Here is a 57671-nt window from a genome sequence, read left to right on the forward strand (position 1 = left end):
ACCGGGGCGTTGCACGACAACGAAGACAATATCTGGTTTACCACCATCGGCGAAGGCACCTATATGTTACCGGCTAATTATTTAAAGGTAGTTTCGTTAACCACTGCCCAGGGTTTATCTTCCAACAAAATATATTCGATAACCAAAGATAGTGATAACAATATTTGGCTGGGTATGGAAAAAGGCATTATAAATGTGCTAAAACCCAATGGCATTACGAAACTAGATGCTAATTACCAGAAAGATATTTACAACCGGGTAAACCAAATGATGGAAGATAAAGCCCGTAATATTTGGTGTGCTACCGATAAAGGCACCATTGTTTTCCTCAAAAATAAAAATTATAAAAAAGCCGTCATTCGCAGTTCGGTGGGGTACGATTACCCGGCTAAGGTTGTAGGCCAGGCAGCAGACAAGGATATTTATTATGTATATTCTTCCGGCATTCAGAAAATATCAAAAGAAAACCTAAACCAAGGGCATTTTCAATCCGAAACCATACCCGATTTCCCGCGGGTAAGAACTTTTACGCATTTTCTGGATCAGGCAGATAGTACTTTGTGGTTCGCCAATGTGCGGGGGCTGCACAGTTACAAAAAAAACCAGATTACTTCCTATGGCCGGCTAGATACCTTACTTACCCAACGCATTACCCAAATTACCCAAACCCCCGATAAAATATTAGTACTGGCAACCCATGGCTACGGTATTATACTTTTTAAAAACAATAAAATAATCAGGCGCATAACCCGGCAACATGGCCTGCCCGATAATATTTGCAAAAAAGTGTTTGTGAAAGATAGTATTATCTGGGTTGCTACTAATAATGGTATTTGCCACATTAATTACAAAAGCAACAGAAAACCAGAATTATTAACAGTTTCGGATGGTATTATCAGCAATGAAATAAATGATATTTACGTAGATGCCGAAAAAATTTATATTGCTACCCCTTTAGGGCTGAGTATATTAAATAACAGCAATAATTTAAAAAGAATAGAATCGAAACCGCCTATGGTGCAAATAAGCCAGGTTAGCACCAAGACCGAAACGTTAAACCTAAACCGCAAAGTTAACCTCTCTTACGACGACAACCAGCTCTTTATTAAGTTTATAGCCATTACGTTTCAGGACCCAAAAAATATTACTTATCAGTACCGGCTTAAAGATGACAAAGCGGGCTGGATAGAAACTAAAAATAATTATGTAGACTTTTCGTCGCTGAGTACCGGTAACCACATTTTTGAAGTACGGGCCAGAAAAATAAATAGTAAGTGGAGCGAAACTGCCAGTTTCCGGTTTAGCATTACGCCGCCTTTCTGGCATACCTGGTGGTTTGTTGGCTTGGTGCTATGCTTGATAACTTTACTAATAGTGGGCCTGGTACGCTATGTAACGGCTTTTCAGTACCGGCAGCAATTACGCAAAATGGAAACCGAACAGCGGCTACAGCACGAACGGGAGCGAATTGCCCGCGATCTGCACGACAATGTAGGTTCGCAATTGGCCTATATTATTAACTCGCTCGACGATACCCCAGCTACCAACGAGGTTTTAACCAGTACTAAAACCAATCACCTGCGCGAATTTACCAAGCAAACCATTAACCAGCTCCGCGAAACCATTTGGGCCATTAGGCAGGAAAATATTAGCATTGGCGAGTTGGTAACCAAAGTGCAAAAGCTAATCTGGCAGCTCACCCGCTATAAATCTAATTTTAAGCACGAAATAAAGGTTGATGGCGACCAGGAAATAAAGCTATCGCCGTTGCAGGCCTTAAATCTTTACCGCATTGTACAGGAAGCCATTAACAACGTTTTTAACCACAGTTTAGCCGATACCATTAAAATTACTTTTAATGTAAATGCCCCCAAGTCGCTCGACATTACCATTGCCGATAACGGCATAGGCTTTGATACCGGTAACACCCATCTGGATAGTTACGGATTGCTGAACATGCAGGAAAGAGCCAACGAAATACCAGCGCAGTTTTCTATTATTTCGGCTAAAGGCAAGGGTACCCGCATAAAATTAAAAGTAGATCTGTAAAAAAGCGAACATTTTAGGGTGCAACAAATGTTGTACATACACCTATAAATAGAATATAAATAAATGATGTTTTGCTGAAGTAACTTATAACCCGGATTTAAAGATTATATTAGAAAAAATAAATTAAGTAAATCTGCTGCGAACCAGCCAACTTTCATTATTTCGAGCTTTAGGGCTTCACAACAGATTAATTTAAAAATAAAAACTTGGTTTAAACTTTACTTAAAATTACGCATGCCCCGACTGGCTATTGTTGAAGATAATTTGTTGCTGCGGAAAAACTTAATCCAGCGTTTATCTGGTTACCCGGATTTAGAGATTGTATTGGTTTGTACGCACGGCAAGCAATTTGTGGAAGCTTTACCTGCTTTGCCGCCGGATAAGATGCCCGAAGTAGTGCTGATGGATGTAGCCATGGACGTGATGAACGGCATTGAAGCTACTATAATTGCCAAAGAAAAATATCCTAATCTGCATATTTTAATGCTCAGCGTTTTCGACGATGACGACCGGGTTTTTAATGCCATTCAGGCCGGCGCCAGCGGGTATTTATTAAAAGAAGAAACGGCCGCTGCCCTGGTTTCGGCTATTCAGGGGGCTATGGAAGGAAAAGCTTATATGTCGCCGCCTATTGCAAAAAAAACCCTGGAATTTGTGCGGCAATCGCTAATGGTGGCCGCTACCCGTAAAGCCCAAATTCAGGATACGCCTAACCTGAGCAAACGAGAGCTGGAAATATTACAGATGCTATCGCAGGGCCTAACGTACCAGCATATTTCTACTTGCTTGTATTTAAGCGAATATACGGTGCAAACCCACGTAAAAAATATTTACAGTAAAATGCACGTTTCCAATAAGGTAGATGCCATTCGTAAAGCCCTGGAAAATAAGTGGTTCGAAAAATCTAAAAACTACTAATATAAATTCGTACTGCGTTATTTTAAAGTATTCCCAGATGCAGCAAGGCATCGCCCTGGTTTACCACCGGCATCCGGTTTAACCCAATTACATAACCGGCTTTAGGTGCTTTTATCCGCACAGACATTAACCCGTACGGATCGGCAATGCTGCCAATAATTTGGTTCTTTTGAATAAATTCGCCTAAAGCAATCTGGCACCAGAACAAGCCCGCTACTTTGGCCCGCACCCAGGAAGTTTTCTGGCAAATAATGGCCGGTTTCGCCGGCGCCGCCGTACTTTTTTGCATCTGTAAATAACTCAAAATCCTGGCGGTGCCGTCTATGCCTTCCTGAATACCAGTTTCATCAAACCGCAACGATTCCCCGGCTTCAAAAACAATAATATTTTTACCGTATTTAGAGGCTTCTTTGCGCAACGAACTGGGCCGGAGACTTGCGTTAATAATAAAAGGTGCGCCAAACGCATCGGCCAGCTTGGCGGCTTTGGTGTTAGCTAGTAAACACCGCACCTGCGGATAATTGGCCCGGCTGGCGCCACCCGTATGAAAATCAAGACCGTAATCAACCCAAGGTAATATTTCTTTCACAAACTTATGGGCCACGCGGCTGGCCAAAGAACCTTGCTCATTTCCCGGAAAACTCCGGTTCACATCCTTGCCATCGGGTACTTCTCTTGAAAAATTTAAAAAGCCGTAAATATTAAGAACCGGTATGGCTATAATGGTGCCGCGCTCCGGCCGCAGCATTTTCCGGCGTAGCATCCGGCGCACAATCTCAATGCCGTTAACTTCGTCGCCGTGCATGCCGGCCATCAGCAATAAAACCGGGCCGTCTTCAGCTCCCCGGAAAACATGCACCGGAATATCAATAACTGTACCGCTGGGCAGTCGCGAAATATTCAGGCGAATTAACACCTGCTGGCCTAAACCAATTTCCTGCTTGTTAATGGTAATTACCTGCGGCATTTATTCGCGTTGTTTTTGCTTAGCTTTTTTCTTTAACACCAGTGCTTCGGTATACTGAATTATTTTACTCGCAATATCGAGGTTGGTAGATTTTTCGATACCTTCCAGGCCCGGCGAAGAGTTTACTTCCAGAATTAAGGGTCCGCGTTTAGATTGCAGCATATCTACGCCGGCAATTGCCAGGTCCAGGGTTTTGGCGGCAAGTAAAGCGGCGGCTTTCTCGGCCCGCGAAAGTTTTATGAGCGTGCCCGTGCCGCCCCGGTGTAAGTTAGACCGGAACTCGCCTTCTTTGCCCTGCCTTTTCATGGCGCCTACTACTTCGCCGTTCACAATAAACGCCCGTATATCGGCTCCCTTCGATTCCGAAATAAATTCCTGCACAATAATACGGGCCTTCAGGTTATGAAACGCTTCAATTACCGATTCAGCCGCTTTTTCGGTTTCGGCCAGCACCACGCCCAAACCTTGTGTTCCTTCGAGTAATTTAATTACCACCGGCGCGCCGCCTACCTGGTTTACCAGTTGTTTGCTGTCTTTAGAATAATTGGTAAAAGCCGTTTTAGGCATGCCTAAACCCGCCCTAGATAAATTTTGCATGGTACGCAATTTATCTCTGGAGCGAACTATGGCCTGCGACCCGACCGCACTTTTTACTTTCATCATTTCGAACTGGCGCACTACGGCCGTACCGTAAAAAGTAACCGAAGCCCCAATGCGGGGAATTACCGCATCTATACCCGTTAATAAATTTCCTTTGTACATAATAGCCGGCTGCCCGGCTTCAATAATTAAATCGCACTTAAGATGGTCTAGTACCACCACCTCGTGCCCGCGGGCCTGCGCCGCCTCTACCAAACGCCGGGTAGAATACAACTTTGCATTACGGGACAGAATGGCTATTTTCATAAATTATTCTTTTTCTTCTTTTTATTAGCTTTCTTTTTTCTTTTCAGGGCTACGTTCTTTTTAGAAACATCTACAATAAAATTATTCTGCAGCAGCGAACGCCCAATTAATACCGGATATTTTAAATCGCGCCTATCCGATAAAGAAAAGTCCGTTTGAATTATTTCTTCGTACAACTGAATCTGCGTTCGGATAACGTATCTTTCCTGTACATCGCCGAACGAACTTTTAATATCGCGCAAGGTAAATTCTTTAAACTCAAATAATTTATTATTGTACTGCGGATGCGAGGGGTCGAGCAACTGAAACCGGATTACCCGGCTGCCATCGGCCAATGTAGCTTCCTGAATGTTAGAACAATGGATAGCCGAGGTATATGCCCCGGTATCTATTTTGGCTTCTACCTCGAACAGCTGCAAAACCGGGAAATTTACCATTTCCCGCCGGCCAATTAATTTTTTTGTTTCTTCGTCCATGAGCGAGCCCGAATGTAAGAATTATTTATTCAATCTTTTATTATGGTTATTTAACCTTTTCTTTTAGCCAAACACCGCCTTACGCAGGATTTACGTATAGTAAAATGATAATCTGGCAGATCTGGATTTTAAGCAGATTGCCATTCACGCTTTAATTATCTGCACTATGAAAAAACTTTGGCTTTCCGCTGTTCTCTTACTGGTTGTTCTGTTGCGGGCAGGCTTGCCAGATACTTCCCATGCTGCTCCGTATTATAATAAATATGCTTCCCCCATAAACGTACTAGCCCGTGGGGCAGCTACCCCGGATGAGCTCGCAAAATCTTTGTTATTAGCGATACAGGAAAATAATACCAGTGGGTTAAATGCCTTTTTACTCGACGAAAAAGAAATGGTTCTGTTAAAAAATAAAGGCTCGGAAGATATGAAAGCTTTCCTGGAAAATAGGACGGCTACCGATTTACAGGACAACTTCCGGCGTAATTACCAAACCCTGGTAGAACAAGGTGTTAGCCAAACCATTAACTGGTCGGAGTATGCCGTAAGCGAAGCCCGGCTGGGTAAAGGCTCGGCTAAAAATGCCTTTCTGCAACCATTAACCGTACTTTTAACCAATAATCAGCAACAATCGGTTGAGCTTTTATTAGAAACAATAAAACTAAATAACCGCTATTACCTGTTCCGGCAGCTAGAACTTAAGTCGCAGAAGAAAATTTAAAAAAGTTAATATTTAACGAAAAACTTCTTGGTGGCGGCGCAGGTAACCGGCTACATCGTGCAGCAAAAAGGTATGGCCGGTTTTCAGAAGCACCAACTCGCAATTTTGTAAAGCTTTGATAAATATCTGTAAGCTGTGCTGCGGAATTACTTTATCGAACTCGCCCAGAAACAGGTAAACTTTGGTGTTGTGCTGGTTAAGTAATTTTACAATGGCGCGAATATCGAAAGTAAGCTGGCTAAAGCCCATCCAGCTTTTGTAAATGCGCAAGCGTTTGGGCGTTGATTCCATGTGCCAGTTGGCAAAGCGCAGCAGCCCTTTATCTACTACATTATACCTATCGAGCAATTTCACAAACCGGAAAAAAGGTACCGGCCGGAGTACGGTACGTTTAAACATGCCTTGCAGCCAACCCGGATACGTAGCCATGCTGTACCAGAAATTTGTTTTAATGCCATCGGGCGCTACCAGCAATACTTTTTCTATCAACTGCGGAAATCCTTCGATTAACGTAAGCGCAAATTTACCACCCATGCTAAAAGCCATTACCGAGAACCGGGTAATATTTTCTTCCTCTAACAACTGCTGAATCATGGCACACAAAAATTCTTTACGCAAAGGCCATTTAGACTTGGGCAGCTTGCTTTTAGCATGAAAAAATAAATCGAAGGCGTAAATGGTGCAGTCGGGTTTTAAAGCATCGGCCAGCACATGAAAATGGCTCCCCTCCTGTCCGTATCCGTGAAAAGCAAATACAACGTGCTTACCCCGGCCAAAAACCTGGTAATGTAGCTTCGCATTTTCCCGCTGAATGATTGGCAATGGTTAAGTAATGAGTTATAAGTGGTAAGTAATAAGTTTTAAGCAGGCCGATGGCCGAGGTAGCAATACGGGAATATTAAGGTGGTAGTTAGTTTTACTGCCTTTGATAAAAATTATTATTTGTGAAGTATTTTTTTCACTTATAATATTTAGGCTTCAAATACAAGTATGATAAAGTCAGGATTAATGCTGGAACCAGCATTAAAGACCAATTTATTATGTCTATATTTTTCCTATACGGCAAATTATTGATAATTAAAAACATTATCAGAGTCGTCAGGATGTAGATTGCAGTTAATAATCCTTTTCCTTTTAGATTTAAGTTTATTGTAATGAGTACGATAACAAAGCAAATAATTGAAACTATTTCAATAAGCAATGTATAGATAACTTCTTCTCCGTGAGCAAATGAAAGCGTTGGGATTAATAGTAGAATTGTTAAAAGAGCAGCTATATTATTTCTCATCTAAACTTATTCTTAAGTTTATGGTTTACCGCTAACTAGGATATAAATACTATATCTTCGACACGCCACCCGAAACTACAAACTTCATTACTTCGCTGCTGGGCAGTTCCAGGAAAGTAATGTTTTCTTTAGGTACTACCCACAGTTTACCCGAAAAATTATAGGAGTCCGGGAAGTAGACGGCCATGTTATCGTCCATGTTGATGACTACGAGGCTATCCTGGGTAACAAAGCCTACGCTGTACAAAAGTGGTTCGGCTTGCATTTTAACCAACACCGGCCGGCTAAACTTCTGGTTATCGCCGACAAAGGCATCGAATAAATCTTTTATAGAAGAGTATATAATGCTAACAATGGGCACCCGATTGAAGATGCGCTCGGTAATAATAAAAAAAGGCCTTACCAGAAACGAGCTTCCAATAAAGCCTATGAGCGTGAGCATTAAAATCATGACCAAAATACCCAGGCCCGGAATGTGGTAACCGGCAATATTCAGGTCGAATAAATCATCCAGCCAGTTAAGCATGGCCAGAATAATATAAATCGTAAGCGCAATGGGAGCCATAATCAGGAGCCCATTCAGGAAATATCGGAAGAATCGTTTCATCTGTTTGGAGGAGCGTTTTTTAACACCCTTGGCCCGGCCCATAATTATTTTACAGGCTCAAGCACCGGCTGCTCCAGCGCCTGGATGCTATCGGCTACCTGCTGCATGAGCCACATGGGCGTAGAAGTAGCGCCGCAAATTCCTACCGATTGGTAACCCTGAAACCAGGCTGGGTCCAGTTCATCCTCGTTCTCCACAAAATAACTCCGGGAATTTACCTGCTGGCACACACTGTATAGGGCCTTGCCGTTAGAACTTTTTTTGCCGCTCACAAACACAATAACATCGTGCTCAGTAGCAAATTTATTGAGCTGTGGTTCGCGGTTAGATACCTGGCGGCAAATACTGTCGTTGGCATCAAACTCGGTTAAATCGCCTTTAGCCTGCGCAATGCGTTCTTCTATCTGGGCTTTAATATTGTAAAAACCTTTGGTGCTTTTGGTGGTCTGGCTGAAAAGAGTAACCGGGCGGGTAAAATCTATTTTGTCTAGATCGGCTTCGGTGGTAACAATAATGGCTTCGTCGTGGGTTTGCCCGGCAATGCCAATTACTTCGGCGTGGCCCTGCTGACCGTAAATAACTATTTGCCCGTTCTGCGCCCGCATGTCGTCGTAGGCGTGCTTAACCCGGTTTTGCAGTTTTAATACTACCGGGCACGAGGCATCAATCAGTTCAATATTATTTTTTAAGGCTAACTGGTAGGTTTCGGGTGGTTCGCCGTGCGCCCGTATCAGCACTTTGCAATCGTGTAATTCTTTTAACTGATCCCGGTCTATTATGCGCAAACCTTTCTTATATAGCCGGTTTACCTCCATGCTGTTGTGCACAATATCGCCTAGGCAATATAATTCCGGAACGTTTGCCATTTCGTCTTCCGCCATCTGAATGGCAAATTCAACGCCGAAGCAATATCCCGAATTTTTATCTATGGTTATGGTCATTTTCTGTATTACGAAGCTGCTGCATTATTTTAAACCAGAAAGAAATAGTCAATAATTAAGCCAGGTTCGGGTAAAATATTGGTTTACTATTTATATAAGATTAATTCGTTTCGGATAATTCCCGCTGAAATATTTGCGATGCAACCATTTCCAAAACAAAATCAACTTGCTCATCTATGGTAATAAAAGTGGTATCGAGTAACCTGGCATCGGGAGCTTGCACCAACGGACTTTCTTTCCGGGTTGAGTCAATTAGGTCGCGTTTCTGTAAATTCTGAACAATTTCGTCTATCGGCACCAGCTCGCCTTTGTCCAGCAACTCATCCTGACGCCGTTTGGCCCGGGTATACACTTCGGCGGTCATAAACACTTTCACTTCGGCATCCGGAAAAACGGTAGTACCAATATCGCGACCATCCATTACCACGCCTCTTTTCTTAGCCATTTTCTGCTGCTGCTTTACCAAACAATGGCGCACTTCCGGAATAACACTTACCTCGCTTACTTTATTGGAGATATACATTTTCCGGATTTCGTCTTCTACGTTTAAGCCGTTCAGAAAAACTTCGTTGCGTTGAGTTTTGGCGTTCCGTTCGAAAGTAATGTGAATATCGGATAAAGCCTGGTTTATTTTTTTAGGATTGGTTAAATCAATATAATGTTCGAGAAAATAAAGGGTAACCGCCCGGTACATAGCGCCGGTATCTATGTATGCGTAATGCAGCTCTTTGGCTACTATTTTCGCAGTAGTACTTTTTCCACACGACGAATATCCGTCAATAGCTACTACAATCTTTTTCATATAAAAAGCTGCTGGTTAATCTGAATTATTTTTCGTTGCACGGACAAGGCATTGCTTTTCCTTTCCGCATCTTCTTTTTATAAGCCATGGTTTTTTTAGTCAGCGATGCTTTCCGGTTGCAGGCCATTTCGGCCGAGCTGCCACCTAAAAACAACAAGAGCATAAAACCCCACCCTATTTTTTTTAACATCATTTAAAAACTATTTTAAAACAGAACCTGAACCAGTACTGCATTTAAGTATAGCTGCCAGAAAAACGAACCTAAATTTTAAAAGTTTAAATAAACCGCTAAATAGTAAGTCCTCAGCTCTTTGCCTGTTTTCTGTCCATACGTAATCAATGCCTCAAAAATACGAAAAGAGATTAACTATTATTGTTTATTTAGCAGTAAGCCGCCGAATAAAGTACTTAACGTGCATTGCTGCCCTATTCTGTTAATTAACTGGCACCAGAGCTTCGGTGCTAATTTGTTTTTGTTACCAGCCGAAATCTTTGTTGGTTTTGGCAACGTGGCAATTATGGCAAAGCATCTGAAAATTAGAGAGCCAGCAGCCGCCACCGCCGTATTTTACGGGTATTATGTGGTCTACTTTTAAATCGCGACGAGCCCGGCAAACGGTACATTTCCGGCCCTGGTACTTGGCCACGTAATATTCAAACGTACCAACCTGCCCATCAATAATGGCCCAAACGGCTGTAGCAAATTTAGTACAATCGTTAGTAGCCCACCGTCTGCGCCGGCCCGCAAGTACGGCTCCGCAGCCACAAGAACAAAGCCCATCTTTGCGGTCCGGAAACATATCCGGGAAAGCTAAATGGGCCTGAATGCGCCGGTAAGGATTAATTTGTACCTGCTCGTAAATTCCACCTGGGTCGAAAAATATTACCCGCTCCTGCCAGCCATATTTTAGTTTAAGCTTTTTAAAAGGTAAAGGTTCTGCCAGGAATTTGCTATTAGGTGGCAGGTTAATTTCCGCTTGCATTAATATTTATAAAATCTTTCAATATTTTATTCTAGCGTAAAATTACGGAACCTACGCCCAAGTGCAACTAACATTCTTAGCTGAAATCACATTTGCAATTCTATAATATTTCTGTAAAAGCATTTGGTACACTCCGGATTTTGGAAGAACCCGTATGGCTATTTGTTTAAAATTATAGTTTATTTTGTTTTTACAAACGTATGTAATTACCCAAACCCAGCATTTAAGCCACATGCCAACTTACCCGAAAGACTTTAGCATTAGCGGAAAAATAGTAGATGTTTTGCACCACCAAATTATAGAAGGCACGCTGGAGGTGGTAAACGGCAAAATTCATAAAATAACCCCGGGCCCGGTTACGGCACAGCAATATATTTTACCGGGCTTTATTGATGCCCACGTCCACATCGAAAGCTCAATGCTGGTGCCCTCCGAATTTGCCCGGCTAGCCGTGGTACACGGCACGGTAGCTACGGTTTCTGATCCGCACGAAATTGGCAATGTACTGGGGCTAAAAGGCGTAGAATACATGATTCAGAACGGGGCTAAAGTACCTTTTAAGTTTTATTTTGGAGCACCGTCGTGTGTACCGGCTACTTCTTTCGAAACAGCCGGTGCCGAAATCACGCCCGACGACATAGAAGAATTATTTCAGCGGAGCGAGATTAAATATTTGGCCGAAATGATGAACTGGCCCGGGGTGCTGCACCAGGATGCAACGGTTGTGCAGAAAATTACCTTAGCGCAAAAATTTGGCAAGCAGGTAGATGGGCACGCGCCCGGTTTGCGCGGCGAGCAGGCGCGGCAATATATTGCGGCCGGCATTAGCACCGATCACGAATGTTTTACTGCCGAAGAAGCCTTAGACAAGCTGGCCTACGGCATGAAAATATTGATTAGAGAAGGCAGCGCCGCCCGCAATTTTGAAGCTTTAATTGGTTTGTTGCCCGACTACCCGGACCGGATGATGTTTTGCTCTGATGATAAACACCCCGACAACCTGGTGGAAGGCCATATAAATACGCTGGTAAAAAGAGCTTTAGCCAAAGAGATTGATTTGTTTAAAATATTGCAAGCCGCCTGCGTAAACCCGGTGCAACATTACGACCTGGAAGTAGGCCTTTTACAACAGAACGATCCGGCCGATTTTATTGTGGTAGATAACCTGAGCGACTTTAATGTGCTGCAAACCTATATTAATGGTTTTCTGGTAGCCGAAAATGGCCGTACAACTATTCCGTACACCGCCAGCGAAATCGTGAATAATTTTAATACACAGCTTAAAACCCTAAGTCAGTTCCGGGTACCGGCCCCAGCAAATGCCGCCTATTTAAACGTAATAGAAGCAGCCGACGGACAATTAATAACCAAAGGAACCCGGGTTAAGGCTACTATACAAATTGGTGCAGCAATAGCCAACGTGGCCGAAGATGTGCTGAAAATAGCGGTGGTTAACCGGTACCAAAACACTGAACCTGCGTTGGCTTTTATCCGGAATGTAGGCTTAAAAGAAGGTGCCATCGCTTCCTCGGTGGCCCACGACTCGCATAATATTATTGTAGTGGGCGTAGATGACGAAAGCATTTGCCGGGCAGTAAACTTAATTATTAGCGCTAAAGGCGGGATTGCTGCAGTGGGTAATGAATTCGAAAAAATATTGCCTTTGGCGGTAGCCGGTATTATGTCTGATGCGGATGGTTACGAGGTTGCCAAAGCTTACTCGGAACTAGACGGTTTAGCAAAAAAAATGGGTAGTACCTTGCAATCGCCGTTTATGACGCTTTCTTTTATGGCCTTACTCGTAATTCCGGCCCTTAAGCTAAGCGACAAAGGCCTTTTCGATGGCAATCAGTTCAAATTCACCTCGTTGTTTGTGCCGGAATAAATATTTCGGCTAAAAGCAACCTTGTATGAATACTCACTAAAAAGCACAAAAATTAGTCTAAAGTAAGTAATTCAAAACACTTTTGGCTACTTTGAGTAAGTATACAGTAGTAGCTATATATTTCAGAATAGAAGCGTTGCTAAATTTTAGCGCATAAACGCCTAACCGCCGTTGCCCGTAACTTATGCTGACCGAAACCTTGATTATGATGCTGGTGGGATTGCTGGTAAGTACTTTTGGTACGGTAGTCGGGTTTGGCGGCGGGGTATTTATGGTACCCATTCTGATTTTATTCTTTCATTTTCCTATTGAAATTGCCATAGGTACCACCATGTCGGCCATGCTTCCGGCATCCTTAATTGCTTCTTTTTTTAATTACCGCGAAAAAAATATTGATTATGTAGTCGCCTCCCTCATCCAGTTTCCGGCAATGGCCGGCACCGTAGTGGGGGCTTTTCTGGTGGCTTTTCTGCCGGTAGTAGAGTTGCAGTTTATCTTTGCTTTTTTTGTAATTATTATAAGCTTCTTAATACTCGGCACCCCCAAGCAGAAAGCAAAACTAAACCGGAAAACGGGGGTGATGTACCGCGTAACCCACATGCCTACTTCTTTTATCCGGAAAAACCACCACAAGCACTTGGCTTACCGCATTAACGGCGGCGTAGTGGCATTATTTGGCTTAATAACCGGCACAGTAGCTGGTTTATTTGGTATTGGCGGCGGCTTTTTACAAACCCCGGCTATGATTAAAGTATTTAACATGCCTACCCGCATTGCTACCTCTACCTCGCTTTTTGTTTTAACAGTAACCAGTTTTACCGGGCTTTGTACGCATTTCTGGCTGGGGCATGTAGATTGGAACAAAAGCGTACCCTTAATGACGGCTTTCGCCATTGGTGCTGCTTTAGGTCAATATTTTAAAAGAGATGATGTAAATATACCGGCTATTGATTTGTTAATTGGGGTTGGCTTGTTCCTGGCCGGTATAGCTTTAATAATTAATATTATTATTAAAACCGGGGTGCTGTTTAATTTTACTTTCTGAAAAAACTCTTTCGGTTTCTAGGGTTTAACTCCAGGATTTTCAGCCAATAATTACCAGATTATTTAAGCATACTTATTCGGCATTGGCATAATGCATAGAAAGCAGCGTTTCTACTTTTTCAATGGTTAAGGGTTTGGTAATATAATACGCATTAAAATCGCTGGCCCGGCTGGTATCCTGCGGGTGGTTAGACGTTGATAAAATAGCCACCAGAATATCGCTCCGGAACTGTTCATCAAATTGGTTATACAATTCCAAAAATTCGAAACCATCTATTACGGGCATATTTATATCCAGTAAAATAAGCTCCGGCTTGGTTTCGGAAGTGCCGCCATTTGCCTGGCTTAAATTTTCCAGGTATTCGAAAGCAGTTTTACCGTTGCTTAATACTTTTATTTTATCAGTTACGGCCATGCGTCGCAGCAATCGTTCGTTCAGAAAGTTACTGGTATCGTTATCGTCTACTAATAAAATACTCCTTAATTTTTTCATGATAATCTTTCGCCCTTCTGCTGAAGGAAATAATATTTATGCCTACTCTAAATTTAATAATTACCTCCAGCCGCCTGTATTTTCCAGAATTTGCTTAAATAACAAATCTCGCTGCTTTCAGCAATTTGAGCAAGAACCAAGACTAAGTACTTATTTTTCTCGGCTTTACTTCAATCAATCCTGGTGCTGTTATCAGCACTGCCCAACACAATGTAGTTACCGGCTTTAAAGGTTGTAAGTTGCACGCTAATGGCCTATATTTTATCTTTTTACCCGTAATAATTTAATATTGACTTTTTGTTAAAAATTGGCCCTTATAAGCCTGAATAAAGCTGTTGCCGGCCTCAACCAGAAAGCTTCTCTTAACCTTAAATTAAAGCTAATATTTTTATTAAATCAGATTCTAACACTAATAAACAAATTATATTGCTTAATGTTTTAAAGGCCAAAAAAAATAACGGCCTGGTATAAACTACCAGACCGTTACGTTTCTTCGGGTTGTTTTAGTTATTCAATATAGCCTTCGGCCCGCATCCAATCATCGTTGTAAATTTTGGCCAGATAACGGGTGCCGTGGTCAGGCAGCAATATTACCAGCACATCGTCTTTGGTTAAGTTTTCTTTGGCATATTCCAGGGCGCCGTGTACGGCCGTGCCGCAAGACCAACCCACAAACAAACCTTCTTCTTTGGCTAACCGCCGCGTCATTAAAGCGCCATCTTTATCGGTAACCTTAATAAATAAGTCAATCAGGTCAAAGTCTACGTTTTTAGGCAGAATATCTTCGCCAATGCCTTCGGTTTTGTAAGGATATATTTCGTTTTTGTCGAAAATACCAGTCTCTTTATATTTTTTGAAAACCGAGCCGTAAGTATCGAGGCCGATAGATTTTATAGCCGGGTTTTGCTCTTTTAAATATTTAGAAATACCGCAAATAGTGCCGCCAGTGCCTACCCCGCAGGCAAAATGCGTAACCTTACCCTCGGTTTGCTCCCAAATTTCCGGACCAGTAGTTGCGTAGTGCGCTGCCGTGTTCGATAAATTATCGTACTGGTTGGGGTAAAAAGAATTAGGTATTTCGCGGTTTAAGCGTTTAGCCACCGAATAATAAGACTGCGGATCTTCCGGCGCTACGTTGGTAGGGCACACAATTACATCGGCGCCTACAGCTTTTAAAATATTAATTTTTTCGGGGCTTTGCTTATCGGTAAGCGTAAATATACATTTATAACCCCTGGCCGAAGCAGCTAAAGCCAAGCCCATGCCGGTATTGCCCGATGTTCCTTCGATAATGGTACCACCGGGCTTTAAAATACCGGCTTTTTCGGCATCTTCAATCATTTTAACGGCCATACGGTCTTTCACCGAATTACCCGGATTAAAATATTCTACTTTAGCCAGAATGGTAGCCTCAACCCCAGCGGTAACTTTATTTAACTTAGCCAGCGGCGTATTACCAATAGCTTCTGAAATATGATTTAAATACATTATTTCTGTTCAGGTTGTATTTCTTTTCTGTTGTTTCGGGTACGTACTTATGCAAATACGTAAGCCGGTATACTATAAATTAAGGCAAAAGTAGTTGTTTTAACCTAAAATCTTTTAATAAAATCCGGGCACCGCAACTTTAAACAAAAGTATTGCCCCGGAATTGTCTGTTCAGGTACTTAAACTTTATTTTTGGTTGGCAGGCAAAATAATCTATTTTTGCAACACTTACTTTAATTGTGCGTCAGACATCTTAAAAAAAGAAAACATGAGTGTTTTAGTAAATAAAGATTCAAAAGTAATTGTACAGGGCTTTACCGGCTCCGAGGGATCTTTTCATGCCCAGCAAATGATAGAATACGGTACTAATCTGGTAGGTGGGGTTACCCCGGGCAAAGGTGGTTCTTCGCACCTGGATCGGCCGGTTTTTAACACTGTAGCCGAAGCCGTACAAAAAACCGGCGCCAATGTATCTATTATTTTTGTGCCGCCGGCTTTTGCTGCCGATGCCATTATGGAAGCGGCCGACGCGGGCATTAAGGTAATTGTTGCCATTACCGAAGGCATCCCGACCAAAGACATGATTTTTGCCAAAGAATATATCAAAAACTTTGATGTTACCCTTATTGGCCCGAACTGCCCAGGTGTAATTACGCCCGGCGAAGCCAAAGTAGGTATTATGCCCGGCTTTGTATTTGAACCCGGCCGCATTGGCATTGTTTCTAAATCCGGAACATTAACTTACGAAGCTGCCGACCAAATTGTAAAAGCTGGTTTAGGTATTTCTACGGCTATTGGTATTGGCGGCGACCCAATTATTGGCACGCCCACCAAAGATGCCGTTGAATTGCTGATGAACGACCCCGAAACCGACGCCATTGTAATGATTGGCGAAATTGGCGGTAACTACGAAGCCGTTGCTTCTGAATACATTAAATCTACGGGTAACAAAAAGCCTGTTGTTGGTTTTATTGCCGGCCAAACCGCTCCTAAAGGCCGCCGTATGGGCCACGCGGGTGCTATTATTGGAGGTGCCGATGATACTGCCGCCGCTAAAATGAAAATTATGCGCGAAAGCGGTATTTACGTGGTAGAATCGCCGGCAAATATTGGCGAAACCATGCTGAAAGCTTTAAAAGGTGAGCCTATTTCGGCTTAAACTTTTATTAATAAGTAACTTAAAAGGTGCAGCCCCAAAGCTGCACCTTTTTTTATAACCTTTGGCGGGTAACTACGGTTTAAAAGCTATAAACATTTATTAACGTTTAAGATTTTTTAATTCTGAACACCATAAAATTATAGCTTACACTACTATGGAAAACCTAACTGATTTGGGGCTAGAAAAAGAAACCAATCTGGAACTGGCCGAAAAACTAAATGAACTACTTGCCAATTATCATATTTATTACCAGAACTTACGTGCTTTTCACTGGAATATTAAAGGCGTAAACTTTTTTCAGTTGCACGCCAAGTTCGAAGAACTATATACCCAGGCTTTGGTTAAGATTGATGAAATTGCGGAACGTATTCTTACCTTGGGGCATACGCCGCTGCATACCTTCTCCGATTATGTGCGGGTTTCATCGGTTAAAGAATGTCAGAACCTTACCGGCGATCGCGAAACCGTTAACGCTACCATCGAAAATATCAGAACCATTATTCAACTGGAACGCAATATTTTAAAATTGGCCGGCGAAAGCAACGATGAAGGAACCCAAGGCATGATTAGCGAAGATTTAAACGAGCACGAAAAAAATCATTGGATGCTGCGCGCCTTCCTGAAAAACTAAAACTTTAATATTTTGATAAGTAAAAAGAAAGGCAGCTCTCATGAGAGCTGCCTTTCTTTTTTGGTAATTGCTAAAGTTGGGGCAAAAAAAAAGGCTTGATAAGTCAAGCCCCTTTCCCCTAATAAAAAAACACCATTTATTATCTTTAATCAGGTAAAAACCTACCTGCTATTTTCTCAATTTCTTAAGCCCTCACGGCACAGTTCCTTTTACGACAAAGTTGGCAGGAAGTTTAGATTATTTAATAAAATATTTAAAATATTTTTTAACCGCCTGATTGTTAAGGTAAAAATTTAGACAAGCTTATTTCTTACCCTAAATTATTACCAGAACCAACATCCTGAATATTATTTTGCTTTGAATTTCACCTTCAAAAAAATATTGGTTACCGGGCCGGTTTACGGCCTGGAGTATTCCGGTTATTAATATTACGTCCGCCTACATTAACTACAAAACCTAAACTAAAAACCGAGTAAGCCGCCGTTAGCGTTTTGCGGTTGCGTAGCCCAAAGTTACTGCCAGTAGTATATTGCAGTTGCACCGCCGGGTTTAAGGTTATGCGGGTATAAAAAATTGGTTCCAGAAAAATATTATCTTCAATGGGTTGCGCCAGGCCATTCAGGGTATGATCGGTCATGCTTATGTAACTGGCCCGTAGCGCCGTGCCGTAGTTTAACGGAAAGTCGCGGTTAAATAAATGCCAGGCTTTTTTTCTTTTTGAGCTGTAATTTACCTGCAGAAAATATTTGTTAAAACTACCTTCGCGTCGCTGGTAATCCAATACGCCTTCGGCTGTTTCGTTTTTCTTTAGCCGGTCGCTGCTGCCTTTCCCAAAACCCGTGTACACCTCAAATACCCGGTTCTGCTCCGGCCCAAATGAGGTAAAGTACCCTACTCCGCCTTCTAATAAATTATGCCGGAAATCCTGCTTTTTGCGTTCGCTGCTTAACATAGAACCATTTAGCAAAACCCCAATATGGTCGGTAACAGCATAGGCCGTATTAAACGTAATATTACCTTTTAAAGTAGTGTGGGCACCGGCACTTAACTCGCCTTTTTGGGTAAACATGGGCACGTTGGGCACATTGGGCATATAAACCGAAGTACAACCCGATACCAATACAGCCAGACCACCGGCTAGCCCTAAAGCAGATAGAAATTTTTTCATGTTACTAAACCAGTGGGGCAGAGAATTAACAGATGCTTATCGGTGACTGAAAAGTGCTGACTTTTCCTCCTTTCCCACGCTGCCCACAATCTGCCAGACTAAAATTGAGCGGTTAAATTGGGATAAATTACTTTAAAAACAAACTTGTTTTCGGCAAAAAAATTACAGTATCGCCAGGGCACTTTATGGCTTATTCTCTATAGAATTAGCATAAATAACTAATTGTTGTGCTACATTAATAACTAAAAAGCCCCGCCAGAAATACCGGGCAGGGCTTTAACTGAATTTTATAAGCTATTCAATTATTTGGCATAAGCCACAGAACGCATTTCCCGGATTACAGTAATTTTAATCTGACCCGGATACTGCATTTCTTTTTCTATTTTTTGCGAAATATCGTAAGATAACTGCTGCGCGCGTTCGTCGGTTACATTGTCGGCATCTACCATAACGCGTAACTCACGACCCGCCTGAATGGCGTAGCACTGGTTTACGCCATCAAAACCAATGGCGGTTTCTTCTAATTCTTTTAAGCGTTTAATGTACGATTCCATTATTTCGCGGCGGGCACCCGGACGTGAACCCGAAATGGCATCGCAGGCTTGTACCAGCGGCGAAATCATAGCGGTCATTTCTAATTCGTCGTGGTGGGCACCAATGGCGTTGCACACATCCGGATGCTCTTTGTATTTTTTAGCCAGTTCCATACCCAAAATAGCGTGCGGCAATTCTGGTTCTTCGGGGGTTACTTTACCAATATCGTGCAGCAAGCCGGCGCGTTTGGCATGTTTTACGTTTAAGCCCAGTTCGGCGGCCATGGTTGCGCACAGGTTGGCTACTTCGCGGGAGTGCTGCAATAAGTTTTGGCCGTATGATGACCGGAAACGCATGCGGCCCACCATTTTAATTAGTTCGGGATGTAAACCATGAATGCCCAAATCAATAATGGTCCGTTCGCCAATTTCTATAATCTCGTCTTCAATATTCTTTTTGGTTTTGGCAACTACCTCCTCAATGCGGGCCGGGTGAATGCGGCCATCAGAAACCAGGCGGTGCAGCGATAAACGGGCAATTTCGCGACGAACTGGGTCAAAACCTGAGATTATAATGGCTTCCGGCGTATCGTCCACAATAATTTCTACGCCGGTTGCAGCTTCCAGTGCCCGGATGTTCCGACCTTCCCGACCAATAATTTTACCTTTAATATCGTCGCTCTCAATGTTAAACACCGACACGCAGTTTTCGATAGCGTGTTCGGCAGCGGTGCGCTGAATGGTTTCCAGTACTACTTTTTTGGCGTCTTTGGTAGCAGTAAGTTTAGCCTGGGCTACTACGTCTTTAATATAGGAAGAAGCTTGGATCTGGGCTTCGTTTTTCAGGGAGTCGATGAGTTGCTCACGGGCTTCCGCAGCACTCAGGTTGGCAATTTTTTCGAGCTGTTCAATTACCGAAAGGCGGGCTTTTTCTACTTCTTCTTTCCGCTTTTTAATGCCGTCTAGTTGGGTATTCAGTTGCTCTTTCTGGGTATTTAATTCGGCTTCTTTGCGTTTTAAATTTTCGGCCTGGGTGGCAACCTGCTGTTCGCGTTGTTTTACTTTGTTCTCGTTCTGAATAATGATGTTTTTCTTTTTGTTGGCATCTTCTTCAAATTCGGCTTTCAGGCGCAAATATTTTTCTTTGGCTTCCAGAATACGATCTTTTTTCAGGCTTTCGGCGTTCAGTTCGGCTTCCCGAATAATTAATTTGGCCTTTTCGCGGGCTTCATCCTCTTCTTTTTTGAAAACCTGGCGCAACAACGATCGCCCGATAAAAATACCCACTGCCAGCGAGGCAATGGCTGTACCGATAATATAGATAGTGGTAGACATGACTATAATTTTTTATGTTTAAAATTATAGCAGCCAAGGCAAGCGCCTGAATAAAGCCAGAAAAGAAAATAGTTGGGCTACCCAAAGGCAGCCGGTTATTCTACTTTAAGAGTTGTAAGAAGTTGGTCCAGATGCGCTAATTTTTCCGATAGAATACTTTTTTCCGTTTCATCGTTCCGAACGGTATGCAAACTATCGGCGGCTACCTCTAAGGCAACCATAGCCAGTAAATCTTGTTTATCATCTATGCCAAATTGGTCCCGGAAAAGTTTCAGGCGCTCATTCAGCATCCGACCGGCTATCCGCAGCCGTTCTTCTTCTTCTTCCGTTACCCGCATGGGATAATCCCGGTCAGCTATGCGTATTTTTATTGATAACTCACTCATTCTGCGGTGTAATACGGTTTTTGTGTTGGTAACTAGTTCCTAATTTCTATTTATGTAAAACTTGAATATGAATAGATTTAATGGTTATTAATTAGGTGCTATTAAACTTTTTACCAAACTGTTACAATCAATCTCTTAAATAAGCAATACACTTATCTATTTCTCTAATATATTCGTTTATTTTCAGCTTTAATTCAGTAGCGCTGGCAGCATCGGCTGCTATCGTATTTACAATTTTAGTTATATTCTCTTGATTTTGAAAATTTTTTATTTCTTCTTCCTTTTGTTTAACCATTAATTCCAGTTGCCGGATTTCCTGGTGCGCTTTCTCCAGGGCCTCCTGCGTCTGGTTATAACGGGCAATTAATTTCGAAAGCTTCTGCTCTATCCGGTTAAGCTGCTCCAGTTCCTCCTTTGCTCCCATCGCTTACTTCCGGATAACGGCTCCCAACTGTTTCTCAAATTGCTGCATCAAACGGTTCATAGTGCCGTCTATTACTTTATCGGTTAAGGTCTGGCTCTTATCCAATAACGTAAAACTGATGGCATACGCCTTTTTGCCGGCTTCTATTTTATCGCCCTGGTACACGTCAAACACATTTATGTCTTGCAACAGTTTCCGCTCGGTACGCTGCGCAATGGCTTTAATTTGGTCGAAGGTTATTTGCTGATCAATAACGAGTGATAAATCGCGGCGTACTTCCGGGAACTTGGCCAGTTCTTCAAAAACCTGTTGGTTCTTATAATTCCGTACCAAATAATCCCAGTTTAGTTCGGCGTACCAAACCTGCTCTTTTACATCCAGCTTTTTACAAATCCGCTCGTTCAGCAAGCCTACTTCGGCCACCGTAATATCGTTTTTCTGGAAAGCTACGCCAGCCGTTAAATATTGGTGCTGCAAAGGCTGCATGGTGTAATCGGTACGGGCTAGTTTTACCAGCACATTTTGCACCACGCCGGCCAGGTAATGGAAAGTAGCTTTTTCTGATTTTTGCAACCAAGTTTCGGCGGCACTGTTGCCGGTTAAAAACAAAGCCAGTTTTTGCTGTTCTTTGTATTTCTCGCCGGCTTTCTGGTACACTTTACCCAGTTCATAAAGCTTTAAATCTTTTTGCTTCCGGTTAATATTTCTACGTAATACTTCTAATCCAGAGAACACTAAAGTTTTGCGCAAAACATCCAGATCCTCGCTGTTGTAGTTTACAATGCGTACCAATTGCTCGTCGGGCGTTTCCGCGGTTTCGTAATAGCCGGAGTCCGTTAGGGAATTGGTAATAATTTCACTGAAGCCGCTACCCGATAACAAATTAAACACCACTTGTTTTAGTTCTTCCGGGTTCGGGTGCGGGAACTTTGCCAGGTAACTTGCCGAAATATTATCGTGCAGCACAATATTATTGTAGCCGTAAATGCGCAATATTTCTTCTATTACATCGGCCTCGCGGGTAACATCTACTTTGTGCGGCGGCACTGCTAACGTCAGGTGGGTTTCGGTTTCTTCGGATATTAAAATATTCAAGTCCGTTAAAATGGCTTTGATACGCTCTACCCCAATAAACTGCCCGATTAAGCGGTGCACCCGGTCCAGGCTAATCCGGATTTGGAATGGCTCTACCGGTTGCGGATAAACATCGTTTATTTCGGAAGAAATTTCACCGCCGGCTACTTCCTGCACCAATAAAGCGGCCCGTTTTAATGCGTATATTACCATATTCGGGTCGGTGCCCCGCTCAAAACGGAACGACGAATCGGTTTTAATGCCGTGTACCTGCGAAGACCGGCGAATACTGGCCGGGGAGAAATAAGCGCTTTCGAGGAAAACAGCAGTAGTTTCGGCCGTAACGCCGGAATTTTTACCACCAAACACACCCGCAATAACCATGGGTTCGGCTGCATTACAAATCATTAAATCGGTAGCTCGCAGCTTTCGTTCTACGCCATCGAGCGTTACAAAAGAAGCACCTTCTTCGGCCCGCTTTACAATTATTTTATCGCCGGTAATTTTATCTGCATCAAAAGCGTGCATGGGCTGGCCCAACTCGTGCAGCACGTAATTGGTAACATCTACCACGTTGTTTATCGGTGACAAGCCAATCGCTTTTAACCGGTTGCGGAGCCAAGTCGGCGATTCACCTACTTTAACCCCCGTTAGGGTTATGCCCGCATACCGGGGACAACCTTCGGGATCAGCAATTTCGATGGCAATGGGCCGCGAAGTATTATTTACCTTAAAATTACTAATATCGGGTAACTGATAACGGGTATGCAGCAAGGCTTGTAATTCGCGGGCAACGCCAAAGTGCGAAGCTGCATCGGCACGGTTAGGCGTTAGACCAATTTCGAAAACCGTATCAGAAGCTAAACCAAAATATTCGGCGGCCGGGGTTCCGTTAGGTAAATCGGTATCCAGTACCATTATGCCGGCGTGCGAAGCACCCAAACCAATTTCGTCTTCGGCGCAAATCATGCCTTCCGAAACTGCTCCGCGAATTTTAGATTTCTTAATCTGGAAAGATTCGCCGGAGAACGGGTACAATACTGTGTTTTCGGTGGCTACTATTACTTTCTGGCCGGCAGCCACGTTAGCGGCCCCACAAACAATATTTTTAGGCTGATCCTGGCCAATAGCTACGGTAGTTACACTTAATTTATCGGCATCCGGATGTTTTTCGCAGGTTAATACTTCGCCAATTACTAGGCCTTGCAAACCACCTTTAACCTGCTCAAACGTATGCACACCTTCCACTTCCAAGCCAGAATCGGTGAGGCGGGCAGCTACTTCGGCAGCTGGTTTATCCAGGGGTATTAGTTGTTTTAACCAGTCGTATGATATCAGCATAAATTTATAAATCGGTAAAAAGGTAGTAATAACTACCCTGCTAAAGAACGGGAAAGATTAAATTTGAATATTTACAAGCCTAACCAGTTCTTTAATTTAAATAAATCAGGAGCAAAGTTATTAATTAAAGTAATTAGAAAAGTAATAGCCTTTATCTTTTTGTATAAGACTTTTCGCCTGCCCTAACCGAAATGGGCAGCCGGTTGGATGGCGGCGGCACCGGGCAGGTGTAGTTGTAATTGTATACGCAAAACGGATTGTAGGCTTTGTTAAAATCTAAGGTTATTTGGGTTTCGCCGGGTTCGGGCTTTGGAATATCCATAAACCGGCCGCCTTCGTAAGTTTCTTTACCATTGGTTTTATCAGAAAATGGTACAAACAAGGAGCTATCGGTGGTATTTACCCGCAAATACAAAATAAGGGAGTTTTGCTGCCCTTCGAGGTTAAACGTGGCTTTGGCAAAGCGCAGGTAAGGCTCGGTACCGCCGGTATTCATGGGCATTTGCACACTTTCGGGCTGACTAAACTCTTCGTAATCGGCGTTTACGCGGTAAATAATATCGGGTGCGTAGTAGTTTAAACTATCAAAGGTAGGCCGGTCGGCTTCTTCCAGCGGCGAGTTAGAACTCCGGAAAGACTGATTTTTATCCTGGCGTTCTTTTTTAATACCGGTAATATAGGAGGAGTCGCTGAAAACCGCTTCCTTTAAAAAATAAAAAATAATGAGTAACAAGCCGGCAATAAAAACGAAACGGACTGGTCGGGCCATATTATTCTGGTTGATTAAGGCTACTAAAACGGACGGTACCGCAAAATATGTAAAATTTGCCTACCAGAATAATTCAGTTTTTTATATATTACCTCTTTCCTGCTGCTCGTTTGAACAATGCCGTAACGTAAGTTTGAGCTTAATAGCCATCATTATTTGGCTTCAAATATTGATTAGCCTTCTTCTAAGGGAATTTTAGCTAACGTCTAGTATATCCAAAGCCCGCTGAGGAGCAAAAGTTTTGTATATACATTATTATGCTTAGTTTTTATTTTTATAGTCTCTTTGTTCAACATTCCCTTCCATTTTGATATCACTTGTTCCTGCAGGCGAGTATCCAAAAGAATTCTTGTTAAACCATATTAATTTCTCATGACTTTTTTGACTAAAATAATTCAATAGCTTAACCTTTTCTAAGTCATCAAGTATTTTTCCATACATCATCATCTCTGCTAATCCAAACTCAAACTCTTGTTTTTCTTTTTCTTTGGATCTATTTAAATAGCTTTGATAACTACTAATTTCATTATGCATTAATAAAGGCTCATTTAAACTAAAGTCTAGCAAGTTAATTCCATCTAAATTAAGACGAATCTCAGATCTTAGATCAAAGGTAATTCTGTGTGAAATATTAATAAGGTATAAATTTTTAGGATTGATAATTTTCTTTACTTCTAAATTTACTGGTCTGCCAATTAAATCAACAAAATGGAGCTTTAACTTACCTTGGTGACTGTAAATAATTATTCTGCTATTTTCATTTTCAAGAAAGTAATCTAAAAAATAATTTTCTTGTGTTGTAAACTCTTCGGGAAATATTGCAAGATAAATTTCAAAATCAGTTAACTTCTTGACCAAATTTAAGCCAATAGAAAGAAATAAATCGGCAATTTGAATTATTAAATTATCTAAAACTCTTTGACCGCCTATGCCAAAGTAAAAAAGCTCCATTAGATAGTCCGGAACTTTAGTGTCGTAGTGAGATCCACCATATTTATCCGAAAGCGCATTGATTAATTCAAAAGCTTTAATACTTCGACCTTTGAAATTTATTATTTCTATATTTAAATAATCTTCAAGTAATATTTCCTCTTGTTTGGATAGTTGCTTTTCAATAGAAATGGGTAGTGATGAAACATGTAGCATGATTCCTTCAGTTAATGAAGGTGGTAAATCTTCATTAATAGTGTTAGGCATGTAGTAAATTTTCAATTCTTCCCCAAGTAAGGATGCTATTTCAAACAAAGGTTTTAGTTCTTTACTTCTTTCTTTTGTTTTATCAGTTATCAAGGCCCTTAGCTGACCATAAATAGTAGTTATATGATAATACTTTCCTTCATTAATTAACTTTCTGGCATCGTAAATTATTCTTATAGCATGAAAAAATTCCTTGAATTTATCAAGGTTTGATTTTTTAATGTTTTGAGAGGGGTTGTTATTCATATTTATTATGAAGCATAACTTGTATGTAAACACAAGTATTAAATTAATATCGCCTTTTCTAATATATAAAGTATACTGGACTAAAGAATCTACTATATATTAAAAGTAAATATAAAGTAATAAGCAGGTTTGACTCTTAGCAACTTTCCTTTTGGCATATTTAAGAATTTCTACCAAAAGATTAAATCACCTAATACCTTATTAAGGCTCATAACTTCAATTTAACAGTAGATGAACCTTACTATCTAACAATTATAACAAACCCTCATCGGCGAAGCTATAATAATTATGTTCTGTAAAAATAATATGGTCCAGAATAGGTAAATCCAGTAAAGCGCCGGCTTCTTTCATTTTTTTGGTGAGAGCAATATCGGCAGCGCTGGGCTTTAAGTTGCCCGATGGGTGATTATGCACCAGAATAATGGCGCTGGCCAAACTTTCGATGGCTTGCTTAAATATTATTTTCGGGTCGGCTACGGTGCCAGCTACCCCGCCGGTACTTACGGGCATTTTCTTCATTACCACGTTGGCCCGGTTAAGTAATATTATCCAGAACTCTTCGTGGGGCAAATCCAGGAATTGCGGCTTAATGTATTCGTAAATATCCGTAGAGCAGGTAATGCGGGTTTTAACGGCGGCGGCGGTTTCTTTACGGCGGCGGCCCAACTCCAGAGCACTTACAATGGTTATGGCTTTGGCTTCGCCTATGCCGGGGTGCTTCTGCAAATCGTTTACCGTAAGTTTGGCCAGTTCGTTTAAATCGTTGTTTACTGCGGCTAATATTATTTTGGCTACGTCTACGGCGGTTAATTTTACGGTGCCCGAACCAATTAATATACCAATTAATTCGGCATCGCTCAAGGCCGCTTTACCTTTCAGAAGTAGTTTTTCGCGCGGCCTGTCTTCTTCGGCCCAACTTTTTATTGCCAGCGATTGCTTATAGTTTTGCTCTGGTTCGGGTTTAGCCATAATTTAAAATGTTAAATAAGGGTAAATACCATACGTAATTTTTAGTTTTTTGCTTTCTGTATTTAAGCCTAAATGCTGATTTACCGTACAACAAGCCGTTGGTATAAACTTCAGCATTGCCAAAGCTTTTATCTCTTTTTTATGTTCGCGCGCTACCTAACCATTGCGGTATTAATTCTGATTCTTTTCCTCGTTGACTGGTATGTTTTTCAGGCCGTCCGGACGGTAACGGTTAGTTTGGCTTTCCGGAGCCAGCGCCTGATTTTCTGGCTTTACTGGGGCTTGTTTGCTTTAACTGTTGTCACCATAATTTTATTTATGTTAACCAGAGGTACGCCGCCAACTCATTTCCGGATGTACCTGATTAGTACCTTGTTCATTATTTTCGCTTCTAAACTGGTGGTAGTGGTATTTTTGCTCGTAGATGATGGCCTGCGGCTGCTGAAATATTTAGTCAATTATATTTTCAGCCACGCGCCTAACCAGCCGGAACCCGAAAAAATTGTTATTAGCCGCAACGAGTTTTTAAATAAACTGGCTTTAATAATGGGAGCAATTCCGCTGGTGGCTTTTGTGTACGGCATGGTACGCGGGGCTTACAACTACCAGGTAAAAAAAGTAACGTTGCGCCTGCCCGATTTGCCGTTGGCTTTTCAGGGGTACCGGGCCATCCAGATTTCTGATTTACATACGGGCAGTTTTACCAGCACCAAACCGCTGCACAAAGCCGTGGCGCTTATAAATAAACAACAAGCCGATTTAGTATTTTTTACCGGCGATTTGGTAAACAATGTTGCCACCGAAGTATTACCCCATATAGATGCTTTAAAAAATATATCGGCCCGCGACGGCAAGTTTTCTGTTTTGGGTAACCACGATTACGGCGATTATGTAAGCTGGCCTACCCGGGAAGCTAAAATTCAAAACTTAAACCGGTTAAAAGATGCGCACCGGCAAATAGGTTGGAAACTACTCTTAAACGAACACGCGGTTATACAAAAAGGGCCGGACCAACTGGCTATTATTGGCATAGAAAACTGGAGTACGCGGCTGCATTTTCCGAAATACGGCAACTTACCCGTGGCCTACGTCGGCACCGAAAATATTCCGTTTAAAATATTACTCTCCCACGATCCTTCGCACTGGGACGGCGAAGTAAACACCCGCTTCCCCGATATTCATTTAACCTTATCGGGCCACACGCACGGCATGCAGTTTGGGGTAAATATTGCCGGTTTTAAATGGAGTCCGGTACAATACGTTTATAAACAATGGGCGGGCCTGTATAAAAAAGGCAGTCAATATTTGTACGTTAATACCGGCCTGGGCTTTTTGGGGTATCCGGGGCGAGTAGGATTTTTACCCGAAATAACCGTTTTCGAATTTCAGCGGGCCTGAAAGTACTTCTACCGAATAATATTTATTAGCTGCTACAATATTTCTTCCTATTTATATTCCTGGAAAGATTTATTGCCTAAACCGCTTTACAGGCAAAATCAATAGAGCCGAAATTACCTCCGTTCCTTTATAAAGGATAAATTCTTCTGCAATTCTTTAGATTCTCCAGAATGCTAACCATGTGATTTTTATATTATGATTATAAAAGGTGGTAAATACTATTAAGTATTAAAAGCCGGTTACAAAAACCAATTCTAAGAAACTTTATATCTTACCCTTATACCACAACTACCCTAAAATGCTTATATTATGATATATATACGGATAAAAATTATGTGTAAATACGGAAAACTTTAATAAATACCCCTCGTTTAAAACGGAGAACTAACATATTATAAAAAAGGATATATTTTAGTTAACTCAAAAAAAGAAAAAAGCTATGAAAAAAGTGTTGATGATTTTTTGCTGCGCCGGGGCGTTTACGTTTGCTTCTTGCGGCGGCAGTAGTACAACCGAAACAACTGAAACGGATACTGAAACTACCACTGATACCGAAATGAGTACCGATATGGATACCACCGGCACCATGGGTACTGAAGGAAATGATATGGGTACAACCGCTGGTAGCACTACTGGTAGCGGCACAACCGCTGGTGGCACCACCGACGGAAGCACTACCACTGGTACAACCGCTGGCGGCACTACTACCGGTACCACTGCAGGCGGAACAACTACCGGCACGACAGCCGGGGGTACAACCACTGGCACTACCGCGGGAGGCACCACCACCGGAACTACGGCTGGCGGTACTACAACCGGTACTACAGCTGGTGGAACAACGGCTGGTGGCACAACCGCTGGTGGTACAACTGGTGGCCTTTAATATTTCGTAATATTGGTAAGTTCGTATTTTAATACGGCTTAAAACAAACAAGAACCCCGGATTTCATCTAATGAAATCCGGGGTTCTTGTTTAATATTCTTGCTCTTACGCAACGCAAAACTTGTACTATGCTAATTATGAGGCATAAGCTCATTTTGTTTTAAAGCATTAAAATTAACAAAACTACTTCTGAACGCGTAAACAGCCAAAGCACATAACTACGTTTAATACAATCTATTATTTTTGAACAAACTATGAAAAAGCTAACAATGCTGCTGTTTTTAGGAAATGTAACGGCGGCAGCCCTAAGTATAACCAATGAAGCAAAAGGTTTTGTAAACCCCAACGCACCTGCTAACCCAGCTTTTACTTACGCCAGTACCTTAACACCTTACCAGGACGGCAGCCAGGCTAACCGGCAAGTAAAAAAGAATAATGATGAAGTTACCGTGCAAACCAAGGACGGCATAAAAGTAAAAGCCCAGCCCGGTAAGTCTAAAGTAGAAACGCCTACGTACGAATCTAAAATAAAAGGCGACGAGCGGAAATTTAAATCCAAAACCACCGATGCCAAAATAAAATCGGAACCAGGTAAAGCCAAATACGAAGCCGGCGACACCAAAATAAAGGTAAAATCGAAAGAATAAGCCAATGCCGTTTAACACGAAAAAAGCTTGCTTAAAAATATTAAGCAAGCTTTTGCATTTTAAATAGCGGCCTCTTTTTAAAATTTCATACTTTTAAAACTTGTTAACCGTTGTTTTCTTTAAAAGTAAATAATTTCATTATAATGATACCTGGCTGGTACTTCCGCTTATTCTTCTTTTTGCTCTTTTTATGCGGCAGCACCAGTCTCTTTGCCCAAACTAATTTACGCTTAACGGGTACCATCCGGCATGCACAAACCAAAGCACCCCTCCAAAGTATAACTATACTCAAAACAGCTACCGGCCGGGGCACTGTTTCGGATGCGGCTGGGGTATTCCGGCTGAACGTGCAACCCAACGATACCCTCCTGATACGGGCTGTTGGCTTTAAAACACAGCAATATGTGGTGCACCCAAAAGCCCAAAATGATTTAAAAATTGAAATATTGCTAGAAGAAGGTTCGCTTACCCTGCCGGAGGTTAAGGTAGTAGGTGGTTTAGATTATGAAAAAGTAAACCGCGCCTTACGCAACATGAAAAAACCACCCGCCCCCAAGGTAGTAGTAAAACCACCGGCCCCCGAACCTTTATACGAAGAGAAAAAAACTACTCCGGTAGCACCTTCCCTCGAAAACCCCGCCAGTTTACTCTACGACATGCTCTCGAAAGAAGGCAAAGACAAACGTAAGCTCGAAGAAATATTGGCCGAAGAAGCTGCCCGGAAAAAAGCCCTGGAAGACCAGAAGAAACAAGCGGCCTACGACAGTTTATTTCTGAACCGTAACCGCGATATCCGCCGCTAATAAGCATAACCAAAACAATCGGGCTGCGTTCAGGTTTATAAACAAACACCCGGCGCATTTATGAAAATTGGTTATCCCTGCATCAACGAAACCCTTCCTTGTTCTTCCGCAACCACTTTCCGGCTGGCTTCATATTCCGAAGAAAGGTTAATTCAGGCAGTAACCAATAACCTGGCGTGCTTGCAGCAAATATTAGAATTTAATGTGCAGCACGGCTTGCTGTTTTTCCGGATGAGTTCCGATTTGGTACCTTTTGGCTCGCACCCGGTAAATACTTTTAACTGGCAAGATTATTTTAAACCTACTTTTGCCGCTATTGGGCAGTATATCAAGCAAAATAATTTGCGCATATCCATGCACCCCGATCAGTTTGTGGTATTAAATTCGCCTACCGAGCATATTGTACAAAACAGCTTTGCCGAATTAGCTTACCAATGCGCCATTATGGATTTAATGGAACTGAATAAATCGGCCAAACTCCAGATTCATGCCGGCGGGGTTTACGGCGATAAACCCAATGCCATTATGCGGTTTGCCGATGCCGTGCAGGTACTGCCCGATAATATTCGCGCCCGCCTGGTAGTAGAAAACGACGACCGGTCTTATAGTTTGCAGGATTGTTTAGAAATTCACGAGCGTACCAATATTCCCATTTTGTTCGATAATTTTCACCACGAGTGCCTGAACAACGGCGAACCCATGGCCGAAGCTTTACGCCTGGCGGCCCAAACCTGGCAACCCGAAGACGGCATTCTGATGATAGATTACAGTTCGCAATCGCCCGGCGACCGCAAAGGAAAACACATTGCCCATATTCAACTCGATTTATTCCGCGAATTCCTGACGCACCTCCAAGACCTGGATGTAGATATTATGCTCGAAATAAAAGACAAAGAGGCCAGCGCTGTGCAGGCTTTAGCTTTATTACGGGAACTAGGCTATGTACCCGCCACCGAACCGGTTTTGTAGAGTTCAGCAAAACTTTAAATGCTGCATAAATATTACCCAACAACAAACAGGTTTATTACCTAAATATTTGTGCCAACTTACTATTACGGAAATCTTGCAATTACGGTTAAGTTGCTGGCCGGCACCGCATTAATCACAATATATTTAAACAACAGTACCAGCAGATTATTTCGGATAAATAACGGTGGCATACATGCCAATACTTTTTACATCAACCAAAGTTGACTTAGCTATTTGCCAAGGTTGTAGCTGCGATTCGCGGTAATAAGTAATCTGGCCTTTGGGTAGCGTGGCAAAAACCATTAAAGAACTGGTGTTTTGTTCTTTGGCTCCATCCCATTCCAGCACAATCGCAAAATCTTCTTTTATGGTAATATTGTATTGCTGCAGGTTAACGGTTATCCAGCCGGCATGATGCGGCGGGATGGCTATAATTAATGGTTCTGGAATTAAAATAAGGTGTGGCAGGTTGTTTTTTAGCGAATAGAGGCGTACGTTAACTTTAAGCCTTTCCCCGCTTAAACCTTGCAGTCCAAAACTAACACTCCGCAACGCAGCCGGATATTTATTTAACTGAATTTTATTCCCAATCGCATGCCCTCCGGCCGCCATAGTTAACGTGTCGGAAGGATAAAATTCATAATGAATAGCAGAACCTTCATTAATGTGGTAGCCGGCTTTTTTAATTGTCCATTTTCTGGCTTTGGCATTTACCTCTACCGCCGGCAAGCTTTTGTAATCTGGTACTAAAAAAAGGTTATGTGCTACGGAGCTTCCATTTTGCTTTATTAAATCAGCAATACTGAATTCCTGGGCAACATATCCCAACGAAGAAACTTTTATTTGCCCGTTTTCCTGTTCTGGCTTTAATGCTAAAGTAAACGCGCCCTTGCTATCTGCTTCAAAATAGGCTCTCTCACCAACAACCAAAATATGGGCATAAGGAATGGGCGCATTACTTACCTTATCCAGCACAAATCCTTTAATAACTATACTTGCCCGCTGCTGCTTGCGGGAAAGATTAATTTCAGGTTCCTGATTAAGCGGCTTTGAGCCGGACGCGCTAATTAAAAATAAGGTTAGCCAGCTAAGAGAAACAGCGCAAACCAAGGTGCGCCCTACCGATAAAGTTGAATATTTTTGAAGCACTATTATTCTTTTATTCCGGCTATTATTTAAAATATTAAAATGTTATTTCTACTTTTCGTGTTGCAGCGTAACGTACATACCTATTGCCCCCGGAAATTTCTCCCATTTTGCCTGGCTTGCTTTTTTTTGAAATACGGTATGCCCGCCAATACCGCCCGATAAAGTAAGATACCTAACATTCTTGGGTTTAGGTTCGCAGTCAATCCACTCCAACGATACTACAAAATCGTCTTCCAGGTAAATATTATAGGGTTCCAAATCCACTTCAACCCAACCGGTTTTCCTGTCCGGAATTTCTAAATAAATATTCTCTTTCAGAATATTTTCGTGCGGCCGCCCGTTAGCAACAGAATAAATATTAATCCTGAATTTAACATTGGTGTAATAATTAGCATTTATACAAAAATCTAACTTCTTCAGAAAAGCTTGCTTTTTGCGGTTATTAATTAACAAGGCCACTTCCCGGCCCAGATGCTCTTCTAACGTTCCGGGCGTTCTCATAAAAGCCTGGTGAAACTTTGCGCCCGGCCCCACCTTGCCGCCTTTCACGGAAGTAATCCAACGCTTGGCATCAACGTTAACTTCTTTTATTTCTTCAGGCTTTGCTTTTAAAATAATGGCTAATGTTTTTTGTTCCGAAAACCGGGAAATAACATCGGCTACCTTAAGCTCAACTGTTTCGTGTCCGATAAAGGAAAAACGAAGAACTCCTTGTTTATTTTCTGGTTTAATCAGTAGTATAAATGCCCCGTCGCTATTGGTTACCGTACCCGTTTCTTCATCTACAATACCCACACTTACATAAGGTAAGCGGTTATTTTTATCATCCTTTACCGTACCGGTTATGGTAGTTTTGCTGGTTTCCTGATAGGGTAATACCGCGCCCCAGCTAGGCCGAAAAACTAAAAAAGCAATTAGAAATAGCAGCAGACAAGGTCTTTTTCCAGTTCCCATGTTAGTTTAGCAAGTCTTGACAATTTGCTTTTCAGTTTATTTAATATCAATATTATTGATAATCTAATATTTAAAGCGGAAATTCAGGATGGCCGGCCAAACCTTCGGGTTAATTGTAAAATCTAAAATTTGATTGCGGCTGTTTATGAATATATTAGATAACTTAAATAAGGTTATTTAATTGTTTTATATACATTAACCTACTTAAGATTTTTAAGCCAGTTCTTCTTCCGGCACCAAGTCGCCGCCGGCTAAGGCAATTTCGTGCTGCACCTGGTCAAATTCGCCTTCGCTTTTGGCTACTACAATAGTGGCTACGCCGTTACCAATTAAGTTGGTAATGGCGCGGGCCTCTGACATAAACCTATCTACGCCCAGCAAAAGCGCCATGCCTTCTATGGGCACTACCTTTAAGGCGCCCAGCGTAGAGGCCAATACAATAAAACCGCCACCCGTAACGGCAGCAGCGCCTTTAGAAGTAACCATTAATATTCCAATTATGGCCAGCTCCTGCGAGAAACTTAAATTTACCCCAAAAACCTGCGCCAGAAATATTACCGCCATAGATAAATATATAGTAGTGCCATCGAGGTTAAAAGAATAACCGGTAGGAATAACCAAGCCCACCACCGATTTGGAACATCCAAACCGCTCCAGTTTGCGCATAATCAGGGGCAGCACCGACTCGGAAGACGAAGTACCCAGCACTATTAATATTTCTTCTTTAATAAACTTTAAATATTGCCATAAACTAAAGCCATACAGCCGGGCAATTAAGTTAAGCACCACAAAAATAAACAGGAACATGGTGGCGTATACGCACAACATGAGCTTACCCAGCGGTATAAGTGTAGCCAATCCAAATTTGCCAATGCTGTAAGCCATGCCGCCAAAAGCACCAATAGGTGCCAGTTTCATTACAACGGCCAAAATATTAAAAAACACTTTTGAGAGCTTTTCGAAAGTAGCTATAAGCGAATGCCCGGCTAAATCCATTTTGGCTAAACCTACGCCAAACAACACCGAGAACAATAACACTTGCAAAATATCGCCTTTGGCAAAAGCATCTACCACGTTGGCGGGTACAATGTGGGTAATAAATTCTACCCAGTTTATTTCCTGGGCGCCTTTCTGGTAAGCACGAATATCGCCTTTGGCCAAATTATTAATTGCCAGCCCCACGCCGGGTTTTGTTACGTTGGCAATTACCAAACCTATCACTAACGCAAAGGTAGTTACCACCTCAAAATACAACAGCGCCTTACCGCCTACCCGGCCCACCTTTTTCAGGTTACCCATGCTGCTGATGCCCAGTACAATGGTTAAAAATATTACCGGGGCAATAACCATTTTTATCAGGTTAATAAAAACATCGCCAATGGGCTTAAGTTTGGCTCCGGTTTCGGGGAAAAAGGTACCCACTAATATTCCTAACGTAATAGCAACGAGTACCTGAAAGGTAAGATTTTTGGAAAGGCGTTTCATGTAGTAACTAAATATCTGGCTAGTAACCCGATAACAAACTTAAAGCTGTAAAGTAAATATTGTACTAAGCATAAAGCGTGGCGCTGAAAATATTTAAATATACCGGCACCTACGCAGCACTTATTCAGGATTTGGGTTTAGCTTTCTTTTTAAAATGCTTTTGCGCAAAGGCAATATGTTGCTGCCAATCGTAGGCATTTATGTCGTGCTTGCCATTGCGAATATGGTAGCCAATAGTTTCGCCGACGGGCTTTTCTACGGGCGGCATTTCGGTTACGCCCAAACCTTTTTTCTGGTAGAGCTGGTAAACGGGTTCGGCTTGGAGGGCACTTAAAAATTCGCCCCGCGGGTCAGCCCACTGGTCTTCTAAGGCACTGTTTACATACAAAGGCCGGGGCGCCATTAATGCCAGCAGCATGTGCTGGTCTACGGGCATTTTTTCGGGGGCCTGGTTGTAATTTTTATAAGTTGGGTTAAACCAGTGCGGGAAAGACCGGTTAATTTGGGCAATGGTTTCGCCGTAGTTCCGGCGGGCCAGCGCCGCGCCTCCTTCACCGGAATCATTAGAAATAACCAGGGCAAACCGGTTATCGTTGGCGGCCGCCCACAAAGCCGCTTTGCCAATGCGCGAATGGCCCGTTAAAGCTACTTGCCCGGCGTTAATGCTTTTATCTTTTTCGAGGTAATCCATAATACGGCTCAGGCCCCAGGCCCAGGCCCCAATCGCGCCCCACTCGTCTTCTTTAATTTTTAATTCATCATTCAGCGTAGTCCGGATTCCTGTTTTCCAGCCATCCACATGGTCCGGCTCTAAATCGCCGTAATAAGCAGTAACCAACGCAAAACCTTGTTTCATGAGTTCTTCTACGGGCCAGCGGCTGGCCTGTAAACCCCGCGAGGCTTCGGTAGCTTTGTTGTTAACCACGCCTTTAGGGTTATTATTAACCCAGCGCGTTGGCAGCAAAATTCCTTTATCTGGGTGAATACTTTGGTTGCCGTAAAAATTAAGCCCTACAAAAGCAGGCACCGGCCCTTGTACTTTGTTAGGTATATACAGGAGTACTTCCATGCTGGGTGCATCGGCCGCCGGCGTAAAATAAATAGTAACCTGTTTGCGTGTTGCCAATCCGTTAAGGGCATTTTTATTTTCGTTCCGGATTTTAAAACGCAGCCCGGCCGGCTTGGCTGGCATTTGCCCGTAAACATGCTCTTTAAATAAATTAAGTACATCCGGACGGGCTTGTTGCTCCCATTGCCGGGCCGTAGTTACCGCCGTACCATCCGGCAGCCGAAGCGGATCGGGTAAGGTATACGTACCCACTTTGGCTTCATCGTAATTAACCGTAATGCCCTGCCCCTGGGCCAAATGGATACCGCCGGCAAATGCAAGCAGCCCGGCCAGCAGCAACCCGAAACCTGTATTTTTTATATGCATCTTACTTATTACTCAGGATTATTCTAAGGTTAAATTTGGGATAAGGTAGTTAGTTTTAACCTGGTCTGCAAGAATCCGGGACTAAACCAGGCCCTATATAGCGTAATAAATATTTTTGCGCCCATCTGCAACCATTTACCGGCGCAGGTACTCTTTATTATAAAGCCTTTATTATCTGTAATTATGAACTTAAAATGGTCAGGCGCCTTGCTGGCGTGCCTGCTTTTAACCTTAAATGTATTTGCCCAGGATTCTACCCAAATTGCACCAGAAAAGCCCTTGGCCAATAAGGCATATAAAACCGCTATCGGCCTTCAACTAACCGGTATAGGCACGGCTTTGGCTAACCCTAAAGGTTTAAGCGTAAAACATTTTGTCTCTTCGCGGGCGGCTTTGGAGTTTAACATCACACCGGGCGGACGCAATATTGTAAGCAGCAACCTGGCGGTACTGCGCCACTTTCAAATCTCCGATGCGCCGCAGCTACAGTGGTATGCCGGCGCTGGCGTTAATTTCGAAGTTTACCGGTATCCGCGCAACCCCAATATTCCGGACCCTGGCGCCAGGGTAGTTGCCAATACCACTACCTTAATGGGCGTGCTGGGCGCCGAATACCAGCTACCTAAATTGCCCTTTACGATTTCGGGGGATATAAAAAAAGGATTTTTTGGTTTTACCCACCGGGGCTCGGAAAACCGGTATAATATTATTAATGGCTTACGGCCCAGTATTTCTTTCCGGTATACTTTTACAAAATAGCAGCCAGGTGGTTCTGCTGGCAGGGCGGCTAGCCGGCGGGCTTAATAATGCTGGCGCAAAAGCCGCACCACATCCAGGGCATCGTCCAGGGCATCGTGGCTAACCGTAACATCTTCAAAACCAGCCCGCCTTTTACATTCTTCTAAAGAAGGCAATTTTTGATCTTCTTTAAAATTTATATAATACATGGCCGGGTCCAGAATTTGTTGGCTAATCCGGATATGATCGCGCCAGTTAGGTAAGTTTTTCAGAAAGGCTAAATCAAAAGCAGCAAAGTTTTTACCGGCCGCCAATATCCGCACGTAATCTTTTCCTTCATCGGTTTCGTAACCATTATTCAATAAAAAATCTTTAAACTGCTGGGCCAGTTCGGGCGCTTCGCAAAACTGCGCAGCCCCGGTGGGCTGCACCAGTTCCTGAAAAATGCGCGCATTTAAATTAAAAGCAAAAGCTTGGCCGGTATATTCCGGGTGTTTAACAATGCGTTTAAAGCGTGGTAAATTCTGCAGGTCGGTATTTTTATTGGTGTTTTCTATTATAGCGCCAAATTCAATTATTTGGTGGCGGGCCGGGTTGGTACCGGTGGTTTCGAGGTCGATGGAAACGTAGTGCATGTGCCTTTATACTTAATATTTATTATTTTGGATGTTGTCACCCTTAAAGTTTAAGCTGATTACCAACCCAAATGTCGCCGCCACATTTAAAGCGGTAAGCTATGTTCCTGAATTTTACCGGGCAATATTTAAGAACATCGTTAAAGGCAGGCCCATGAAAATTGGAAATTTATTATTTAATTTATAGATTTTACCTTTCGGTTTAAATATTAGTAAGATGAAGCTTTTAAAAAATAGTTCAGCATTGTTTAACGCTGCAATTTTTTTATTTATAACCGGTTGTGCTACGCCGGGTGCTGTTACGGGCACTACCCAGCCGGCACCGCAAGAGCAGGTAACCACCGAACGTACTACCTTAGAAGGCAAATGGGATTACACCATGAGCAACCCGGAGCAAGCGCCTTTTTCGGGTGTATTAATGGTGCAACGCGGTGGCTCGGCCGGTTATACCGGCTGGATATCGGTGAGCACTATTGATTACGAAGCTCAAACCAAGGTAACCAAAGCCGAAATTCACGGCGAAAAATTTACGTACATCGGCGAAGTGCAAACCCGCGTTGGCTCCTACCCTTTTGAATTAACCGGTATTATTAGAGGCGATAAAATGACCGGTCAGAACAAAGTAAAAACTGAGGATGGCCCCGTTATTTTTAATTTAACTGCTACCCGCAAGTAAGAAATACCAGGCTTATAATCCTTTAAATTTTTACTGCTAATTAACCCGACGTTACGGCTAAGTAATTCAATATTACCAGGCTTTTTAATTCATGCTAAAATAGCTTAGTGGCTTACCGGCGCTTTTTAAACAGGTGGCTACCCTAAATTAATTAATTGATTCATAATATTTTATATAATTAATTACAATCACTTAAAAACACCTTTATGAAAAAACGCTTAATTACTTTTGCGGCGGCTGGTTTGGCTGCTTTTACTTTTACCACGGTATTAGCTAATTCGCAATTAATTGCTACCGGTTTAACCCCACGCACGTTACCGGTTTTGCACGCTTTAAAACTAGTGGCTGAACTGGAAGGAAGATGGGAATTTGTAATGACGCCTCCCGAAAGAGATGCTATTACCGGGGTATTATCGGTGAAGCGCGGCAGTGGACCCGCCGGTTACGCCGGCACCATTCTGATAAACGAACTGCAACAGGAAAAGCCGACCAAAATTACCAAAGCCGAAGTAACCGGCGAAAAATTTGTGTACGCCGGCGAAGTAATCCTGGATTCGGGCACTTATACTTTTGAAATGAGCGGTACCATTAAAGGAAACAAACTGGAAGGTCAGACCAGGGTACAGGAACCGGACGGGGTGGTTATTTATAAGTTAGAAGCTACCCGCAAGTAAAATTTTGCTTTAATAAGTAGTGCAGCCTTGTTGGTAGCCGGAAATTTATAATAATACACCGGTTAATAACAGGGCTGCTTTATTTTGCTTTTGCTCGGGGCCAATATTTAGGCTGCGCAGTTTCTAAGCGGTGTTGCCTTTTGCCCTAAGCTTTCGTAAACAGTTATACAGCTTTTGGTTTAATATTTTCGGGTGAGGCTTAGCTATGAAAGAATTTAAGTTGGTTTATACCGGGTTGCAGCCCCGCAACCATTTGCTACAATGGACAAAACCTTCTATAGCAGGTGGGCTTAATTTTTTAAAACCAAGCGGCCCTCTAAAAAAACAGCCCCCTACAAATTTAACAACAGACGAAGCGGAAGTGAGCAGCCCGGTTTGCTACGCCGGCAAAGAACAATTTAGACCAGGCTTCGAGTAAGGGCTATTAACGGCTTGGTGTAAAGGATTGCTTAAATTAACACAAAGCTTGGTTGCTGGTTAGTTTTAAGAAATATTACCTACCTCCCAGATTATTTCTCCGTTTTGTTCTTTCTTGTAAAATTCAATCTGGTGGGAACTATCACCCAAGCCAGCGTTATCAGCATTACCACTGCGGGTAACCTCTTCCTGGTGTTCCAATTCATCTAACGAAACCGAAATTTTAATGCGGTCATTGGGATGCTCCTTCGGAGGTGGCAATTTTTTCCAGGCAACAATGAGTAATTTGGTCGTATCCATAAGCTAATTTTTCCCCTTTATACGGGAGCTTTGGTTAATTAAACCAATTTGTATTGCTTTTTGCCTGATTTTCAGTTTTTACCTAATGCTTTAGTCAGGGCTGCTATGCGGGAATGTATTTATTATGTTGTCAGGAAATTAAGGTAATTGGCTTTTCAGGTCTACTTTACCCCAATTCAGAACACGCTTGTTATTGTCTGAGACAATGGAATCTGAAAAAGACAATAATACATATACTAAGAAAAGAAGACCAAAAAAAGCCCAGATAATATGAGTAAGCGATCCCATTCTCTCCAGCTTATTGATTAAGCTTTTACCTTTCATTTAAGCAAAAAAATTTAGTAAAATATTAAACAGTACTCTTTATTATACTTATAACGTATAGGATTATAGCTTGGATACTTTTGCTCACCGTTTTTTTTCGGGCATATAAATTAGTATGATTCCTTTATAAGCTAAGTTCTAGTTTAAAATAAATTTATCATAAAACCAAAGCGTTTTTTTGCTAATCCAGCTCTTTGCTTAAACCGCTGTACTAACTTACTCTAAATCAGCAGGCATAAAATTAAAATACCATTTTTGGTTTAGTGGTATTCTCTTGCTCTAAAAACTCTAATACAGGATAGATCCTTAGCATGTTGCAGCGCTTACCTATTGCTTTGGCACTCTATTTTTATTGAGCCCGCTGCTCAATTTTATTTGATAAAGCAGGTAACACATAAAACAACAACGAGTAACCAACTAAAGCTGTTAGCAGGGCTGCTCCATAAAAACTAATCTGCCACCAAAGGTGCGTTTCTAAACCAATAGAAATCCAAATTAGAAGAACCAATAAAAAATGCGGTTCATTATTTCTGTTCAGAATTTGTGTAAATGTTTTAAGCATGAAACCAGTTAAAAGAATATTACGAATGCAAACATATTAAAAACATTATAATTAATAAAATACAAATAGCAATTATATTTAAAAATTACAATATTTTATGAGTTTACTATTCAAAAGAATTTTTCTTAGCTAATATATAAAAAATTAATATTTATAAAGTACAACTCAATAAATGTAAAACTACTGGCACTTTCTTTAAATTCTGGAATATTCTTACGCTACAAGAACTATTTATATACTCAACAATAAGCCATTATCACTAAAATAAAACCATTTACCTTAAATTTATTGCTCAATTTTTAGCTATGAAGTTTCTAAACAACAGCTTCATTTCAAAATAATAACTGAAACAAACCTTAATAAAGTATAAATATCCTTAAAACTGCTAAATACTTACATTTTAAGCAAAATAGCATAATCCTTAACTGTGCATGATAGTTAAGCAACTGCATAGTTAATTTTTAATACAAATATTAACTATGCAAATGGGTGCGATTTTAGCAATTGAAAGAACAACCGATATGGCTTTTATTTTGGAGAAAATAATTAATACCGTAGCCTTAGGTACCCGGAACTCATATATGTTACATTGGGCCTAGCCACGTTAAAAGAACAATATATGGTAACGAAGAAAGTATAGAAACTTTAACCGCTTTAAGTAACTATATAAAAGAGAAGCTTTGGGAATAATACGTAGTATGAAACTTGCACCACAAACTTCAGCAGGATTTGGATTGGGTAAAAGCCGACATACCCTTTAACCAGAAAGAAGAATTTTGTTTATAGGCCTAAGACGATATTTACAATTTAGGTGATTTGTTAAAGCAAAATTGCCATAATGCGGTAATGGCAAGGGGTATTATATTTGAATGCTGTAGGCTAAACCATTTTACCTTCTTTCTCCATTTCTTTTCTAATGGCAATTTCTAAAATATCGTTAGTTATAGCGGTTAGGTTCTGCGTTAAAAATTCGAGGCAAACCCGTTGTACTACGTTAATAATACCCGAACCCGTTAGTTCGTACTTTTGCGCAATATTGGCTAAATCAACTGCATCGGCCAGTTTGGCTTGCTGGGGTAAGGCTTTTTCCCAAAGTATTAGCCGCTCAGCTGCATTTGGTTTTGGAAAGTGTACCACCGAATGAAAACGCCGCAGCATGGCATCGTCTATATTGCTTTTCATGTTAGAAGCCAATATAACGACACCCGGATAACTTTCGATGCGCTGCAGCAGGTACGATACTTCCTGGTTGGCGTAGCGGTCGTGGGCATCGCGCACATTGGTGCGTTTGCCAAACAAAGCATCGGCTTCGTCGAAGAACAAGATCCAGTTTTTATGCTGGGCTTTATCAAATATTCTGGACAGGTTCTTTTCGGTTTCGCCAATATATTTTGAAACAGTCTGGGACAGATCGATCCGGAATACTTCTAATTGGGTATGTTTGCCTAGTAAAGTAGCGGTTAAGGTTTTGCCGGTACCGGGCGGACCGTAAAACAAACTGCGGTAACCCGGTTTAATTTTTTTATGCATGCCCCAGCTATACAACAAAGTATGGTTGTGCTGCAGCCAAATTTGTATATCCCTGATTTGCTGTTGCGTGTAATCGTTCAGTACCAAATCGCTCCACTCTTGTTCGGTAGCAAGGCGTTCGGCGGCAAACGCATTCGAGAACCGGGGCGGCAATACTTTACCCAAGGTAAATAATTCTACGACTTCTTCGTCTAAAAGCAGGCGGCCGCTCATGGTTGGCTCGCCGGCCTTAACCGGCTCTAGTTGCAAAATGCCACTCTGGCTTAGCCAGGCATTATGATGCAATAAGGTTTGTATTGGCAGGCGCTTTTCCAGGTTACTACCGGCCAGCACAAATAGGGCCGTTTCGCCGGTAGGCAATATTCCCCGGTGATTCAAGCCTTTAACCCCACCAAACTCCGGAAAATCACCACCCTCCGGAAAAAACTCCTGAATAAGATGGGAATAAAATGCCGGTTGCAGGTGCGGCACCAAGGCCAGCAAAATAATTATTAATTCTTCATCCGTAGGAATATGGTTTTTAAATATTGCTTTAAATCGTTCTGTATGCAGAATAGCCTGGCTGCTGGCTTTATCGAAAAGAAAATCGCTGGTGGCAGCGCCGGTATAATGGCGCAAGCGATTTTGCACCAGCAAATGCACAAAATCCAGCACGCGTTGGTGTAAATTTACTTTCACGCTTCGGTATAAGGTTGCAAAATTAATTTCATTTCGGCCGGATTACCGGGTTTGGCATCGCGGTAATACATTTGCGTTACTTCCGTGGGAATAGCTTCTTTACGATATACCCAGGTTTTGGTAGTAACCGGTCCTAAATCTTCTACCTCCTCTGTTTCCGAGTTCGGCTCGCCCAAGGCACGCTGCAAATATTCATCTACTTCCTGGCATAAAGTTGTAAAAATTGCCAGTGTCATTTTTGTGGCTTCTTCTGGGTCATACCGGACCAAAGCTTCAATAAAATTTACTTTTTGCTCTTTATCGTAATAATACACCACCTTATATTTATCGCGGTAGCCCCGCTGAAAGTTTAAGGTATAAGCAACAAAGTGCATTATTTTGGTTTCTTTTTCAAACTTCTTACCTTCCAGTTCTTTAACCGCGGCAATGGGCGTGCCCAAAGCAATACCCCGGAATAATGTGCCGCGCTCCGGTTTTATTATTTCTGTAAAGAATTTACCAGGTTTTTTCATTGGTGCTGTTAATATGCTTGTTGCATTACGTGGGTTAGTTCGTGCACCAGCAACTGCCGGCCACTCGAAGCATAAGGTGCATATTGGTGCCGATTGAAATAAATATCATTGCCGTGGGTAAATGCCAATGCGCCCAGTTCTTCGGCCATTTTTACGGCTTCGGCATCGGTATGAATAATTACGCTGGAAAAATCGTACTGCATTTTACTGTTCAGTTCCTGCAAAAGGTCATCGGGCAGGGCAAAGCCGTTGCCTTTACTGGCCAGCAATCTTTGTTCCAGTGCCGGGTTAACTTCGGCGGCGCCGGCAGGGCCCAACTGCCGGATGGTTTCGGAGGAATATTTTACTTTCCGGTGAAGGGTTTTGGATTGGACCTTATCTTGCGGTTCTTTTTCCGGGTCCGGCGCTTTTTGCACCTTTGGCTCTTCTATTTCCTGATCCTTTTTCTGCATCTTCGCTTCTTCTTCCGGCTTTTTCTGTTCGGGCTCGCCGGCCTTTCGTACAGCTTCTTTTTTACGCTGAATGTTGCTGGCTTTAAAAAACGGTTGCGCCTTATTGGTAATGTTATCTTTTGCGCCAAAGAAAGGCTGCTGGTCTTTGGTAGGCGGGTTGGTACGGCGGGAATATACTCTCATAATTTTAAGAATGAACGGTGGTAAAATACATTTGAAGATATTCGGCGGCTTTTTCGCCGTAAACCGGCGGATTTTGTTCGCGCAAATTTAAGAAGCGGCTATACGCCCCCTCATAATCCTTTTGTAAGTGGCAAAGCATGGCTTCGTAATATTGGGCTTTTGGCTCTGCGGGGTTTTGGGCCAGCACACGTTGTAAAAGCTTGCCGGCTTTGCTTAATTCCTCTTCGGCCATATACAATACAGCCAAATCGGTTAGGGTGCTCCCTTCATCCGGATGAAAAACCAATATTCTTTCCAGTTCCCGGATAGCTTGTTGCGGCTGCCCTACACCCCAATAATTTAAAGCTAAATAATAGCGGGCACGTACGTGTTCGGGTTCCAGGCTTAAAGCTTTTTTCAGGTACTTCCGCGATAAAGTATAATCTTGCCGGATTAAGTACACCATACCTAAGTAGGAATAAGCGCTTACGTTTTCCGGATTAAGCACCAACACTTGTTTTAAATAACGCAGGGCCCGCTGGTGTTGGTTAAGTTCTATTAAAGCAATGCCAATTTCCAGAAAATAAGCTGGTTCCTGCGGGTTCAGGAGAGTGGCTTTCTGCCAGGCCTTAATGGCAGCAGCGGCATCGTTTAAGATTAGCAGCAGTTTGGCATAACTATCCCAAGCCGCGGCGTTGCCGGAGTTAATCGCCAGCGCTTGTTCATACTTTTCTTTCGCCGCAGAATATTGCTGCAACCTCAGGAGTGCATTTCCCCAGTTAAGCAGCGCGTGGTCGTTGGCGGAATTTAACTGAATGGCCTTTTCGTAGCAAATTATTGCTTCGCGCCATTTTTCTTCCTGGGCCAATATAAAACCTAAATTATTGTGCGCGGCTCCGTTCTCTGGATCAGCGGCAATGGCTTGTTCGTATTTTTCCTTGGCGGCGGTGGTTTTTCCGTTTAAGAATAATAGCACGCCTTCGTTGTTTAACGATTGAGATACGGGTTTTGCTGCGGTTTCCATTAGGCCTGCGGGGTAGTTTTAAGAAGTTGATTAATATTCCATTTAAATTCTGGTTAGTCTAATTCGCTGGAGAAGCGTTGCAACGCGGTGCCAATATTTAGTTCGGGCCGGCTAATACCAGCGCCGCTGTTAGGCAGTGGCATGCGTTTAACGGGTGTCTTTTTCTTGCCTCCTTTTTTGGTGGCAGATCCGGCAGCACCTGCTTTGTTGGCGGGTACCAGGCTGCGTAAATTTATTCTTTCGGTTTCACCCAGTGTAGGCCGGTAATAAATAAATTCATCTATGAGGCCGTATAAAGTGGGCGCATCAAAGTAAGTTTCGGTTTCCAGGTATTTACCAAAGGCTTCGTATTCTTCAAACTCGTAAGCTTCTATTTCCTTTACAAACTGTTCTTTGGCTTTGGGATCTAAACCCTCCAGGTTCTGTACTTGGTTTAAGATACCAAATCGCTGATCAAAATAGGCAGAATCGATGGAGGAATTAAAAGCGAAAACAATTTTGCTGTAAGGCCCACGGTATATTTGTTTTATGTCTCTTTTAATATTTTGCCGGGCCTCCTCATCTTTTTCTTCTTTAGAAGGCGCGCCATCTTCGTTAACGGCATTGTTAGAAGCTTTAACGTACGTTTCTTCGTTGTTCGCTTTTTTCTCCAGGGGGGCTTTAAAATCTTGTTCTAAATCAGAAGTGGCTATTTTATTGTTTTCCCCAAAATTTAAAGGCAGTTTAATATCTTCGTCAAATAATTTAAATTTTCTTTCTCCTTTTAAAGCTTCTGGTTTCCATTCGTGCGACCAAAGACTTATTTCCCCTAATATTAAATCCAGATATACTTCCAGGCCCAACGACACATCGAAACCTATTTTAGAATATACGTCGAAACTAACGGAAGCCTCGGTTAACTGCAGGCCTTTTTCCGGGGAAAACGCCGCTTTAGCTTTCGCGTTGGCTTTGGCATCAATGGCAGTAATGGTAAGATTAATTTTGCCTGTTCCCCGAATACCGGCTATTAATACCACCAAAGCAGCGGTAGCGCCAATATAAGCTTTAACGCCGGCTCTTAAACCGGTACTCATGCTAATATCGGTAGTTAACGAAAGGTTAGCCAGATTATTCAGGCTTACTTCATGAACTTGAATATTAGTAGATTTATCGAATTTTATGCCGTCAAAATCGTAAAATACATATACGCCACCTACAAGGCCCAGTTTTACAGAAGCAATTCCGCAAGATAATACTGGTATTTCTTTTTTAAACTCCGGAATAATAGCTAATGCTTTGGGGTTGCTTTTGGGGTCAACAATGTATTTATCTTCGGTTAGTTCTAATTTGCCGGCTATGGTAATATCGCCGTCGGGTTTTATTTTTACTTTTATGGTGCCATCTATACCGGCTGCTACCTCCACGCGCAAGGTGCCATCGGCATAAAAATGCAACTCTTTGCCCGGTTCGCCCTCGCCTTTGGTGCCATCTTCTTTTACGGGTTTATTTGTTACGCCCGCGTTTATGTTGCCGTGTATTTTGCCATTTTCGTAAGATATACCGGCATCTAACGTAAAAAGGCCTTTTTTATAAGTAAAATTAACCTGTTCTAATTTCAGGCCTTTTATGTCTATATCGGGTTTAGCTTTGCCCACAATGGCTAAATCCCAGCCTTCGTCGGTTTTATCAATGGTAACTTCCCCGCTGGCTTCATTTAACCTCGGAATTTTAGAAAAATCGGCGGTGCCTACAATCGTAAAGTCTCCTTTTGTATTGGCGCTTACGGTAATCCCAACTTTATCAATAATGGGGGTGGACAATTTAGCTTCGCCGGAACCGGTAAAAATGCCGGTAACCTGGTCGTAAGAAAATGCAACTGCCAGGGTTTTAACGCCGGGTATTTTGGTTTTGCCCAGCTTGGCTGCTCCGCTAACAAACCAGTTTCCGGCTTCGTACCCGACTTTAACGGTACCATCTAATAATTTTTTATCGAAAATAAATTCACCGTTAATCGCAAATTTCTTGTCGGCTCCAATTTTACCATTAATGTGGCCGGCACCCACGTTTTCAATTTCGAAATTAAGTTCGCCGGCAATATTAGATTTACCAATGTCTCTTGTGGCTAAAGAAATGGTTAAGCTGCTGTTGGTAATATTAAAAGGTTTGGGTAAGGTAATTTCTTCCGTAGAAAAAGTTTTCTGAATAAATACATCGTTTCCCGAGACCAACAAATCAATGGTAACGGGGCTGCCATCTTTTCTTTTAAGAAATGGTAAATCAGGAACGTTAATCCGGCCCCTGGCTACCAACCCTTTTCCTTCTTCAAAAGCCGCATCAAGGAATTCTACCGGGCTAAACAACGAAATACTGGTTGCGCCCAAACTTTTTAAAAGCGGTCCGCCTTGGGGTATAGAAGCGGCCATGGGTATGCCGGCCATAGGCTTTAACGGAAATGGGTCCGTGGCCGATTTAATCATTTTATGATTTTCGAAGAGCGTAATGCCAATGGTACCTTCCTGCCCATTCTGGTAAGTTATGCTACGCAGCACCGCATTTTCGCCCAGTTTAATATTTCCTTTCCAGGATGGTTGATCCGGATTCCAGGGTTTAAACGTGTAGGCGCGGCCTCCTACTGGGTTGGGGAATAAGAGTAACTGGTCGGTGCGGCCAAAGCCTATTGCCTGTATTTCTTTATCGGTAAGCGGCACCAAACCGTCGAGCGGTTTTAAATCATTTCTTATATCGTCGCGGGTATAAAATTTTGTTGCATCGCCGGCAACGGTCATGGTGGGTTTGTAGCTGCTTATTTCTATGGTAAAAGTTTTGCGGCTGGTTTTCTTTTTCCAGATTTTATCGTCCTCGGGGCCGGTGGCTTCCTGCACCAGGTCATCTATCCGGTCGTGCAGGTATTTATCTAACTTTGAGCCGGAACTGCGGTTTGCGCTCGCTTGCCAAAGCCACAGGTTTTCATAATCGGGCGGGCCACCCAATTGCATTTCGTGCTGGTGATCTACGTCAAACAGTTCGGTTTTGCCACTTTCGAGCCAGTAAGGCCTTATAATGCGTTGTTTAATATTGGCAATGGTGCCAATTATATAACTGGCCTGGTCGCCGGTTCTGTTTTTCAGACGCAAGCCGTAAGCCGGTTCGCCGGGTTGGTTTTTAACCAGGGGCGGCGCATTTTTTGCTTTTAGCTTGGCTTCAATTTTTTTATCTACCGCATCATCTTTTAAAATATTGTCGCTCCAAACCTGAATCTGGTTGTCGGCGCGGGTAGCCGGAAATTTAAAGGTTACCGGCTTAAAGAAGGTTTGTTTCTGTTTGGGTACCGAAAAATTCTTAAATATTAGTTTATAAACGGCCGGGCTCACTCTTTCCACGGTACCATCTTTCTTCTTGTTCGTAAAAGTGGTGGTTTGTTCGTTTTCTTCGCCGGCTTTCTGCACCAGTTTAGGTTTCACGCTGCCGCCCTGCTGCACCGTATGGGTTAGTTCGTGGGCCAACAGGCGTTTGCCTTCGTGGGTTTCGGGTGCATATTTGCCGGCATTAAAGTAAATATCGTTGCCGTGGGTAAAGGCCTGGGCGCTTAAATCTTTATTCATTTGCACAGCATCGGCGTTGGTATGCGTCCGGACGTTGCCGAAATCGGTACCAAAACCAGCTTCCATTTCTTCGCGGGTTTTACCGGGTAAAGCATCGCCACCGCCTTTGGTACTAATAATTTGATTTTCGAGCGTGGAATTTACGGCGGAAGCAGCGGTTGCATCTTCGCTTTGGCGGCGTATAATGGGCGTGATGCTATTCGCCAGCGGTTTGGTTTGCAGCTTACCTTGTTCTTGCTTTTCGGCGGGCGAGGCACTTGCCTGCCGCATAATTTTGTCGGCCATGGCATCGGCTTCCTGCTCGTAGGCATCGCCGGGTACGCCTACTTCAATTTTGGCCTGAATGCCCGAAGCGGCAAAAAAGCTATCTTCCCCGCGTTTGCCAAAAAATGCTGAGTCACTGCGCTGAATCAGGGCAGAAGTAGCAGATTTTTCGGCGGCGCTTTTCACAACTATAGCTAATTAAAATATTCCTTAACTGTATTCTACCCACAGTATATTTTCCATCCAGGGAAGTTTTACCAGGGAATAATTCCAGGGCAAATGCTCCAGCAGCATGTCGTAACCTTTTTGCTCAATCTGTAACAGCCAATCCCCATCCGCTTTTTGGCTGAGCTTGCCGGAACGCTGCAGAAAACTTTCCTGTAGGCCCGCCGGCGATGTATTCTTAAGCGCACTCCAATATTGAATTATTGTTTTCAGTAATTGCGGCGCTTCGGTTTGCATAACTTCGGTGAGTTCTATTGCCAGGGGTATTCCTACGGTTAGTGGTAACCCGCATAGTATTTTATTCAGCGCAAGTTCGTATTCGGGCGTTTGGATGCAGTTGGTTACTAAATATTGCAGGGCGTGCACGGCTTCGGTGGGTTTCAATATTTTGTCTGCTTCGGCTAAACCACAAGCCTGCAAGTATGCGGGTAAAAAAGGCGCCAATAAAATTAGCCCGGCGTTAGCTACATACAAGCCCAGCGGCTCTTCGGTATTCAGGTTATCTGCCTTGGGAACAAACGGCTTAAGGCTATTTTCCATAGTATCCGGTGAATCTTTTTTTTGCTTTAATATTTTGTTTTTCCCGGGAACAGATTGGTTGAATGCAGCCTTAATAGCCGGAGAAAAATACCACGCCGGATTAGCAACCTGGTACATCCGAATAAACTCCTGTAAAAATTCTTCAGTTAAAACACCTGGGTTGGCAGTAAACAAGGCTAATAAAAATTGGTCTGGTAAACGGTGAGGAGCAATATTTTCTGCAATAATTCTTCGGGTAAAATACACCTGTGCCTGGTGCCAGGCGGCTTGTAATTGGCTGGTGTTTAACGGCAACCCTGTACCAGCTTCGAACCAAACTTTTTTTATTTTTTCTATAACCGAAGTAATCTGCGTTGGTATAAAAAGCGCCAGTATAGCATTGGTTAATTCAACACTAAATTGGTTGAATAATCTTTCTACGGTGGTGGCCTTTATCAACTCATTTTTTAGCTGGGCTTTTAAGGTTTCGGGAGATAAAACCGCTAATGCGTTCATTATGCTTTTCTCCAGATCTTCCGGTTCTTTAAATATTGCCCACCAGGGCAGGTAACCTTGTTGTAAGAAATAAAGGAAAGCTTTAAAATCACGTTCGTGGCCGGTAAATACAGGTTTTTCCAGAACACTTGTTTTATGCAGTTGCAATTCGGCTTCCAGTGCTTTTATTACCTCGGCGGTAAATTGTTGCTCGAAAAGCTGCTCGTGGCGCAAGTGAATGGTTATAGCCAATCGATCTACTTGCAGCACCTGCCCTGCCCTAACTGAACCATCGAATAATTGATTTAGAGCCGGCGTTAATTGGTCGTGTACCAGATTACTTACCCGCTGGTGCCATTTAAACACCTCGGTTTCATCCGAAATCTCCAACTCTACTATTTGTTTTTGGATCACGTGCATGGGGGAATATTTAAGCGTTGGTAATAAATTCAGTATCAACCCCAAAGCAATTGTCCTTTAACCCCAGGACCCAGACTGAGTCTTCTTCTAAAGAAGCAAAGCCATTATACTCGCCGGAGAAACTTTGGGATATAAAAGGCCCGCCATTTTCGAACATCCATAAACCCGGCTGCAGGCCATCTTCGTTTAGCAAATTATACTTAACCTGATTCTCGTTCATATCCACAAAAATGGTAATGGCATCTGGTTTAATTATTTCGTCACAAACCGGCTTAGTTATATTTTTACACTTATCCATTAAAATACAACCTACTTTTCGGCCGGTAACGGTCTGGTTAAATTCCTGGTCAGTTAGGGTCCAGCCGTCCTGGTTATAATGGGCTATTACCGGAAACTGATTATCGCCAAACAGTAGCCTTACCTCTACGCGCATTTCAAAGGTGTGGCAGGTATAGTGCTCAAAGGCAAGCATCCGTAACTTAGGATCGTAGGTTATCATAAATATATCTGCTCCCATTTGCTGGGCTACCAGGCTAGTTAGTTCGGCCACGAATTTGGTAAACCGTTCGTCGAACGTCTGGTTATCCAGTTCTCCCACGGTGGCCTCGTAAAGCTCCCTGAAATCTATGGTAAATTCCTTGTTGTTTTCCAGATCTTTAATGAGCAATATTGTTTCCTTTATTTCCCGGGTTCTTATCCGGCGTTCCCGCGATGGTTTGGGCACCCACAATGGGTAAAGGCATTTTTCAGCTTTGCCGGCACAAGGTAAATCGCAGGGCTCGGCGGGCTGGCAATCGTGCGGATTAATGGTAACGGTTACCTGCTGGCTGGCATCATCTGTCACCACCAAAGCATCGCCCTGATTCGTTGGCAGCGTTACGGCATGGGTTTTACCATCGGCGCCATTTACCGGTTGGCCATTAACCGAGTAGGGCGGCGTTCCGCCCGAAATAGTTAATATTACGGTAAAGTTCTTTTTCTCTTCGTCACATTCCGGTTCTCCTGGCTTTACCCGTAAAGGTTCCGGCTCATCTGGTTTCGGTTCGGGTATATTAATTTGGATGGGCAAACAGTCGGAGCAGCAAAGATAGGGCAGGTAAAAATCGGCAATAACAATTCCGTTCGGTAGCCGGTTTTGCCCATTTGTTGCGGGAAGTTCTTCGCCTACTATAATAGTAAGCGTATCCGTTGCTTCCTTAACTGTTACTTCCTGCGACGGTATGCCCACAAAAGCCACTACCAAGGTAACCGGCAATTGCGTAACAATTAACCGAAAACGGCCATCTACTTGCGTTATGGTGCCTTGCGTGGTATTCCGGACCAATATATTTACCCCGGGTACCGGCGCGCCGCTGTTATCTACCACCCGACCGGCAATAATAAATCTACCTTTTTGGGGTGGCGTTGGCGTATCTTCTTCGCCGGCGTACACCAGTAAAAAAGTACCGCCTACGGGCACCCCGGATTTATGGTTAATTCCCGGATTTTTCCGGTTATAATTACCCCAAAGCAGTTGTTGCTGCAAGGCCTCGCGGCGTTTGCGGCAAGTTTCTGCTAAGGCTTCAAATGCTTCGGCTTTACAGGCATGAATAATAAAATCCAGGTGATCGATCAAATCTTCGACCAGCCAGGCATTACTTAATTCATCGGAATTTTGCTGCGGCAATAATAATTTTAGTTCTGCCAAGCGCAAGGCAGCATACTCGCTTAAATCGGTGTGCTTGGCCCGGAACAGTTCAATATTAAAATTTACCAGATCCTTTGCTTCGGTAAGTAAATCGCCGAGTTCTATTATTTTATGAATGAGCAGTAAAAAATCTTTTGTGTTCTGATCTGCGGCCAGGCGTTGCCACCTATTGAAGAGTTTAAATAAGTCGGTTTTTTCAAAAGCATTTTCGTAGAGAAATCCCCAGGTATTTTCGAGGTAGGTATAACCCGGATCGCAGTGCCGCAGAAAATCTACTTTGGTGGGTAAACGCTGGCCGGTTTTACCGCGGCTGAGGGGGATGTCGTAAAAATACCGCGCTTCCTGACACAGTAAACAAATTAATTCTTCTTTTAAACTGGCAAACAACGCTTCTAAATCCTGGAAATAGCATTGGTGGGTATGCCAATCAAGAATATTCGTAAAGTTGCGGCCGGTTTTCAGCACCACAATATCAAAAGGCAAACGGTTTTGGGAGCGCAGGGCAGCTAGCCGCCAGAGGGCATAAAACCAATGCAGCCCAATGTGGCCTTCTATCCTAAAAAAATTATAAGGTTCCAAATCGTACGTCAGCGGTTTTAACACAAAATCTTCTACCGGCGCAGGATACAAATCGGCGTGGTACGTAAGGTTGGTTTTGGCTTTATTTTCCTGGCTTTTAGCGTAATTCCAAAGCTGATAAAGCGGCGGCGCCCCATTTGTTATTTGGTAATAAAACGGAATGGCCTTTTGCGACAAAGGCACCGGACCTAAACTGCTCGGCGTAATCCGGATGGCATTAAAATCGAATAATGTTTTAGGGTGCGGTATGGCAAATGCCTCTATCAGCCGGATAATGCGCTCGAAAAGCTGCTGAATCTGGTTAGCTACTGCTTTCTGGCTACCGAATAAGGGCGAAGGCAGAAAATAATGCCGGTACTGGCTGGTTACCTGGGTAGTATCTTCGGTGGCTTTGCCCAGCAGCAGGTGCCGGGGAAACAAACCCGGCGGTGGGCAGCAAATACTAATAGCATATAAACCAACGGTTCTTAATTCATTGTAAGCTTCAATTAAATCCGAAATAAAATCATAATAATATTGGTATTCCAGCGGGTTGCTTAGGGTTAACTGGTCGGACTGGTAAGTAAACGTGCTACCAAAATTTTGCAGAACGGTATCGGGCAAGGAGCCTAAAAGCGGTTTATAAATGGTATAGGCCTGCATTAACTCGTCGCGAAAAGTTTCGATGCTTTGTTTAGTCAGTATTTTCCGGTAAGCATCAAATAAATCGTTGGTTGTTAATAAGGGCGGTGTCTGGCGTGGCACATCGAACCGTTTTAGCCTAATTTCTTTTAGTAAGGCTTTAGCTTGTGTGAGTTGGTTCAGGTCGGTTGCATCATCGGTATTATCTAACAAATCAGCCCGCAGATTATCGGCATCGGTAAGGCTGATTAATAAATACCGGAAAGTAACTGTTACTTCCACGCCGCGGTCGTCGCAGGAGTTAGGCGAACAATTTTTTAGGTTTTCTTCTTTTAACTCTACAAATATGAGTACAACTTTATCGGCCCAGAAAGTGGCATCTAAAGCCTGCGTTCCGCCGGCGGGCAACATTTCCCAGAGCGGATATTTATTTTTTTGGGTAGCACTGTCGTATAAAGGCGGATATATTACTTTTTGGGGCACCTCATACACCTGGTAATGGGTAAGCGCCACCGTATCTGCGGCCACCAAATATCCTTCTGATGTAACGCCGCAACCCTGCGTAAACGTTATGGTATTAATACTGGCATCGGGTATAACATCCAGGCCGCACACAATGCCTATCCCAATTAAGTTGGTGCGGGTCAGCCGGTTTTGCTCATCTAGATAGCCGAAGAGCTCGTTTAAATGATCTTTTTTGAGTACCTGGTTGGCTACGAACTGCGGGTAAGAATCAAACGTCGGTTCCATATTTTCAGGTTTAAAGGGTAAACAGCCAAAGGGTTAGCCAATTATAGTTGCATCCAGGCGCACCGGATTATCGTCGTTATCATCTTCGCAGTCGTGGAGGGTAGCCGGCGGATAAATACTTTTTAACTGGCCCAACACCGCTACCAACGCAGCGTGGGTTTGCAGCACCGCTAATTTATTTAGGTAATATTCCAGCAACAGGGCTTTCAGGTCGGTTTTAAAGGCAGCGGTAAGGGCAAATCCGCAGGCAAAAGGTTCAGGTTGAATATGGATGTTATAAATTGTTTCGAGTTGCTGTTGCCAATCGGCAGGCAGCAATTCGGTCCGGTAATTTTCTTCCTGACTTATCCAGGTGCGGAGTGCTTCGCCGTACGCCGCTAATATTTGGCACGTGCAAGCACAAACCATGGCAGTAGTTAGGGTTGTGCCTGCCAATTGCAAGTGGGCGGTTAATAAACTTTCTACTTGCTGGGCCAGGGGCGATTCCGGGGTGGTTAAATTATTTAATTCCGTTAGCCAGGCGCACCAGGCTTTCCAGAAAATATTAAACTGAAAACAATTTTCTTTATTTTTAAAATAACCGGTAAGCGTAGCTTTTAACCCATCCTGGTAAGTAGCATTCAGTTCGGTTGCCAGCTCATCGGGAAGAACTAATGGCAAAATATTAACTGTAAACAATAATTCTAAATCACTATCTGACAGAGCGTTGAAACCGTTCCGCACAAATTCCTGCCGGAAAGCATCGTTATAAACAGTTAATATTTGTTCAGCAAAACGGCAGATTGGCAGCGCTAATGCTTCGGCCTTGGTTGGGTCAGTTAAGGCTCCGGTTAAAGTAGCCGTTAATTGACAAAGAATAGCGGTATCGCCTTCGCCGCGGCACACTTCATTGCCAACCCAGCAAATTTTGGGCAGCAAATGGGCCGGCATTTCTAACCGGATAAGGCGTTCAGCAAAACGGCGATAATCCAGGTTCTGAAATAAATTTAGCCAGCCCGGTAACACCACGGTAACCCGGAACGAATAAGGGTCTTCTTCGCCGCAGGTTGCGCAATCCGGATTGAGGCAAACGGGTAACAAGGCTTGCCCGTAAAATTGGGCGCGCAGTAATAAATGCTCTACCAGAAATAATTGGGTATCGGGAGGTAAGCCTAAAAGCCGGAGCAGTTTTTTTTGTAAACCCGCAATATTTGTACTGCTGCAAACAGGGGGTTTATCTCGGTAATTAAAAGCCTTGGCCCGGTTGGCACTTAGTTCGGGGTAATCTTGCAGGAAAAGAATTTTATCCTGCAATAATTTAGTACCTATATTTTTTTCTAAGCTTAATAATTGCGGGTTGCTGGTATTAAGCTTTACCTGGTACAACATGAGGGCGTAATCGGTGAACTGTTCGCCAAAACGGGCCAGCAAATGGTCCAGAAATTGGTTGCGCCGCTTTATGCCGGCTTCTTCTGTTTCGGCTAACTGGGCCACTATGGTAGCGGAAAGTCCGTTGTAAATACCATTAGTTCCTTCCAAGCCTTTAATTACCTGCTCCTCTAAAAACTGGGTATAATAGCTTTGTTTTACGCCTGGGTCGAGCTTAAATAATTGACTTACGTTGGCTAATTGGGCCAGAAAATCGGCGAGTAATTGTTCATAAAAAAACAAATAAGTTTTAAGTTGTTTGGCCTGGGCCTGGCGCAAAGCGGTGGCCTCTTCGGGTAAGCCTTCGAAACCAATGCCGTAGTTTAGCGGAAAGGAATATTGAACCGGAAAATAATCTTTTAAATCCCGGATGGTACCGGTAGGAACGGGCAAGTCTTGCGGACCAGCTACCTGGTTTAACTGGGCGCCCCGCAATTGCTGTAACGTTGCCCAAACTTCCTGCGGATTGGCGGCTAAAAAAGGCAAATCGTTTTTAAAGAACAATATTTTAGATTGCTCCAGGTACAAGCGCGGTTGGTGCTGCACGGTTATTTCTAAAGTCCAGGGTTGGCTGGGCATTATGGCCCGCCCCTGTGCATCGTATTTGGTAAGCACCAAATTGCGGATCGCAATTATTCCCTCAATTTCGGTTAAAACGTTAATAATATCTGATACATAAATATAGCGGCGCAGTTGCGCTGCTTCCAGTTCATCGGTTTTTAAGAAACCGTGCGCCAAGGCAGGACCATTAAATATTTCTTCGGTAGGTACTTGTTGGGCTTGTAATTCCGGCAGGGAATAAAATCGGAGCGGCGGGTTAAAGTAGGTTTCTATTTGGTAATAAATCTGCGCGAGCACTTTTTCAATATCGGCATCCGGGCTGAGTTCTACATCGGCGCAAACCGCAATATCTTCTACGGCAACGGTAGTTACGTGGCAATAATCTTCGGCCAGGTTCCGGTGCTCGTGCAATATTTGTTTAGCCTCATTTATTAATGCCTGCACCTGCTTTATTTTAGCATGATAACTTGGTATAAGGCCATCGGCGGTACTGTTGGTAAAAGCATCTATAAAATCCTGAACAGCAATTTGGGTGCGGGAATCGCTGCCTTCTAAAAACACGGTAAAAGGCACGTTATTCAGCAATATTTTTTCTTCGGCAAGCGGCTGGGCAGCATCCGGCAGAAAGGTAATTTCCAGCGATACTACCAAGGGGTTGCGCAACGCCCGGGGGGTAATCAGGGTACCGGTTAGGTTGGTACTGGGTTCGTCTATTTTGGCAATATTGGTTACTACCACGCCATTGGCTTTTAGCTGGATGGTGGGCAACAAAAATTTATAATACTTTTCGTAGTCTTTTTCGATTTCGGGCCAGGCCGGAAACCGGACCTCCAGTAACATGGCGGTAAACTGGTTATTTGGGCCGAGCACTACCGACACCCGTTGTTTAATTTTGCCGTTGTTAAAATCGCCCAGCGCCGCATCGGCCTGCATTTCCAGCATTACCTCGTACAAGCCGCGCGGAATAACCGGGTTTTCGTTTTTTAAATATACCAATTGCCCGGCCGCGCAATCGGCGTAGATTGTGAGTTCGCAGGCACACGTTTTGCACAGCAGCCAGGCATTCCGTACACCTTCCAGATCAATTAATAATTTGCGGTAATCGTTAACGGTAACTGGGTGGCAAGTTAAAATCTGACGGGCCGTGAAAAATCCCTGGTCTTGGCCACCAGTTTGCAGCGACTCGGCCAGTAAATCTTTTATATCAAAACCAATCCGGTAACCAATATCCGTAATCGCGTAGCACAGTAATTCCAGTATGGTAATGCCCGGATCGTGGGTATTATAGTCAGTCCAGTATTTACTACCCAATTGCTCAATATACGCCAGCCCTTGTTGTCGCAGAAAGTAGTAATCCT

49 protein-coding genes and 1 pseudogene (2 of these 50 only partly in view) are annotated in these 57671 nt (G+C 42.9%); 16 read left to right on the forward strand and 34 right to left on the reverse strand.

Annotated features, from left to right (window positions below):
• Positions 1-2049 carry the 3' portion of a ligand-binding sensor domain-containing protein gene (locus F0145_RS06620; protein WP_150087526.1) on the forward strand. 882 nt of this gene lie to the left of the window's left edge, so the window shows 2049 of its 2931 coding nt (coding positions 883-2931); the start codon falls outside the window, past its left edge; its stop codon occupies positions 2047-2049.
• Between the two features lie 234 nt (positions 2050-2283).
• A complete protein-coding gene (locus tag F0145_RS06625) occupies positions 2284-2967 on the forward strand; it encodes a LuxR C-terminal-related transcriptional regulator (RefSeq protein WP_150087527.1) in 684 nt (227 codons plus the stop codon).
• Positions 2968-2989: 22 nt separating this feature from the next.
• Here F0145_RS06625 and F0145_RS06630 read toward each other — a convergent pair whose 3' ends face one another.
• From F0145_RS06630 to F0145_RS06640, 3 genes are read right to left on the reverse strand one after another with little or no spacing between them, the layout of a single operon-like run.
• Entirely contained in the window at positions 2990-3934 is a 945-nt protein-coding gene (locus tag F0145_RS06630) for a succinylglutamate desuccinylase/aspartoacylase family protein (protein WP_150087528.1), read from the reverse strand.
• Positions 3935-4840: a 30S ribosomal protein S6--L-glutamate ligase gene (rimK, locus tag F0145_RS06635; RefSeq protein WP_150087529.1), complete on the reverse strand. Its 906-nt coding sequence runs from the start codon at positions 4838-4840 to the stop codon at positions 3935-3937.
• Complete coding sequence (locus F0145_RS06640; RefSeq protein ID WP_150087530.1) at positions 4837-5316, reverse strand: ATP-dependent zinc protease family protein; 480 nt, start codon at positions 5314-5316, stop codon at positions 4837-4839. Before F0145_RS06640 ends, rimK begins: the two co-directional genes overlap by 4 nt.
• 166 nt (positions 5317-5482) lie before the next feature.
• Here F0145_RS06640 and F0145_RS06645 point away from each other — a divergent pair, with 166 nt between their 5' ends.
• Positions 5483-6034, forward strand: coding sequence for a hypothetical protein (locus F0145_RS06645; protein ID WP_150087531.1), 552 nt, complete (start codon positions 5483-5485; stop codon positions 6032-6034).
• Between the two features lie 12 nt (positions 6035-6046).
• Here the strand turns inward: F0145_RS06645 and F0145_RS06650 are convergent, their stop codons facing one another.
• The 6 genes from F0145_RS06650 to F0145_RS26505 form a co-directional block, all read right to left on the reverse strand.
• Positions 6047-6856: an alpha/beta fold hydrolase gene (locus F0145_RS06650; RefSeq protein ID WP_150087532.1), complete on the reverse strand. Its 810-nt coding sequence runs from the start codon at positions 6854-6856 to the stop codon at positions 6047-6049.
• A gap of 515 nt (positions 6857-7371) precedes the next feature.
• Positions 7372-7929 carry a DUF502 domain-containing protein gene (locus F0145_RS06655; protein ID WP_150087533.1) on the reverse strand — a complete coding sequence of 186 codons (558 nt, stop codon included), beginning with the start codon at positions 7927-7929 and terminating at the stop codon, positions 7372-7374.
• Between the two features lie 44 nt (positions 7930-7973).
• Positions 7974-8870, reverse strand: a complete 897-nt coding sequence (locus F0145_RS06660; protein WP_150087534.1) for a 4-hydroxy-3-methylbut-2-enyl diphosphate reductase — start codon at positions 8868-8870, stop codon at positions 7974-7976.
• 100 nt (positions 8871-8970) lie between these two features.
• Positions 8971-9672: a (d)CMP kinase gene (cmk, locus tag F0145_RS06665; RefSeq protein WP_150087535.1), complete on the reverse strand. Its 702-nt coding sequence runs from the start codon at positions 9670-9672 to the stop codon at positions 8971-8973.
• Between the two features lie 25 nt (positions 9673-9697).
• On the reverse strand, positions 9698-9865 hold the full coding sequence (locus F0145_RS26120) for a hypothetical protein (protein WP_190277481.1): 168 nt from the start codon (positions 9863-9865) through the stop codon (positions 9698-9700).
• 283 nt (positions 9866-10148) lie between these two features.
• Entirely contained in the window at positions 10149-10655 is a 507-nt protein-coding gene (locus F0145_RS26505; protein WP_223815851.1) for an HNH endonuclease, read from the reverse strand.
• Positions 10656-10887: 232 nt separating this feature from the next.
• Here F0145_RS26505 and ade point away from each other — a divergent pair, with 232 nt between their 5' ends.
• Together ade and F0145_RS06680 are read left to right on the forward strand one after the other, a co-directional pair.
• Positions 10888-12540, forward strand: a complete 1653-nt coding sequence (gene ade / locus F0145_RS06675; RefSeq protein ID WP_150087591.1) for an adenine deaminase — start codon at positions 10888-10890, stop codon at positions 12538-12540.
• A 184-nt stretch (positions 12541-12724) separates the two neighbouring features.
• The gene (locus F0145_RS06680; protein WP_150087536.1) at positions 12725-13585 is read left to right on the forward strand and encodes a sulfite exporter TauE/SafE family protein; all 861 of its coding nucleotides are present in this window, start codon (positions 12725-12727) and stop codon (positions 13583-13585) included.
• 72 nt (positions 13586-13657) lie between these two features.
• On the opposite strand, the gene F0145_RS06685 is transcribed toward F0145_RS06680, so the two are convergent.
• Together F0145_RS06685 and F0145_RS06690 are read right to left on the reverse strand one after the other, a co-directional pair.
• Positions 13658-14077, reverse strand: a complete 420-nt coding sequence (locus F0145_RS06685; protein WP_150087537.1) for a response regulator — start codon at positions 14075-14077, stop codon at positions 13658-13660.
• A gap of 510 nt (positions 14078-14587) precedes the next feature.
• Positions 14588-15565, reverse strand: a pseudogene (locus F0145_RS06690) (PLP-dependent cysteine synthase family protein); the annotation flags it as partial.
• Between the two features lie 268 nt (positions 15566-15833).
• On the opposite strand from F0145_RS06690, the gene sucD reads away from it, so the two are divergent.
• Both sucD and F0145_RS06700 read left to right on the forward strand, forming a co-directional pair.
• The gene (sucD, locus tag F0145_RS06695) at positions 15834-16724 is read left to right on the forward strand and encodes a succinate--CoA ligase subunit alpha (RefSeq protein ID WP_150087539.1); all 891 of its coding nucleotides are present in this window, start codon (positions 15834-15836) and stop codon (positions 16722-16724) included.
• A 154-nt stretch (positions 16725-16878) separates the two neighbouring features.
• Positions 16879-17355, forward strand: coding sequence for a Dps family protein (locus F0145_RS06700; protein WP_150087540.1), 477 nt, complete (start codon positions 16879-16881; stop codon positions 17353-17355).
• 385 nt (positions 17356-17740) lie between these two features.
• Here the strand turns inward: F0145_RS06700 and F0145_RS06705 are convergent, their stop codons facing one another.
• The 8 genes from F0145_RS06705 to radC all read right to left on the reverse strand — a co-directional run bounded on the left by F0145_RS06705 (position 17741) and on the right by radC (position 26797).
• Entirely contained in the window at positions 17741-18523 is a 783-nt protein-coding gene (locus F0145_RS06705) for a hypothetical protein (protein WP_150087541.1), read from the reverse strand.
• 302 nt (positions 18524-18825) lie between these two features.
• Complete coding sequence (gene rny, locus F0145_RS06710) at positions 18826-20391, reverse strand: ribonuclease Y (RefSeq protein ID WP_150087542.1); 1566 nt, start codon at positions 20389-20391, stop codon at positions 18826-18828.
• A 95-nt stretch (positions 20392-20486) separates the two neighbouring features.
• A complete protein-coding gene (locus F0145_RS06715) occupies positions 20487-20777 on the reverse strand; it encodes a cell division protein ZapA (RefSeq protein ID WP_150087543.1) in 291 nt (96 codons plus the stop codon).
• A 127-nt stretch (positions 20778-20904) separates the two neighbouring features.
• Positions 20905-21201, reverse strand: coding sequence for an LMBR1 domain-containing protein (locus F0145_RS06720; protein WP_150087544.1), 297 nt, complete (start codon positions 21199-21201; stop codon positions 20905-20907).
• A gap of 3 nt (positions 21202-21204) precedes the next feature.
• Positions 21205-23616, reverse strand: coding sequence for a phenylalanine--tRNA ligase subunit beta (gene pheT / locus F0145_RS06725; protein WP_150087545.1), 2412 nt, complete (start codon positions 23614-23616; stop codon positions 21205-21207).
• A gap of 151 nt (positions 23617-23767) precedes the next feature.
• Positions 23768-24385 (reverse strand): DUF1684 domain-containing protein, encoded by a 618-nt coding sequence (locus tag F0145_RS06730; RefSeq protein ID WP_150087546.1) that lies wholly within the window; start codon positions 24383-24385, stop codon positions 23768-23770.
• A 261-nt stretch (positions 24386-24646) separates the two neighbouring features.
• Entirely contained in the window at positions 24647-25828 is a 1182-nt protein-coding gene (locus F0145_RS06735) for a hypothetical protein (RefSeq protein ID WP_150087547.1), read from the reverse strand.
• A gap of 252 nt (positions 25829-26080) precedes the next feature.
• Positions 26081-26797, reverse strand: a complete 717-nt coding sequence (radC, locus tag F0145_RS06740) for a RadC family protein (protein ID WP_150087548.1) — start codon at positions 26795-26797, stop codon at positions 26081-26083.
• Positions 26798-26938: 141 nt separating this feature from the next.
• On the opposite strand from radC, the gene F0145_RS06745 reads away from it, so the two are divergent.
• The 5 genes from F0145_RS06745 (at position 26939) to uvsE (ending at position 31497) form a co-directional block, all read left to right on the forward strand.
• Positions 26939-28195 (forward strand): metallophosphoesterase, encoded by a 1257-nt coding sequence (locus F0145_RS06745; RefSeq protein ID WP_150087549.1) that lies wholly within the window; start codon positions 26939-26941, stop codon positions 28193-28195.
• 439 nt (positions 28196-28634) lie between these two features.
• A complete protein-coding gene (locus F0145_RS06750; protein ID WP_190277483.1) occupies positions 28635-29078 on the forward strand; it encodes a hypothetical protein in 444 nt (147 codons plus the stop codon).
• A 254-nt stretch (positions 29079-29332) separates the two neighbouring features.
• On the forward strand, positions 29333-29725 hold the full coding sequence (locus tag F0145_RS06755; RefSeq protein ID WP_150087550.1) for a hypothetical protein: 393 nt from the start codon (positions 29333-29335) through the stop codon (positions 29723-29725).
• Positions 29726-29868: 143 nt separating this feature from the next.
• Positions 29869-30528, forward strand: a complete 660-nt coding sequence (locus tag F0145_RS06760) for a carboxypeptidase-like regulatory domain-containing protein (RefSeq protein WP_150087551.1) — start codon at positions 29869-29871, stop codon at positions 30526-30528.
• Positions 30529-30588: 60 nt separating this feature from the next.
• Positions 30589-31497 carry a UV DNA damage repair endonuclease UvsE gene (gene uvsE / locus F0145_RS06765; protein ID WP_150087552.1) on the forward strand — a complete coding sequence of 303 codons (909 nt, stop codon included), beginning with the start codon at positions 30589-30591 and terminating at the stop codon, positions 31495-31497.
• Positions 31498-31662: 165 nt separating this feature from the next.
• Here the strand turns inward: uvsE and F0145_RS06770 are convergent, their stop codons facing one another.
• The 4 genes from F0145_RS06770 to F0145_RS06785 form a co-directional block, all read right to left on the reverse strand.
• Complete coding sequence (locus tag F0145_RS06770; RefSeq protein ID WP_190277484.1) at positions 31663-32646, reverse strand: carboxypeptidase-like regulatory domain-containing protein; 984 nt, start codon at positions 32644-32646, stop codon at positions 31663-31665.
• A 48-nt stretch (positions 32647-32694) separates the two neighbouring features.
• Positions 32695-33600: a carboxypeptidase-like regulatory domain-containing protein gene (locus F0145_RS06775; protein WP_150087554.1), complete on the reverse strand. Its 906-nt coding sequence runs from the start codon at positions 33598-33600 to the stop codon at positions 32695-32697.
• Positions 33601-33813: 213 nt separating this feature from the next.
• Complete coding sequence (locus F0145_RS06780; RefSeq protein ID WP_150087555.1) at positions 33814-35085, reverse strand: dicarboxylate/amino acid:cation symporter; 1272 nt, start codon at positions 35083-35085, stop codon at positions 33814-33816.
• A gap of 124 nt (positions 35086-35209) precedes the next feature.
• Positions 35210-36520, reverse strand: a complete 1311-nt coding sequence (locus F0145_RS06785; protein ID WP_150087556.1) for a glucuronyl esterase domain-containing protein — start codon at positions 36518-36520, stop codon at positions 35210-35212.
• A 183-nt stretch (positions 36521-36703) separates the two neighbouring features.
• Here F0145_RS06785 and F0145_RS06790 point away from each other — a divergent pair, with 183 nt between their 5' ends.
• Positions 36704-37279, forward strand: a complete 576-nt coding sequence (locus tag F0145_RS06790) for a hypothetical protein (RefSeq protein WP_150087557.1) — start codon at positions 36704-36706, stop codon at positions 37277-37279.
• 41 nt (positions 37280-37320) lie between these two features.
• Here F0145_RS06790 and F0145_RS06795 read toward each other — a convergent pair whose 3' ends face one another.
• Positions 37321-37893 carry an exonuclease domain-containing protein gene (locus tag F0145_RS06795; RefSeq protein WP_150087558.1) on the reverse strand — a complete coding sequence of 191 codons (573 nt, stop codon included), beginning with the start codon at positions 37891-37893 and terminating at the stop codon, positions 37321-37323.
• A gap of 217 nt (positions 37894-38110) precedes the next feature.
• Between F0145_RS06795 and F0145_RS06800 the strand changes: the two genes are divergently transcribed.
• From F0145_RS06800 to F0145_RS06810, 3 genes are all read left to right on the forward strand, one after another.
• Positions 38111-38569: a hypothetical protein gene (locus tag F0145_RS06800; protein WP_150087559.1), complete on the forward strand. Its 459-nt coding sequence runs from the start codon at positions 38111-38113 to the stop codon at positions 38567-38569.
• Positions 38570-38775: 206 nt separating this feature from the next.
• Positions 38776-39243 (forward strand): hypothetical protein, encoded by a 468-nt coding sequence (locus F0145_RS06805; protein WP_150087560.1) that lies wholly within the window; start codon positions 38776-38778, stop codon positions 39241-39243.
• 205 nt (positions 39244-39448) lie between these two features.
• Entirely contained in the window at positions 39449-39661 is a 213-nt protein-coding gene (locus tag F0145_RS06810; protein WP_150087561.1) for a hypothetical protein, read from the forward strand.
• A gap of 65 nt (positions 39662-39726) precedes the next feature.
• Here the strand turns inward: F0145_RS06810 and F0145_RS06815 are convergent, their stop codons facing one another.
• From F0145_RS06815 to F0145_RS06860, 10 genes are all read right to left on the reverse strand, one after another.
• Entirely contained in the window at positions 39727-39960 is a 234-nt protein-coding gene (locus F0145_RS06815; RefSeq protein WP_150087562.1) for a hypothetical protein, read from the reverse strand.
• Positions 39961-40633: 673 nt separating this feature from the next.
• Positions 40634-40846: a hypothetical protein gene (locus tag F0145_RS06820; protein WP_150087563.1), complete on the reverse strand. Its 213-nt coding sequence runs from the start codon at positions 40844-40846 to the stop codon at positions 40634-40636.
• 879 nt (positions 40847-41725) lie between these two features.
• On the reverse strand, positions 41726-43054 hold the full coding sequence (locus F0145_RS06825) for an ATP-binding protein (protein WP_223815852.1): 1329 nt from the start codon (positions 43052-43054) through the stop codon (positions 41726-41728).
• Positions 43051-43566: a hypothetical protein gene (locus F0145_RS06830; RefSeq protein WP_150087565.1), complete on the reverse strand. Its 516-nt coding sequence runs from the start codon at positions 43564-43566 to the stop codon at positions 43051-43053. Before F0145_RS06830 ends, F0145_RS06825 begins: the two co-directional genes overlap by 4 nt.
• An 8-nt stretch (positions 43567-43574) precedes the next feature.
• Complete coding sequence (locus tag F0145_RS06835; RefSeq protein WP_150087566.1) at positions 43575-44201, reverse strand: eCIS core domain-containing protein; 627 nt, start codon at positions 44199-44201, stop codon at positions 43575-43577.
• A 4-nt stretch (positions 44202-44205) separates the two neighbouring features.
• A complete protein-coding gene (locus F0145_RS06840; RefSeq protein WP_150087567.1) occupies positions 44206-45204 on the reverse strand; it encodes a tetratricopeptide repeat protein in 999 nt (332 codons plus the stop codon).
• Between the two features lie 53 nt (positions 45205-45257).
• Positions 45258-49235, reverse strand: a complete 3978-nt coding sequence (locus tag F0145_RS06845; RefSeq protein ID WP_223815853.1) for an eCIS core domain-containing protein — start codon at positions 49233-49235, stop codon at positions 45258-45260.
• A 24-nt stretch (positions 49236-49259) separates the two neighbouring features.
• On the reverse strand, positions 49260-50708 hold the full coding sequence (locus F0145_RS06850) for a contractile injection system tape measure protein (RefSeq protein WP_150087568.1): 1449 nt from the start codon (positions 50706-50708) through the stop codon (positions 49260-49262).
• Positions 50709-50718: 10 nt separating this feature from the next.
• On the reverse strand, positions 50719-54345 hold the full coding sequence (locus F0145_RS06855) for a carboxypeptidase-like regulatory domain-containing protein (protein ID WP_150087569.1): 3627 nt from the start codon (positions 54343-54345) through the stop codon (positions 50719-50721).
• A 33-nt stretch (positions 54346-54378) separates the two neighbouring features.
• Positions 54379-57671: the 3' portion of a hypothetical protein gene (locus tag F0145_RS06860; RefSeq protein WP_150087570.1), read on the reverse strand. It continues 49 nt past the right edge of the window; only the last 3293 of its 3342 coding nucleotides appear in the window; the start codon falls outside the window, past its right edge — the gene reads right to left on this strand; the stop codon is at positions 54379-54381.

This window comes from Adhaeribacter rhizoryzae (assembly GCF_008629685.1).
Classification (GTDB): domain Bacteria; phylum Bacteroidota; class Bacteroidia; order Cytophagales; family Hymenobacteraceae; genus Adhaeribacter; species Adhaeribacter rhizoryzae.

Bases quoted from the DNA above. Each gene is read 5' to 3' on its own strand.
- uvsE (WP_150087552.1), top strand. From the start codon at position 30,589: ATGAAAATTGGTTATCCCTGCATCAACGAAACCCTTCCTTGTTCTTCC.
- F0145_RS06850 (WP_150087568.1), bottom strand. From the start codon at position 50,708: ATGCACGTGATCCAAAAACAAATAGTAGAGTTGGAGATTTCGGATGAA.
- F0145_RS06815 (WP_150087562.1), bottom strand. From the start codon at position 39,960: ATGGATACGACCAAATTACTCATTGTTGCCTGGAAAAAATTGCCACCT.
- F0145_RS06840 (WP_150087567.1), bottom strand. From the start codon at position 45,204: ATGGAAACCGCAGCAAAACCCGTATCTCAATCGTTAAACAACGAAGGC.
- F0145_RS06630 (WP_150087528.1), bottom strand. From the start codon at position 3,934: ATGCCGCAGGTAATTACCATTAACAAGCAGGAAATTGGTTTAGGCCAG.
- cmk (WP_150087535.1), bottom strand. From the start codon at position 9,672: ATGAAAAAGATTGTAGTAGCTATTGACGGATATTCGTCGTGTGGAAAA.
- F0145_RS06820 (WP_150087563.1), bottom strand. From the start codon at position 40,846: ATGCTTAAAACATTTACACAAATTCTGAACAGAAATAATGAACCGCAT.
- F0145_RS06835 (WP_150087566.1), bottom strand. From the start codon at position 44,201: ATGAGAGTATATTCCCGCCGTACCAACCCGCCTACCAAAGACCAGCAG.
- F0145_RS26120 (WP_190277481.1), bottom strand. From the start codon at position 9,865: ATGATGTTAAAAAAAATAGGGTGGGGTTTTATGCTCTTGTTGTTTTTA.
- F0145_RS06685 (WP_150087537.1), bottom strand. From the start codon at position 14,077: ATGAAAAAATTAAGGAGTATTTTATTAGTAGACGATAACGATACCAGT.
- F0145_RS06745 (WP_150087549.1), top strand. From the start codon at position 26,939: ATGTTCGCGCGCTACCTAACCATTGCGGTATTAATTCTGATTCTTTTC.
- F0145_RS06760 (WP_150087551.1), top strand. From the start codon at position 29,869: ATGATACCTGGCTGGTACTTCCGCTTATTCTTCTTTTTGCTCTTTTTA.
- F0145_RS06625 (WP_150087527.1), top strand. From the start codon at position 2,284: ATGCCCCGACTGGCTATTGTTGAAGATAATTTGTTGCTGCGGAAAAAC.
- F0145_RS06795 (WP_150087558.1), bottom strand. From the start codon at position 37,893: ATGCACTACGTTTCCATCGACCTCGAAACCACCGGTACCAACCCGGCC.
- F0145_RS06730 (WP_150087546.1), bottom strand. From the start codon at position 24,385: ATGGCCCGACCAGTCCGTTTCGTTTTTATTGCCGGCTTGTTACTCATT.
- radC (WP_150087548.1), bottom strand. From the start codon at position 26,797: ATGGCTAAACCCGAACCAGAGCAAAACTATAAGCAATCGCTGGCAATA.
- F0145_RS06715 (WP_150087543.1), bottom strand. From the start codon at position 20,777: ATGAGTGAGTTATCAATAAAAATACGCATAGCTGACCGGGATTATCCC.
- pheT (WP_150087545.1), bottom strand. From the start codon at position 23,616: ATGCTGATATCATACGACTGGTTAAAACAACTAATACCCCTGGATAAA.
- F0145_RS06750 (WP_190277483.1), top strand. From the start codon at position 28,635: ATGAAAAAAGTGTTGATGATTTTTTGCTGCGCCGGGGCGTTTACGTTT.
- F0145_RS06805 (WP_150087560.1), top strand. From the start codon at position 38,776: ATGAAAAAACGCTTAATTACTTTTGCGGCGGCTGGTTTGGCTGCTTTT.
- F0145_RS26505 (WP_223815851.1), bottom strand. From the start codon at position 10,655: ATGCAAGCGGAAATTAACCTGCCACCTAATAGCAAATTCCTGGCAGAA.
- F0145_RS06755 (WP_150087550.1), top strand. From the start codon at position 29,333: ATGAAAAAGCTAACAATGCTGCTGTTTTTAGGAAATGTAACGGCGGCA.
- F0145_RS06655 (WP_150087533.1), bottom strand. From the start codon at position 7,929: ATGAAACGATTCTTCCGATATTTCCTGAATGGGCTCCTGATTATGGCT.
- F0145_RS06810 (WP_150087561.1), top strand. From the start codon at position 39,449: ATGAAAGAATTTAAGTTGGTTTATACCGGGTTGCAGCCCCGCAACCAT.
- F0145_RS06780 (WP_150087555.1), bottom strand. From the start codon at position 35,085: ATGAAACGCCTTTCCAAAAATCTTACCTTTCAGGTACTCGTTGCTATT.
- F0145_RS06785 (WP_150087556.1), bottom strand. From the start codon at position 36,520: ATGCATATAAAAAATACAGGTTTCGGGTTGCTGCTGGCCGGGCTGCTT.
- F0145_RS06640 (WP_150087530.1), bottom strand. From the start codon at position 5,316: ATGGACGAAGAAACAAAAAAATTAATTGGCCGGCGGGAAATGGTAAAT.
- F0145_RS06705 (WP_150087541.1), bottom strand. From the start codon at position 18,523: ATGAAAAAATTTCTATCTGCTTTAGGGCTAGCCGGTGGTCTGGCTGTA.
- F0145_RS06775 (WP_150087554.1), bottom strand. From the start codon at position 33,600: ATGGGAACTGGAAAAAGACCTTGTCTGCTGCTATTTCTAATTGCTTTT.
- F0145_RS06800 (WP_150087559.1), top strand. From the start codon at position 38,111: ATGAAGCTTTTAAAAAATAGTTCAGCATTGTTTAACGCTGCAATTTTT.
- F0145_RS06735 (WP_150087547.1), bottom strand. From the start codon at position 25,828: ATGAATAACAACCCCTCTCAAAACATTAAAAAATCAAACCTTGATAAA.
- F0145_RS06720 (WP_150087544.1), bottom strand. From the start codon at position 21,201: ATGGGAGCAAAGGAGGAACTGGAGCAGCTTAACCGGATAGAGCAGAAG.
- F0145_RS06790 (WP_150087557.1), top strand. From the start codon at position 36,704: ATGAACTTAAAATGGTCAGGCGCCTTGCTGGCGTGCCTGCTTTTAACC.
- F0145_RS06660 (WP_150087534.1), bottom strand. From the start codon at position 8,870: ATGACCATAACCATAGATAAAAATTCGGGATATTGCTTCGGCGTTGAA.
- sucD (WP_150087539.1), top strand. From the start codon at position 15,834: ATGAGTGTTTTAGTAAATAAAGATTCAAAAGTAATTGTACAGGGCTTT.
- F0145_RS06645 (WP_150087531.1), top strand. From the start codon at position 5,483: ATGAAAAAACTTTGGCTTTCCGCTGTTCTCTTACTGGTTGTTCTGTTG.
- rimK (WP_150087529.1), bottom strand. From the start codon at position 4,840: ATGAAAATAGCCATTCTGTCCCGTAATGCAAAGTTGTATTCTACCCGG.
- rny (WP_150087542.1), bottom strand. From the start codon at position 20,391: ATGTCTACCACTATCTATATTATCGGTACAGCCATTGCCTCGCTGGCA.
- F0145_RS06700 (WP_150087540.1), top strand. From the start codon at position 16,879: ATGGAAAACCTAACTGATTTGGGGCTAGAAAAAGAAACCAATCTGGAA.
- F0145_RS06830 (WP_150087565.1), bottom strand. From the start codon at position 43,566: ATGAAAAAACCTGGTAAATTCTTTACAGAAATAATAAAACCGGAGCGC.
- F0145_RS06855 (WP_150087569.1), bottom strand. From the start codon at position 54,345: ATGGAACCGACGTTTGATTCTTACCCGCAGTTCGTAGCCAACCAGGTA.
- ade (WP_150087591.1), top strand. From the start codon at position 10,888: ATGCCAACTTACCCGAAAGACTTTAGCATTAGCGGAAAAATAGTAGAT.
- F0145_RS06680 (WP_150087536.1), top strand. From the start codon at position 12,725: ATGCTGACCGAAACCTTGATTATGATGCTGGTGGGATTGCTGGTAAGT.